This is a genomic window from Paracoccus lutimaris, from assembly GCF_003337565.1.
In the GTDB taxonomy this organism is placed as follows: domain Bacteria; phylum Pseudomonadota; class Alphaproteobacteria; order Rhodobacterales; family Rhodobacteraceae; genus Paracoccus; species Paracoccus lutimaris.
The window spans coordinates 1-46,861 of record NZ_QPJL01000027.1 but is presented as its reverse complement, the minus strand read 5'-3'; the positions used below and the strand labels follow the sequence as shown (position 1 = coordinate 46,861).

The 46,861-nt window shown below is 66.2% G+C and carries 42 protein-coding genes, 3 tRNA genes, 1 pseudogene and 1 other annotated feature; of the genes and pseudogenes, 30 read left to right on the top strand and 16 right to left on the bottom strand.

Annotated features, from left to right (window positions below):
- Positions 1–93: 93 nt before the first annotated feature.
- The 4 genes and pseudogenes from DFP89_RS20890 to DFP89_RS17230 all read right to left on the bottom strand — a co-directional run.
- Positions 94–598: pseudogene (locus DFP89_RS20890) on the bottom strand (IS3 family transposase); the annotation flags it as partial.
- Positions 307–458 (bottom strand) — a sequence feature (AL1L pseudoknot). It overlaps the preceding pseudogene by 152 nt.
- Positions 595–873 carry a hypothetical protein gene (locus tag DFP89_RS17240; RefSeq protein WP_147273342.1) on the bottom strand — a complete coding sequence of 93 codons (279 nt, stop codon included), beginning with the start codon at positions 871–873 and terminating at the stop codon, positions 595–597. The pseudogene DFP89_RS20890 and the gene DFP89_RS17240, both read right to left, overlap by 4 nt.
- A 394-nt stretch (positions 874–1,267) precedes the next feature.
- Positions 1,268–1,341 (bottom strand) — tRNA-Thr (locus DFP89_RS17235).
- Between the two features lie 421 nt (positions 1,342–1,762).
- Positions 1,763–2,158 (bottom strand): response regulator, encoded by a 396-nt coding sequence (locus DFP89_RS17230; RefSeq protein WP_245948845.1) that lies wholly within the window; start codon positions 2,156–2,158, stop codon positions 1,763–1,765.
- Between the two features lie 272 nt (positions 2,159–2,430).
- On the opposite strand from DFP89_RS17230, the gene rpsB reads away from it, so the two are divergent.
- Positions 2,431–3,213, top strand: a complete 783-nt coding sequence (gene rpsB / locus DFP89_RS17225; RefSeq protein WP_114350613.1) for a 30S ribosomal protein S2 — start codon at positions 2,431–2,433, stop codon at positions 3,211–3,213.
- Between the two features lie 84 nt (positions 3,214–3,297).
- Complete coding sequence (gene tsf / locus DFP89_RS17220; protein ID WP_114350612.1) at positions 3,298–4,209, top strand: translation elongation factor Ts; 912 nt, start codon at positions 3,298–3,300, stop codon at positions 4,207–4,209.
- Between the two features lie 113 nt (positions 4,210–4,322).
- Here tsf and DFP89_RS17215 read toward each other — a convergent pair whose 3' ends face one another.
- On the bottom strand, positions 4,323–5,198 hold the full coding sequence (locus tag DFP89_RS17215) for a helix-turn-helix transcriptional regulator (RefSeq protein WP_181870378.1): 876 nt from the start codon (positions 5,196–5,198) through the stop codon (positions 4,323–4,325).
- 310 nt (positions 5,199–5,508) lie between these two features.
- On the opposite strand from DFP89_RS17215, the gene DFP89_RS17210 reads away from it, so the two are divergent.
- Both DFP89_RS17210 and DFP89_RS17205 read left to right on the top strand, forming a co-directional pair.
- Positions 5,509–6,384, top strand: coding sequence for a hypothetical protein (locus DFP89_RS17210; protein WP_114350610.1), 876 nt, complete (start codon positions 5,509–5,511; stop codon positions 6,382–6,384).
- Between the two features lie 147 nt (positions 6,385–6,531).
- Positions 6,532–7,173, top strand: coding sequence for a hydrolase (locus DFP89_RS17205; protein WP_114350609.1), 642 nt, complete (start codon positions 6,532–6,534; stop codon positions 7,171–7,173).
- A 42-nt stretch (positions 7,174–7,215) separates the two neighbouring features.
- Here the strand turns inward: DFP89_RS17205 and DFP89_RS17200 are convergent, their stop codons facing one another.
- Together DFP89_RS17200 and DFP89_RS17195 are read right to left on the bottom strand one after the other, a co-directional pair.
- Positions 7,216–8,799 carry a DHA2 family efflux MFS transporter permease subunit gene (locus DFP89_RS17200; protein ID WP_114350608.1) on the bottom strand — a complete coding sequence of 528 codons (1,584 nt, stop codon included), beginning with the start codon at positions 8,797–8,799 and terminating at the stop codon, positions 7,216–7,218.
- 54 nt (positions 8,800–8,853) lie between these two features.
- The gene (locus DFP89_RS17195; RefSeq protein ID WP_181870377.1) at positions 8,854–10,002 is read right to left on the bottom strand and encodes an HlyD family secretion protein; all 1,149 of its coding nucleotides are present in this window, start codon (positions 10,000–10,002) and stop codon (positions 8,854–8,856) included.
- Positions 10,003–10,110: 108 nt separating this feature from the next.
- Between DFP89_RS17195 and DFP89_RS17190 the strand changes: the two genes are divergently transcribed.
- On the top strand, positions 10,111–11,079 hold the full coding sequence (locus DFP89_RS17190) for a LysR family transcriptional regulator (RefSeq protein WP_114350607.1): 969 nt from the start codon (positions 10,111–10,113) through the stop codon (positions 11,077–11,079).
- Between the two features lie 16 nt (positions 11,080–11,095).
- Here DFP89_RS17190 and DFP89_RS17185 read toward each other — a convergent pair whose 3' ends face one another.
- Genes DFP89_RS17185 through argH form a run of 7 tightly spaced genes read right to left on the bottom strand, consistent with a single transcriptional unit; the run spans position 11,096 to position 17,393 of the window.
- A complete protein-coding gene (locus tag DFP89_RS17185; protein WP_114350606.1) occupies positions 11,096–11,971 on the bottom strand; it encodes a polysaccharide deacetylase family protein in 876 nt (291 codons plus the stop codon).
- Positions 11,972–11,980: 9 nt separating this feature from the next.
- A complete protein-coding gene (locus DFP89_RS17180; RefSeq protein ID WP_114350620.1) occupies positions 11,981–13,384 on the bottom strand; it encodes an MmgE/PrpD family protein in 1,404 nt (467 codons plus the stop codon).
- A gap of 54 nt (positions 13,385–13,438) precedes the next feature.
- Positions 13,439–14,266, bottom strand: coding sequence for an ABC transporter substrate-binding protein (locus tag DFP89_RS17175; protein WP_114350605.1), 828 nt, complete (start codon positions 14,264–14,266; stop codon positions 13,439–13,441).
- A gap of 26 nt (positions 14,267–14,292) precedes the next feature.
- Positions 14,293–15,063: an amino acid ABC transporter ATP-binding protein gene (locus tag DFP89_RS17170; protein WP_114350604.1), complete on the bottom strand. Its 771-nt coding sequence runs from the start codon at positions 15,061–15,063 to the stop codon at positions 14,293–14,295.
- Between the two features lie 9 nt (positions 15,064–15,072).
- On the bottom strand, positions 15,073–15,942 hold the full coding sequence (locus DFP89_RS17165; protein WP_114350603.1) for an amino acid ABC transporter permease: 870 nt from the start codon (positions 15,940–15,942) through the stop codon (positions 15,073–15,075).
- Positions 15,896–16,222 carry a hypothetical protein gene (locus DFP89_RS20585; protein ID WP_245948846.1) on the bottom strand — a complete coding sequence of 109 codons (327 nt, stop codon included), beginning with the start codon at positions 16,220–16,222 and terminating at the stop codon, positions 15,896–15,898. Before DFP89_RS20585 ends, DFP89_RS17165 begins: the two co-directional genes overlap by 47 nt.
- 1 nt (position 16,223) lies before the next feature.
- Complete coding sequence (gene argH / locus DFP89_RS17160) at positions 16,224–17,393, bottom strand: argininosuccinate lyase (RefSeq protein ID WP_220269868.1); 1,170 nt, start codon at positions 17,391–17,393, stop codon at positions 16,224–16,226.
- Between the two features lie 154 nt (positions 17,394–17,547).
- On the opposite strand from argH, the gene DFP89_RS17155 reads away from it, so the two are divergent.
- The 4 genes from DFP89_RS17155 to preA all read left to right on the top strand — a co-directional run bounded on the left by DFP89_RS17155 (position 17,548) and on the right by preA (position 23,137).
- Positions 17,548–18,405, top strand: coding sequence for a LysR substrate-binding domain-containing protein (locus DFP89_RS17155; RefSeq protein ID WP_220269867.1), 858 nt, complete (start codon positions 17,548–17,550; stop codon positions 18,403–18,405).
- 254 nt (positions 18,406–18,659) lie between these two features.
- On the top strand, positions 18,660–20,375 hold the full coding sequence (locus DFP89_RS17150; RefSeq protein WP_114350619.1) for a thiamine pyrophosphate-dependent enzyme: 1,716 nt from the start codon (positions 18,660–18,662) through the stop codon (positions 20,373–20,375).
- Between the two features lie 130 nt (positions 20,376–20,505).
- The gene (locus tag DFP89_RS17145) at positions 20,506–21,846 is read left to right on the top strand and encodes an NAD(P)-dependent oxidoreductase (protein WP_114350601.1); all 1,341 of its coding nucleotides are present in this window, start codon (positions 20,506–20,508) and stop codon (positions 21,844–21,846) included.
- On the top strand, positions 21,839–23,137 hold the full coding sequence (preA, locus tag DFP89_RS17140) for an NAD-dependent dihydropyrimidine dehydrogenase subunit PreA (RefSeq protein ID WP_114350600.1): 1,299 nt from the start codon (positions 21,839–21,841) through the stop codon (positions 23,135–23,137). The genes DFP89_RS17145 and preA overlap by 8 nt, the downstream gene beginning before the upstream one ends.
- Before the next feature lie 77 nt (positions 23,138–23,214).
- Here the strand turns inward: preA and DFP89_RS17135 are convergent, their stop codons facing one another.
- Positions 23,215–23,826, bottom strand: a complete 612-nt coding sequence (locus DFP89_RS17135) for a TetR family transcriptional regulator C-terminal domain-containing protein (RefSeq protein ID WP_114350599.1) — start codon at positions 23,824–23,826, stop codon at positions 23,215–23,217.
- 102 nt (positions 23,827–23,928) lie between these two features.
- Here DFP89_RS17135 and DFP89_RS17130 point away from each other — a divergent pair, with 102 nt between their 5' ends.
- The 7 genes from DFP89_RS17130 to DFP89_RS17100 all read left to right on the top strand — a co-directional run bounded on the left by DFP89_RS17130 (position 23,929) and on the right by DFP89_RS17100 (position 30,922).
- Complete coding sequence (locus tag DFP89_RS17130) at positions 23,929–25,173, top strand: Zn-dependent hydrolase (RefSeq protein ID WP_114350598.1); 1,245 nt, start codon at positions 23,929–23,931, stop codon at positions 25,171–25,173.
- 69 nt (positions 25,174–25,242) lie between these two features.
- The gene (hydA, locus tag DFP89_RS17125; RefSeq protein ID WP_114350618.1) at positions 25,243–26,694 is read left to right on the top strand and encodes a dihydropyrimidinase; all 1,452 of its coding nucleotides are present in this window, start codon (positions 25,243–25,245) and stop codon (positions 26,692–26,694) included.
- Position 26,695: 1 nt separating this feature from the next.
- Positions 26,696–27,391, top strand: a complete 696-nt coding sequence (locus tag DFP89_RS17120) for an SDR family oxidoreductase (protein ID WP_281271217.1) — start codon at positions 26,696–26,698, stop codon at positions 27,389–27,391.
- The gene (locus tag DFP89_RS17115; RefSeq protein ID WP_114350597.1) at positions 27,392–28,186 is read left to right on the top strand and encodes an ABC transporter ATP-binding protein; all 795 of its coding nucleotides are present in this window, start codon (positions 27,392–27,394) and stop codon (positions 28,184–28,186) included. It begins immediately after the preceding gene.
- Between the two features lie 13 nt (positions 28,187–28,199).
- Entirely contained in the window at positions 28,200–29,063 is an 864-nt protein-coding gene (locus DFP89_RS17110; protein ID WP_114350596.1) for an ABC transporter permease, read from the top strand.
- Complete coding sequence (locus DFP89_RS17105; RefSeq protein ID WP_114350595.1) at positions 29,060–29,902, top strand: ABC transporter permease; 843 nt, start codon at positions 29,060–29,062, stop codon at positions 29,900–29,902. The genes DFP89_RS17110 and DFP89_RS17105 overlap by 4 nt, the downstream gene beginning before the upstream one ends.
- Positions 29,903–29,938: 36 nt before the next feature.
- The gene (locus DFP89_RS17100) at positions 29,939–30,922 is read left to right on the top strand and encodes an ABC transporter substrate-binding protein (protein ID WP_114350594.1); all 984 of its coding nucleotides are present in this window, start codon (positions 29,939–29,941) and stop codon (positions 30,920–30,922) included.
- Positions 30,923–31,297: 375 nt separating this feature from the next.
- Here DFP89_RS17100 and DFP89_RS17095 read toward each other — a convergent pair.
- Positions 31,298–31,371 (bottom strand) — tRNA-Gly (locus tag DFP89_RS17095).
- 202 nt (positions 31,372–31,573) lie between these two features.
- Here DFP89_RS17095 and DFP89_RS17090 point away from each other — a divergent pair.
- From DFP89_RS17090 to DFP89_RS17025, 14 genes are all read left to right on the top strand, one after another.
- The gene (locus DFP89_RS17090; RefSeq protein WP_114350593.1) at positions 31,574–32,869 is read left to right on the top strand and encodes an efflux RND transporter periplasmic adaptor subunit; all 1,296 of its coding nucleotides are present in this window, start codon (positions 31,574–31,576) and stop codon (positions 32,867–32,869) included.
- 93 nt (positions 32,870–32,962) lie between these two features.
- The gene (locus tag DFP89_RS17085) at positions 32,963–36,049 is read left to right on the top strand and encodes an efflux RND transporter permease subunit (protein ID WP_425452677.1); all 3,087 of its coding nucleotides are present in this window, start codon (positions 32,963–32,965) and stop codon (positions 36,047–36,049) included.
- A gap of 138 nt (positions 36,050–36,187) precedes the next feature.
- Entirely contained in the window at positions 36,188–37,600 is a 1,413-nt protein-coding gene (locus tag DFP89_RS17080; protein WP_114350591.1) for a LapD/MoxY N-terminal periplasmic domain-containing protein, read from the top strand.
- A complete protein-coding gene (locus DFP89_RS17075; protein ID WP_114350590.1) occupies positions 37,597–38,277 on the top strand; it encodes a response regulator transcription factor in 681 nt (226 codons plus the stop codon). Before DFP89_RS17080 ends, DFP89_RS17075 begins: the two co-directional genes overlap by 4 nt.
- Before the next feature lie 3 nt (positions 38,278–38,280).
- Positions 38,281–39,588, top strand: coding sequence for a helix-turn-helix transcriptional regulator (locus DFP89_RS17070; RefSeq protein WP_114350589.1), 1,308 nt, complete (start codon positions 38,281–38,283; stop codon positions 39,586–39,588).
- Between the two features lie 59 nt (positions 39,589–39,647).
- Entirely contained in the window at positions 39,648–40,010 is a 363-nt protein-coding gene (locus tag DFP89_RS17065) for a response regulator transcription factor (RefSeq protein WP_114350588.1), read from the top strand.
- Positions 40,007–40,264 carry a hypothetical protein gene (locus tag DFP89_RS17060; protein ID WP_114350587.1) on the top strand — a complete coding sequence of 86 codons (258 nt, stop codon included), beginning with the start codon at positions 40,007–40,009 and terminating at the stop codon, positions 40,262–40,264. The genes DFP89_RS17065 and DFP89_RS17060 overlap by 4 nt, the downstream gene beginning before the upstream one ends.
- A complete protein-coding gene (locus tag DFP89_RS17055; RefSeq protein WP_114350586.1) occupies positions 40,254–42,917 on the top strand; it encodes a sensor histidine kinase in 2,664 nt (887 codons plus the stop codon). Before DFP89_RS17060 ends, DFP89_RS17055 begins: the two co-directional genes overlap by 11 nt.
- A 59-nt stretch (positions 42,918–42,976) precedes the next feature.
- Positions 42,977–44,200, top strand: coding sequence for a FliM/FliN family flagellar motor switch protein (locus tag DFP89_RS17050; protein WP_245948842.1), 1,224 nt, complete (start codon positions 42,977–42,979; stop codon positions 44,198–44,200).
- Positions 44,201–44,395: 195 nt separating this feature from the next.
- A complete protein-coding gene (gene infA, locus DFP89_RS17045) occupies positions 44,396–44,614 on the top strand; it encodes a translation initiation factor IF-1 (protein WP_010397442.1) in 219 nt (72 codons plus the stop codon).
- Between the two features lie 85 nt (positions 44,615–44,699).
- Positions 44,700–45,281 carry a Maf family protein gene (locus tag DFP89_RS17040; RefSeq protein WP_181870380.1) on the top strand — a complete coding sequence of 194 codons (582 nt, stop codon included), beginning with the start codon at positions 44,700–44,702 and terminating at the stop codon, positions 45,279–45,281.
- A complete protein-coding gene (locus DFP89_RS17035; protein WP_114350584.1) occupies positions 45,278–46,339 on the top strand; it encodes a ribonuclease E/G in 1,062 nt (353 codons plus the stop codon). The genes DFP89_RS17040 and DFP89_RS17035 overlap by 4 nt, the downstream gene beginning before the upstream one ends.
- Entirely contained in the window at positions 46,336–46,485 is a 150-nt protein-coding gene (locus tag DFP89_RS17030; RefSeq protein WP_114350583.1) for a DNA gyrase inhibitor YacG, read from the top strand. The genes DFP89_RS17035 and DFP89_RS17030 overlap by 4 nt, the downstream gene beginning before the upstream one ends.
- 76 nt (positions 46,486–46,561) lie before the next feature.
- Positions 46,562–46,637: transfer RNA gene (locus DFP89_RS17025), tRNA-Phe, on the top strand.
- The last annotated feature ends 224 nt before the right edge of the window (positions 46,638–46,861 follow it).

Genomic DNA, 46,861 nt, shown 5'->3' with positions numbered 1-46,861 from the left:
ACTAGCATTGACGCCATCATAACACGCAGAACATAACCACTGGGTGGGTCAGTTCTCGGTGACAATGCCGGGTCAAATCTCAGTGGCAATCAACAGCCCCATGCTCTTCATCAGCCTTGCAACCGTGCAACGGACGATGTCGAAACCCTCTTGGCCAAGCTGCCGCCAGACCTTGCACATGCCGTAGACGCGCCGATTCTCCTCAAACAAGCGCAGGATCTCTGGCCGCAAAGCCTCGTCCCGGCGCACCCGGTCGGACTACCGCGCAGGATCGGCCCACTTCGCCAGATGACTGTAATACGTGGAAGGGGCGATCGGCAGCACGCACAGATCGGCGCGACCCCATGTAATCCCCGATGCGCATCGATGAACGACACCATCACTTCGACCGGCGGTCGAGCATCTCAGGCAACGCTCGAAGCAGTGCCGCTTTCCCTTCGATCATCGCAAAATACGCGCTCGCCTTACGAAGAAACTCATTCGTCTGACGCAACTCGCGGTTCTCCCGCTCCAGTGCCTTCAGCCTCTCGGCCATATCGGTCGGGATGCCCGCGCGCTTGCCGCTGTCGACCTCGGCCTTCTTGACCCACTCGCTCAGGGTCTAGGGCGCTCATCCAGCAAGTCATCGCGGAAATGGGCCTCCTCCAGCGGGGGCAGACGATCGGCCGGGGCGAACTCGATTGCGTCAGCTTGGTAGAGGCGCTGCGCGCGGGCCGAGCCCTTGAAACTGGCACGAAGACCGTGGCCGGTCATCCCAGGGTCGAAACGCTTAACAAGGTTCAGCGCCGCGCTTTCCGAGATGACACCGCTCTTGGTGCGCTTTCCATAGGTGAATTCGGGTTGCAATGACAGCAAACGAGCGTTTCCCAACACCACATCGCCCTGAGCACTCAGCGGCACACGGTGTATCGCGGCCCATTTTCATCAGCGCAGCCGGGGTCGTCCAGACCCCATGGTTGAGATGATCTGGCCGCGCCCCCCAAATCACGGTTGCCGGTATTCTCCGGCGAGTTCCTTTCACCTGCAAAGGAGAATGATCCGGTGCCGGTGGCACCTGGCGATGAGGATTTGGCCGGAACGGCTGCGTTTGCGAAGGCGGCCTTGATGCGGGGCAGGCCCGTTGGCCGGATCGCTTGAATGATGCGTCATCGCCTCGTTCCTGCCGCCTCTGAGAATGCTTCCAAACTTGCCGGCGCAGGGCAGGCAGCAGCTGCCTCGCGCATGGCAATCCGGCACCATTCACGTCAATCATTGCGGGAAACCGGCGTGCCCCCTGTCCGATTCGAACGGACGACCTACCGCTTACAAGGCGGTTGCTCTGGCCAGCTGAGCTAAGAGGGCGACGCCCCCTTCATTTAACCGACAAGCACGCTTCGGGCAAGGCGATACACCCTGATTTCCGCCCGTCGATCATCCGTCGGACCGGCACCGAAACGACAATACGCGAATCTGCCGGCACCGTGCCGGAGATCGCCCGCGCCGGATATCGGCACCGGATCTGACGGAGGCTGCCCGAACCTGCACGACAGGAATTGCGGCCTCGTTCGGGGACCGGCCTCGGACATCCGGAAACCCGGGTGCCAAAGGCGATACGGACAGCCATTCCATTGCTGGTCGCAGATCGGGGCCCGACCGCCATTCGCCCTTGCGCGCGGGACCCTAACCGGGGCCGAGCGAAGGGTCGCGCCTTTGCCCACCCGTCCCGATCATCGCGGCGCAAACGCGCCCCCGGAAGGCGGGCATATGCGCCTATGCAACACCGCTAACGCACCGCCACCGTCATCACCGTCTCGATCAATTGTTGCGAATCAATCGGATAGGGCAACCACCCGGAGGCACCGATATTGCGCGCGCGCGTCTTCAGCTCGCCGCTTTTGCTTGCGGACATGACGAGAATCGGCACCGCGCGCAGATAGTCCAGCCGCCGCACAGCCTCGATGAAGCCGAAACCGTCAAGCTGCGGCATGCTGATGCCGGTGATGATGACGTCGGGCCGCAGCATGATGAGCCGGCTCAGCCCCTCGACGCCGTCACTGCTCAGATGCACCTCGAAACCCGCAGCGGCAAGCGCCGCCTCGGCGGGGTCGGTCATCCGGGGCAGACGGTGCTGCAACAAGACCGTCAGCGGCACTGCCGCCACCCGCCATTCCAGCGCCACACGCGCTTCTGGCCATGAAACTGCCCAGCCATCACTCTTTCCCTCAACAAGCCTTCAAGGCAACATGGCACAAGGATGTTAATCATCGGTTGACGCCAGCCGCTTCGGGACGGCAGACAAACCTGTCGCGGGGGCTTGCATTTCGGACGGGAACGGACTATCTGGCGCGCACTTCACAGGTGGGGTCGGGCCCCGGAGGGAGACATCCTTCGACGGTCCACCGGTTGGGGCATTGCCCTGAAAACCCCGCCAAGGCGCAAACCGGAAAGGACATGGACATGGCGCTTCCCGAATTCTCCATGCGTCAGCTCTTGGAAGCTGGCGTTCACTACGGTCACCAGACGCAGCGCTGGAACCCCCGTATGGCCGAGTTCATCTATGGTGAACGCAACGGCATTCACATCTTCGACCTGACCCAGACCGTCCCGATGCTGGACGCAGCTCTGCAAGTCGTGCGCGACACCGTCGCCAAAGGCGGCCGCGTGCTGTTCGTCGGCACCAAGCGTCAGGCGCAAAAGGCCATCTCCGAGGCCGCCGAGAAATCGGCCCAGTATTACATGAACCACCGCTGGCTGGGCGGCACGCTGACCAACTGGAAAACCGTGTCGCAGTCGATCCAGCGCCTGAAGGCGCTTGACGAGACGCTGACCTCGGGCGCCGAGGGCCTGACCAAGAAAGAGCGTCTGCAGATGGACCGCGAACAGGCCAAACTGCAGGCCTCGCTGGGCGGGATCCGCGAAATGGGCGGTCTGCCGGACCTGCTGTTCGTGATCGACGTCAACAAGGAAGACCTGGCCATCGCCGAGGCGAACAAGCTGGGCATCCCGGTCGTCGCCGTGGTCGATACCAACTGCTCGCCCAAGGGCGTTGACTACATCATCCCGGGCAATGACGACGCCGCCCGCGCCATCGCGCTGTATTGCGACCTGATGAGCCGCGCCGCGCTGGACGGCATGACCGCACAGATGGGCGCCGCCGGCGTCGACCTGGGCGCTCTGGAAGCCACCCCGGCCGAGGATCTGGCCGAAGAAGCCACCGAGGAAGCCGACGCCTGATCGGCTGCCTGACTGGCTTTACGGGACACATTCATCAGGCGGGGATCAGCCCCGCCTGACGCATTGAAAGCAAGGAGACATCCGATGGCTATCACCGCTGCGATGGTGAAAGAGCTGCGCGAAACGACCGGCGCAGGCATGATGGACGCCAAGAAGGCGCTGACCGAAACCGATGGCGACATGGACGCCGCCGTTGACTGGCTGCGCACCAAGGGCCTGGCGAAAGCCGCCAAAAAGGCCGACCGCGTTGCGGCCGAGGGCCTTGTCGGCGTGCAGGTGACGACCGGCCGTGGCGTCGCCATCGAAATCAACTCGGAAACCGACTTCGTCGCCAAGAACGCCGATTTCCAGCAGCTGGTGCGCGAAATCAGCGCAGTGGCGCTGGAAGCCGCGACCGATGTCGAGGTGCTGCGCGCCACGCATCTGAACGGCAAGCCGGTCTCGGAAGTGCTGACCGACGCCATCGCCCGCATCGGCGAGAACATGACCCTGCGCCGGATGCACGTTCTGGAAGGCGACACCGTTGTGTCCTATGTCCACAACGCCGCGGCCGATGGCCTGGGCAAGATCGGCGTGCTGGTCGCGCTGAACGGCCCGGCCGAAAAGGCGCAGGCGATCGGCAAGCAATTCGCGATGCATATCGCCGCGACCAACCCGGTTTCGCTGTCGGAAGCGACGTTGGACCCGGTCGTGCTTGAGCGCGAGTTGCAGGTGCAGACCGCCAAGGCGCTGGAAGAGAACGCCTCGTCGGACAAGCCCAAGCCCGAGGCCGTGATCCAGAACAACATCATCCCGGGCCGGATGAAGAAATTCGTCGCCGAGAACACGCTGCTGGGCCAGCCCTTCGTGATCAATCCCGACCTGACCGTCGAGCAGGCCGCGAAAGAGGCCGGCGTCGAGATCACCGGCTATGCCCGCGTGATGGTTGGCGAAGGCATCGAGAAGAAGGAAGAGGACTTCGCCGCCGAGGTCGCCAAGACCCTCAAGGGCGCCTGATCGCGCACGGACCCGCCAGCCGGGTCCGGCATCAGACGACAAGGCCCGCCGGTCCAGGACCGGCGGGCTTTTCCATGCCGGATTGCGCCGCGCTGCCCGATCCGCGCCGCGGCTCAGGTCTCGGGAATATGCTCGCGCATGTAGTCGCTGGTCTCAACGATACTGGCAAAGCCCCAGGGCTGCTGGGGTGCGGTGGCGGGGGATCCGGTCGCCGCCTGATTGCTGGCCACCGTGCAGGCCTCACCCGGATCGACGAACATCTGCCTGCGGCTCGCCGCCAGAAGCACGGCCTGCGCCGTGGTCCGCGCCCCCAGCGCCTTGCGCGCAAGACGCAGGTGCTTTTCGACCGTCGAGGGCGTCACGTCCAGGACCTCGGCGATCTCCTGCGTGGTATGGCCGATCGAGATGCATTCCAGCACCTCGCGCTGACGGGCAGTCAGGACCTCATCGGGGGGCGTATAGGGCAGGCTGGCAAGACGCAGATGCACCAGCCCGGTCAGCGCCTCGATCTGCGGCTGGTACAGGTGCCAGTATTCGTCAAGCTTGTCCTGACGCTGCCCGACCGCGCCGCTCATGATCACGCCGGCCCGGACCCGGTGCACGCTGTCGGCCAGGCTGACCGCATAGCCGGACACATGCCCGTAGCGCGTGAACAGATCGATCGCCCGCAATTCGCTGGCAGTCAGGCGGCCCGCCAGGCGCCGGGCCTGCAGCCAGCCCCAGCTTTCGCTGCCCTTGTGCTGGGTGATCCAGCGATACATCGGCACGCTGCTGAACAGGTTCTGCGACACCAGATCATGCAGCAGCCGCGGCGAATAGCTGGACAGGAAGATGCTGTCATCGGCGACCTGTTCATTGGCCGCGCTCAGCAGGCGCACGCCATGATATGCGGCATGCGGAAAGCCCCATTCAGCCATCTGCGAGACATAGAACTGCCAAACGCCCTCGACCGTACGAGTCGCCAGAATCGTCGCTATTGCGTGTAGCATGTCCATGCGTCCTGCCGTGTCGCGCGATGGGTATTGATAAAGTTACGATAGCTCGACAACAATTGAAATATTCTTACTTCGTTTTTCGGACCGTTCAACATTGCCCTAACGGCAACTCTGCCGGGATGATGTTTTTAATATTAATATTAGTTAATAAACAATATCTTAAAGAAACTTGCCTGCACGGATTCCGCACCGTTGCATTCCCGGAACTGCCGCCGGATCGCCTTAAAACCGCTGCAACCAGGAGGTTTTCCTGGCCCCGATTGATCGATACTGTACGCCGCGAACCAGCCAGGAGTTGTTGCTGATGCAGATCGTCTTTCATTGCGGTGTCCACGGCACAGACCTTTACCGCATGGTCAAGACCCTGCTGCACAATCGCGACTGGCTCTTGCGCAACGGGATCGAGCCGGTGACCCCGAACCGTCACCGCGAGATATTCAACCAGGCGCTGGCTTCGCTGCGCGGCAGCCCGGCCACCCCCGAGATGGAACAGGTCATGCTGGATGCGGTGCTGGATTCCGACAATCCGCGCCGGGTCATCTGCAGCACACCGACATTCCTGGGGCGGGCCCGGCGCGCCATTTCGCATGACGGGCTATATGCCAGCGCCGGCGCCAAGATGGCGTCGGTGGCCAACCTGTTCCCCAGCGCCGAGATCGAGTTTTTCCTGGCGATGAAGAACCCGGCGACGCTGATCCCCTTCGTCCTGTCGCAGGAAGGCAGCGGCAGCTATGACGAGCTGATGAGCGGGATCGACCCGGCAAGCCTTCGCTGGGCACCGATGATCCGGCGCGTCCTTGCGGCCGTTCCCGGGCGCCGCATCGTCGTGTGGTGCCACGAGGATACCTCGCTGATCTGGCCCGAGGTCGTGCGCCGCATCGCCACCATGCCCAATGACGTGCCGCTGAAGGCCGGATTGCAGATCCTTGGCGATATCCTGCACCCGGACGGCATCCAGATGATCCGCGACGCCATGGCACAGGAACAGCGCCTGACCATCGAAAGCCGCCGCAGGATCTTTGCCGCCGCCTTGCAGAAATACGCGCTGCCCGAGCAGATCGAGACGGTGGTGGACATGCCCGGCTGGAATCAGGCGCTGGTCGATCGCATCACCGCCCAATATGACGCGGACATCGCCGAGATCGCCGCCCTTCCCGGCGTCGAGTTCATCACGCCTTAGCGCATCCGCGCCCCCTGCCCGCGCGCCCCGCGCGGCATCCTGACGGGCGCGACCGGTGATTGACGCAAATATCGGTGGAATGACAGGATCGAAAGTCGGGCCTAGTCCCGTTCCCGACCCGTCCACCATCTTGCCCAGGAGGCTGTCATGACCAGTGAACCGATCCGCGATCCGATTTCCGACGACCTGCTGACGCCGCAAAACGCGGCCTTCGTCATCATCGACTACCAGCCCGTTCAGGTGAACTCGATCGCCTCGATGGACCGGCAGTTGCTGATCAACCATATCGTGGGCTGTTCGCGGGCCGCGGTCGAATATGGGCTGCCGATCATCCATTCGACCGTGAACGTCAAGACCGGGCTGAACAAACCGCCGATCCCGCAGGTGCGCAAGGCGCTGCAAGGCTATCCGACCTATGACCGCACCACGATCAATTCCTGGGAGGATGTCGAATTCCGGCAGGCGATCAAGGATGCGGGCCGCAAGAAGCTGATCATGACCGCGCTCTGGACCGAAGCCTGCCTGACCTTCCCGGCGCTGGACGCGCTGCGCGAGGGCTATGAGGTCTATGTTCCCGTCGATGCCGTCGGCGGCACCTCGCTCGCCGCGCATGAGGCCGCGCTGCGCCGGATCGAGCAGGCGGGCGGCAGGATGATCAGCGTGCCCCAGCTGTTCTGCGAATTGCAGCGCGACTGGAAGCGCGCCGACACCGTGCCGGCCTTCATGGACCTGTTCATCAAGACCGGCGGCACGGCGGGGATCCAGTTCTCATACGACCGCAACGAATAGGATCGGGCGGGCCCGCGACCGGATCGGACGCGGGCCCGGCACCTAAAGGAGTTTTCCCGGCAGTTTCGGGCGATACATGAACAATGTCGCCAGCGCCGCCAGCGCCAGCATCACCCCCAGAACCAGGAACATGTCGGCATAGGCCAGCACGAATGCCTCGCGCTGGACGGTGCCGGCCAGCATGGCAGTGGCCTGCTCGGCGGCGCGGACCGGATCGGTTGTCTGCGCCTCCAGCCCGGCGGCGGTGGCCTCGATCCGCGCCTGCACCGCGGCCGAGCCGCTTTCGACATGCAGCCCCAGCAGCGCGGAATGCAGCTGCTCCTGCTTGCGGGTCAGGGTGGCGACCAGCGCCAGCCCGACCGCCGAGGCGACCGTGCGAGTGATATGCACCAGCGAGGCGATCCAGGGGATTTCGCGCAGGGTGATTTCCTCGGTGATCAGCACCATCAGCGGCACAGCAATGAAGGGCGCGGCAACCGATTGCACCAGCAGCGCCGGCAGAAGCTGCTGGCCGGTCCACAGATGCGTCAGATCGGTCAGCATCAGCGTGCCGGCGGCGAACAGCAGCAGGCCGAAGGCCACCAGATTACGCGGGTCAAGCCGATAGACCAGCCATGCCACCATCGGCGTCAGCACCAGTTGCGGCAGCGCCGCCACCCAGAACACGGTGCCGCTTTCCAGCGCCCGAAACCCCTGGATGCGGATCAGGTATTGCGGGATCAGCCAGGCCGAGCTCATCAATCCGATGCGCGTCACGAACATCAGCAGCAGGCTCAGCCCGATATTGTCGCGCATGAGCAGGCGCGGACTGACCACCGGATCGGGATGGCGCAGCGCATGGACCAGATAGATCCCCAGCAGGAACCCCGCCGAGGCAAGCAGCCCCAGGATCAGCCCCGAACCCAGCCAGTCCAGCCGGTTGCCCTGATCCAGCGCGGTGACCAGCGCCGCGAGGCCCAGCGACAGCGCCAGCAGTCCAAAGCCGTCATGGCGGCGAAAACGCAGGAACCGGATCGGATCATTGGCCAGGCCATAAGCACCGGCCAGCAGGGTCAGGCTGCCCGGGATGACGTTGATCCAGAACAGGTATTCCCATGACAGGTGGAACATCACCCAGCCCTCGATGCTGGCCGCGACCGCCGGGGTCAACGACGAGACCAGCGCATAAAAGGACAGCGCATAAAGCCGCAGCGGCTGCGGCATGTGGCGCATGACCACCGCATAGGCCATCGGCATCAGGATCCCGGCGCTGAGACCGCGCACCGCCTGAAAGGCGATCAGCACCTGCAGGTTCGGACTGAAGGGTGCCAGAAACGAGGCGACGGTAAAGATCAGCGCCCCGATCAGCACACCGCGCGCCGGCGACAGGATCGAGCGCAGCCAGACCGCCGAGGGGATTGCCGCGACCTCGGCCACGACATAGGCTGTGGTCAGCCAGCTGGCCTCGTCCATACCGACGCCAAGCGCGCCGCGAATATCGGCCAGCCCGATATCGGTCAGCCGCGAATTGAGCAACGAGGTCAGCGTGCCCAGAAGCACCGCGCCGACCCCGATCAGGGCGCGCAGATCGGGCAGCATGACCCGAGGGGCCGCCGGGGTCGCGGCGGCAGCGCTTGTCATGGACATGGGATATGCTCCTTTCCGGCGTCGCCTGCCTCGCGGACAGGTGGCGGTTTCGGGTTATCTGACCGCCGCCAGCCTGCCGGCACCGGCCGCCTCGCGATCGGTATGCACGGTGGCCTCGACCGACATGCCGGGACGCAGCAGCCCCGCAAGCGCGGTCTGATCGTCCAGTGCGATGCGGACGCTGATGCGCTGCGCGATCTTGGTGAAATTGCCGGTGGCATTGTCGGCCGGCAGCAGGCTGAAGACCGATCCGGTCGCGGGCGAAAGCCGCTCGACATGGCCGGTCAGCACTTCGCCGGGAAAGGTGTCGATGCGCAGGCTGACGGCCTGACCGGGCCGAACCTTCGCCAGCTGCGTCTCCTTGAAGTTCGCGGTCACGTATAGCTGCGTCATCGGCACGACGGAAACCAGCTGCGCGCCGGCGCGGACATATTGCCCCTCGCGCACGCCGCTGGTTCCGACGACGCCATCAATGGGCGCGGTGATGCGGGTGCGGTCCAGATCGATCCGCGCCAGCGTCAGCGCCGCCTCGCGGCTGTTCAGCTCGGCCCCGGCCTGTTCGGACTGGGTGGCCAGCACGTTCAGCTGTTCGCGCCGGGCGGCGATTTCGGCCTGCTGCTCGATGATGGTGGCCTCGATCCGCTTCATGTCGGCAACCGCCGCCTCAAGCTTCTGGCCGCTGGCCCAGCCGCCCTGCTTCAGCGTCGTCTGGCGCTGGTTCTCGCTTTCGATGCGCTCGCGGTCGGCCTGCAGCGCGGCCAGACCGGCCTCGGCCTGCTCGATCACCCGATGCTGCAGCGCGATCTGGCTTTCGATATTGTGGATCGCGGCACCGGCGGCGGCCACACCGGCACGGGCCTGATCGACACGCGCCTGATATTCGGTCGGGTCGATCTGCATCAGCAGATCTCCGGCCCGGACCTCTTGATAATCGGCGACCAGCAGCCGCGTGACGCGGCCCGCAACCTCGGCGCTGACCGGGGTGGTATCGGCGCGCAGCGTGGCATTGTCGGTGGTCTGGTTGGTCAGCCCGGCGACCCAGCTGCCCCAGCCCAGCGGCACCACCACCGCAAGCCCGATCCCGGCCACGATCACCGAAGCCCGGGCAAGGGTCAGAAGGGTACGCCGGCGCGGCTTTTTGCCGGGCATCTGCGGCGCGACGGTCTCGGCCTTGGGTTTGAACTGGACAACCGGCTTGCTCATTGGATCGGCTCCTTGAAACGGCGGTGAAGGGGCGGCGCGGGGGCCGCTGTTGGCCCCGATATAGGCCGGCGCTTCACATGATTGAAATGAATTGGTATCATTTGAAACATGAACAACATTCATGGCATCGATCTGAACCTGATCCGCGTCTTCGACGCCCTTCTGGAGGAACGCAGCGTGACCCGGGCCGGCGACCGGCTGGGGCTGAGCCAGTCGGCGGTCAGCCATGCGCTGGCCAAGCTTCGGCTGCTGCTCGCGGACGAGCTGTTCGTGCGCGGCCCCCAAGGCATGCATCCGACGCCCCGCGCGATGGAGCTGGCGCGTCCGCTGCGCGCGGCGCTGGTCGAGATCGCGACCGCGCTGTCGGCGCCGCGTTTCGATCCGTCGACCAGCGAAATGACCTTCGTCGTGGCGACCTCGGATTTCTATATCGGCGGGCTGTTTCCGCGCGTCATGGCCCGCATCCGGCAGGAGGCGCCCCAGATCCGGCTGTGGCTGCGCATGTTCAACGACCTCAACCTGGTCGAGGAACTGGACCGGGGCACATTGCATCTGGTCGTCGGGGCTTTTGGCCGCATCCCCGCCCGGTACCGGCGCGAACCGCTGATCGGGGTCGAAATGGTCTGGATCATGCGCCGGGGGCATCCGGCGGCCTCGTCGCCGCTGACCCTCGACACGCTGGGGCGCTATCCGCATGTCGACATCCTGCTGTCGGGCCGGGCCATGCCCGACGCGGCGGCCATGCAGGATCAGGAAGGGCTGGAGCGCGCCTTCGTGACCAGCGATCCGACGCATCTTGAGGGGCTCTTGCGGGAGGCGGGGCTAAGCCGGCAGGTCGGCGCCACGGTGCCGCTGATCCTGGCCGCGCCGCCGCTGGTGGCGGCGACCGACATGGTCGCGCTGGTGCCGCGCAGCGTCGCGCAGACCTACCGCGATACCTATGACCTTGCGCTTTTTGACAGCCCTTATCCCCGACCGCCGACGCAGATCGACATGCTGTCGCACAACACCTATGGCGCCCATCCTTCCGTCGCCTGGCTGCGGGCGCTGCTGCTGGACCAGCTGGCCGCGCAATAGCTGGCGCGGCGGCGTTTCAGTCGGCGGCCCGGCTTTCGCAGCTTTCGTAATGCTCCAGTATCTGACGGCCGGTGGCGATCCAGACATCGCCGCGCGCCGCGATCTCGGCCAGGAAATCGCGCAGGATGGCCCAACGCATCGGCCGGCCCGAGACCTGCGGATGCAGCACCAGCGTCGTGACCCCGCCCCAGTCATGGGTCATGGCGAATTCCTCGCGCCACAGCGGCAGGATCGCGTCGCGACCAAAGATCGGGCGGGAATCAAGACGGCTGGTCATGCCGAAATTCCAGTCGTCAAAGGCATAGTTCACCGGGATCTCGACCGGGCCGGGACGGCCATCCGCAAGCAGGTGGCGATAGGGCCGGATATCATCGCGAAACGAGCTGGAATAGCGCAATCCGCGATCGGCCAGATGCGCCAGAAGCTCGGGGAAGTTCTCACCCGAAGGGGCGCGATAGCCGACCGGGCGCACCCCCAGCCGGGCCTTGAGCGCGGCTAGGCCACGGTCGATTTCCTCGCGCGCCTCATCCAGCCTGTTGCGGTCGGGGCATTTGTGCAGATAGCCGTGATGGGCGATCTCGTGCCCCGCGGCCGCGATGGGCTCGCAGGCGGCGGTATGGGCCTCGGCGGTCCAGCCGGGAATGAAGAACGTGGCCTTCAAACCAAGATCGTCCAGCAGTTCCAATATCTTGGCGATGCCGACGCGGGCGTCGTAGCCGCCATGCGAGGTGGTCACCATGCGGTCGACATTCTCGGGCCGGTTGCCGATCCAGGCGGTTTCGGCATCGACGTCAAAGCCGATGAAAAGCGCGCTGCGCTTGCCCTCGGGCCAGGGAAAGCGTGGCGCGGGCGGCGCGGGGTTCAGCGGGCGGGGCGACAGATCATGCGTCATCGCGCGTCCTCAGCCAAAGAGCGGCGCTTCGGGCGCGGTCGAGACCAGCAGCCCCGGCAGGTCGCGGCAATCGCCCTGCCCCTCCAGCGCCAGCACGAAATCGGCCAGACGGGCCGTCTGCGGCGCGGGCAAGGCCATGCCGGCAAGGCTGTCGAACTTGGCGCGGATCGCCGCTTCGCTCATCGGGCGCTCGGACGAGCCGGTGGCGCGCGGGACCATCCCGGTCTCGCACCCGCCATCGGAAAAGGTGATGGTCACTACCGGCTCGCCCATCTGCTCCATGGCCGGATCGGGGTGAAAGCGGATCTGCGCGAGACAGGCGGTGACGCGCGGATCATTGCGCGCGGCCAGGGCATATTGCGCCAGATCGACCCGGCCAAAGACGCGCTGCACGGCCAGCGCATAGCCAAGGCTCATCTGCGCGCCGGCCAGCGTCTCAAGCCTCGCGGCGCCGCACATGTCCATCAGGAATGGCGGCAGCCGCAGGTCGATGGCCGCGATCTGCGCGGCGTCGCGCCCGGTCGCCGCCAGCATGTCCTGCACCGCGTCGATGGCCGAATGCGCGCCCCGGCAGGCGGCATAGGGCTTGAGCGAGGCGCGCTCGATCATCCAGTCCGCGCCCAGATCGCGCGACAAGGCGACGGGCGCCGCGGTGCCGGTATAGGTCTTCAGAAAGCCGCCCCAGACCTCGTCGAAAACCCGTGACGGGCCGGAAATTCCCGCAAGCACCAGATCGGCGGCCAGAAGCCCGCCCTCTGCGGCGCGCCCGGCATGGATCTTCTTGGCCTGGCTGCCATCATGGATAAAGGCCCACAGACCCGAGGAAAAGCTGGTCGCCAGCGTCACCGCCTGCCGGGTCATCGCCGCGTCATAGCCGCGCAGCCGCGCCACCGCCGCCGCCGCCGCCAGCGCCCCGCAGGTGCCTGTCGAGTGCCAGCCCGCGCCATTATGCGCGCCATAGCCGCCCGAGGCATCCAGCACCCGCCGCCCGACCTCATAGCCCGCAAGCCATGCCGACAGGAAATCGCCGCCCGAGACCGGCGTTTCGATCCCGGCCAGCGCGGCCAGAAGCGCCGGCAGGACCACCGCGCCGCTATGGTCGCAGCCGCCGGAATCGTCCAGCTCGAACACATGCGCGGCGACACCGTTGATCAGCGCCGCGTCGCGCGCGCCGGTCCGCTGCCCCGTGGCCAGCAGCCGTGCCGCCCCCCCGGACGCGGCAAGGGCGCGCACGGCGCGGAACTCGGCCGAGCAGGTCCCGGCCAGCGCCGCCCCCAGCGTATCCAGCAGATGCAGCTTGCCGCGCCGGCGCACGCGCTCGGGCGGGGCATGGGGCGAAAGATCTGCGCAAAACGCCGCCAGCGCCTCGACATGCGGCAGGCCGGCCGAACCGGGAATATTCGGGGGGGACATGATGTCATCCTGTAGATGGATCGCGACCCCGGACACTGCCGGGGCCGCGCGGGTTCATTTCACGGCTTCGCCGTTGATCATCACCGTGTCGAGCATCGCACCCGTCAGGCCGTATTTCTCGAAGATCGTCTTGTATTCGCCCGAGTCCATCAGCGCCTTGAGCGCGGCGGCAAAGGCGTCGCGCAGTTCCGGCGCGTCCTTGCCGAAGCCGATCCCCTGATAGACCGAGGTGAAGGGCGTGCCGACGATGGCATAGGTGTCGGGCTCGAGCTGCAGCAGATAGGGCAGCGTTTCCGAGCCCTGCACCGCACCGTCCAGACGCCCCTGCTTGAGCTGGGTGCGCGCATCGGCCGAGCCTTCGGTGCCGACCACGACCAGCGCCGGCTTGCCCTTGGCCTCGCAGTTCTCGGCGCTCCATTTCGCGGCCTCGTCGGGGAACGAGGTGCGGCGGCTCATGCCGACGGTCTTGCCACAGAAATCGGTCAGTTCCTTGAACTCACCGGCGCGCTTGGCCGAGACATAAAACTGCGCACCCGAGGTCATGTAATCGACGAAATCCATGGTCTCGCGGCGGGCCGGCAGATCGCTCATGCCGCTGAGCACCAGATCGATGCGGCCGGTATTCAGCGAGGGGACCATCTGCTCAAAGCCGATCTCGGACCATTCGATCTGCGTTCCCAGATGCTTGGCCAGCGCATTGCCCAGATCGATGTCCAGCCCCATCAGCTCATTCGTGGCCGGGTCGCGATATTCCATCGGCGGATAGTTCGGGGTGTTGGCAGCCACCACCTTGCCCTTTTCGGCGTATTCCGCCGGCAGGTCCTGCGCCTGCGCGCCCAATGCGATAATGCAGGCCGAAGCCGCCAGAAGTGCTTTCATCATGGTTTTAACCTTCCTGTTGGTTTGGATTATCGTTGCACGGCGCGAAGGAAATCGGCCGTCCGGGGGTTGTCGGGCCGGGTCAGCACCCGCTCCGACGGGCCGTATTCGATCAGCTTGCCGCCATCCATGAAGGCGACATTGTTGCTGACATTGCGGGCAAAACCCATTTCATGCGTGACCACGATCATGGTCATGCCCGAGCCGGCCAGATCGTTCATCACCTCGAGCACCTCGGCGACCAGTTCCGGGTCCAGCGCCGAGGTCGGCTCGTCGAACAGGATCAGCGACGGCCGCATCCCCAGCGCGCGGGCGATGGCCACCCGCTGCTGCTGGCCGCCCGACAGTTCCGCCGGATAATTGCCGCATTTGTCGGCCAGCCCGACGCGGGCCAGCAGTTCCAGCGCATGTTCCCGCGCCGCCTTTGGGTTTTCGCGCAGCACCTGCACCGGCCCCTCGATGACGTTTTCCAGCGCCGTCTTGTGCGGAAACAGGTTGAAGCGCTGGAACACCATGCCGATCCCGCGCCGCTGGCGGGCGATCTCGGCATCCGACATCTCGTGCAGGCGGTCGCCTTCGCGGCGATAGCCGATCAACTCGCCATTGGCCCAGATCGCGCCGGAATCGATGCGCTCCAGCAGGTTGATGCAGCGCAGGAAGGTGCTTTTGCCCGAACCCGAGGGGCCGATGATGCAGCAGACCTCGCCCTTCCTGACTTCCAGGCTGACATTGTCCAGCGCCTTGAAACCGCCGAAGCTCTTGCAGACATCAACGGCCTTGACCAGAATTTCCCCTGACATCGCGCCCCCTTACAGCGTGGTCCGGCCGCGGGTGCCGCGGGCGTAATAGCGTTCGATCCGGGCCTGGATCAGCGACAGCACGGTCACGATGACCAGGTACCAGAAGCTGGCCACCATCAGCAGTTCCAGAACGCGGGTATTGGCGTAGTAGATCACCTGCGCATTGTGCAGGATCTCGGAATACTGGATGACCGAGGCCAGCGAGGTCAGCTTGACCATGCTGATGACCTCGTTGCCGACCGGGGGGACCATGACCCGCATCGCCTGCGGCAGCACGACCCGGCGCAGGGTCTGCATGCTGGTCATGCCGATGGTCTGCGCGGCCTCGTATTGCCCGGAATCGACCGAAAGCAGGCCGCTGCGCACCACCTCGGACGTATAGGCGCCCTGCTGGATGCCAAGGCCCAGCATGGCCGCGACAAAGGGGGTCATGATGTCGACGGTATCGACCTGAAACAGGCCCGGAATGCCCATGGTCGGAAAGATCAGCGCCAGGTTGAACCACAGCAAAAGCTGCAGCAGCGCCGGCGCGCCGCGGAAGATCCAGATATAGACCAGCGCGATCTTTTCCAGCACCGGATTGCCGGAAATGCGCATGATGGCGATGACCACGCCCAGAAATATGCCCAGCGACATGGCGCAGACGGTCATCAGCAGGGTGTTCCAGATCCCCTTCAGGATCACCGGGGCGAACAGGAACTGCCCGACGACGCCCCATTCGATCTCGCCGATGACAAAGGCGCGGATCAGCAGCGCCACCAGCAAAAGCACGATCGCGGCCGAGATCTTGCGGCCCAGATGCCGGCGGGGCACCAGTTGCAGATGGGCAATGTCATGGGCATCGCGGTCGGATTTTGGCAGGATGATGGTATCGCTCATGCCGCCCCCCCTGACCGCGCCGAAGGGCGGGCCCCGAGGGCATGCGCGCCGCCCAGTCGCGCTGCGCCGCGCAGGTGCGGGCGAATTCCGCCAGCTGCTCGCGCACGCGGTCCGGCGCGGTACTGCCGACACCCCGGCGCGCGGCAAGGGCGCGGGCGGGATCGATGGTCTCAAGCACCGCAGGCGTCAGCGCGGGGTCGATCGCCGGCAGGTCGGCCTCGGTCAGCGCGTCCAGTTCCATGCCGCGCGCCTCGCAGTAACGAACCGTCGCGCCCGAAATGTCATGCGCCTGCGCAAAAGGGAATGCCCTGCCGGACCAGCCAGTCCGCCACCTCGGTCGCCAGCGTGAAGCCGCGCGGCGCGTCGGCGGCCATGCGATCGGTGTCGAATTTCAGCGTCGCGACCATGCCGGCAAAGGCGGGCAGGATCAGCTCGAGCAGGTCGATGGTCTCGAAGAGGTTGCGCTTGTCCTCGGCCAGATCGCGGTTATAGGCCAAGGGCATCGCCTTCAGCGTCGCCAGCATCCCCGCCAGATTGCCGATCATCGTGCCCGACATGCCGCGGGTCAGTTCGGCGATATCAGGGTTCTTCTTTTGCGGCATGATCGACGAGCCGGTCGAATAGCCATCGTCCAGCTTGGCCCAGCCGAACTGGCGCGAGGCCCAGATGCAGATTTCCTCGGAGAGGCGCGACAGGTTCACGCCCAGCATGGCGGCGGCGAACAGGAACTCGGCCACCACGTCGCGGCTGGCCACGGCGTCGATCGAGTTTTCGCAAGGCGCCGCAAAGCCCAGATCGGCGGCCGAGGCGGCGCTGTCACAGGCGAATGCCGAGCCGGCCAGCGCCGCCGCGCCCAAGGGCGCGCGGTCAAAGCGGCGATCCCAGTCGATGAAGCGGGCGATGTCGCGGCTGAAGGATTGCGCATGCGCCATCAGGTGATGACCCAGCGAAATCGGCTGGGCGGGTTGCAGATGGGTAAAGCCCGGCATCAGCGTATCGACATGGCGCGCGGCCTGCGCCGCCAGCGCGTCCTGCACCGCCAGCACCATGGCCGACAATTCGCGCGCCTTGCGCCGCAGATAAAGCCGGGTGTTGTTCGCGGTCTGGTCATTGCGCGACCGCCCGGCCCGCAGCTTGCCGCCAAGCGCGCCCAGACGTTCGACCAGCAGGCGTTCGTGGAAAGTATGGACATCCTCGTCGGCATCAATGGGGCGCGCGCGCCGGGCGGCCACATCGCCGTCGATCGCATCCAGCGCCGCCAGCATCTGCCCCAGCTCGTCCCCGGTCAGGACACCGGCGCGGGCCAGTTCCCGGGCATGGGCGCGCGAGCCGGAAAGGTCTTCGGGCGACAGGCGGAAATAGCTGGGATGGCTGCGCGACAGCGCCGCAAGTTCGGGCGACGGGCCACTGGAAAACCGCCCCCCCCAAAGGAGTTTCGACTGATCTGTCAATGCTTTCTCCATGTCGGTGGATGTGCCGTGCTCCAATCCTTCGCATCCGGAAAGCGGCTTGCGCAAACGCAAAGAATCGCTAACCCTATGACGAAACCGACTAGCCCACATCGAGGACATGCCGTTGCGTCAACCCACAGCGCCAATGCCTTCGATGACAGCGCTGCGGGTCATCCGGGCGATTGCCGAACGCGGCTCGACCACCGCGGCGGCCGAAAGCATGCATATGTCGCAAAGTGCGGTCAGCAAGCAGTTGCTGACGGTCGAGGCGCTGCTGGGGGTGCAGATCTTCCTGCGGCGGCCAACCGGCATGGTCCCCACCCAGATCGGCGAGATCTACATCGAACAGGCTCTGGTGGCGATCAAGGCGATGGAGGACGCCGCCTTCCGGGTCGCGCGGCTACAAAGCGATCCGCATATGCTGCGGCTCAAGGTGCTGCCGATCTTCGGCGACCGCTGGCTTTTGCCCCGCTTCGAGGATTTCAGCCGCCAGCATCCCGAGATCGAGGTGCAATACACCACCTTCGCCGCCGACAGCCCGGCCGAGCAGCCCGACGGCGTCTTCCGCTTCGGGCGCGGCCCGTTTCCGAACGAGGACATGCTGTATCTCTTTGGCCGGGATGTCCGGCTTGTCTGCACCCCCGACTATCTGGCCGGGCTGGGTGCCTGCCAGACGCTGGACGATCTGGCGCAGGGCACGGTGTTCGAGCATCCGGGCACGCCGCTGCATTGGGCCGATCTGATCGCGGCGCATGGCCGGCAGGATCTGCCGGCACGAAAGATCGTCCAGTTCGACTATTACACGCTGGTGCTGCGGGCGGCGATTTCGGGTCAGGGTCTGGCGCTGGTGCCGTTCCAGCTGATCGAGACCGAGCTTGGCGCCGGCCAGTTGGTCAATCCCGGCGCCATCAGCTATGCCTCCGATATCGGCTACTGGTTCACGATCCCCGCCGATCGCAAGCCCTCGGCGGCGCTCAGGGTGTTTCGCGACTGGCTCGGCGGGCAGATCTAGGGCCGGCCAGCCTGCGGACCGGGCGCGAATTCAAGGCGGTTTCGGGCAAGGTATCGCCGAGGCCGGCACCGCAGCCGACATTATTCCCGGACCGGCGGAACTGCCGCCGCACCGACGCCGTTCCTTGGATGCTTTACGTCAAACCGCACCCTTTCGCCGCGCGTGCTTCTCGCCGGGCAAGGCTGCATTTCAGCTTGTCGTACAGGGTGCTCCGTCAAATTCAGTTGGGTCGTCTCGACCGGATGGAGGCTGCCATGAAGAAGTCGGTAAGTGATGTCATCGTGGACACGCTGGCAAAGGCCGGGGTGCGCAGATGCTATGGTATCGTGGGTGATACGATCAATCATCTGACGGATTCGATCCGCAGGTCCGATCTGCGCTGGATCCATGTCCGCCATGAAGAGGTCGCCGGATTTGCCGCCGGTGCCGAAGCTTTCATGACCGGAGAGCTGACGGCCTGCGCGGGCACCTGCGGGCCGGGCTCGCTGCATTTCGTGAACGGCATCGCCGAAAGCCATCGCAATGGCGCGCCGGTGCTGCTGATCGCCTCGGATGTGGCGCGGTCCGAACTTGGCGTGGATTTTCCCCAGCATGTCGACCAGCGCAAGGTTTACGAGCAGTTCTCGGTCTATTGCGAACAGATCATGGATCCCGGCAGCGCGCGCCGGATCGTCGTGATGGCGGCACAGGCGGCGCTGAACCGCAGGGGCGTCGCGGTGGTCATCGTCAATGGCGACATGCTGACGCAAAAGACCAACGACGCGCTGGCCTGGTCGGTGCATCGCCCGCAGCCGGTGATCCGGCCCTCGGATGCCGAACTGGATGCTCTGGCGGCGATGATCGACACGGCCGAAACGGTGGCCATCTATGCCGGGATCGGCGCGCGCGGCGCCCAGGCGCAGGTCGTGCGGCTTGGCCAGCACCTGAACGCGCCCATCGCCCATACCAGCCGCGCCAAGGAATTCATCGAGCCGGACAATCCCAACAATGTCGGCATGACCGGGATCCTGGGCAACCATGCCGGGATGGAAACCGTTCTGGGTGCCGATCTGCTGCTGTGCCTGGGGACGAATTTCGCCTGGACGCAATTCTATCCCGAAAAGCAGAAGATCGTGCAGATCGACATTGCCGCCGACCATGTTGGCCGGCGGGTCCCGGTGAATCTGGGGCTGGTCGGCGATGTCGGCGACACCATCGAGGCGCTGCTGCCACGGCTGGCCGCGCGCGAGGATCGCGGCTTTCTCGACCGGATGCTGGCGCTTTATGACAGCGATCTCAAGGCCTATGCCAAATCCGAACGCGAACCCGATCCGCGCCTGATCCATCCGCAATATCTGACGCGGATGGTGGACCGGCTGGCCGATGAGGACGCGATCTTCACCTCGGATGGCGGTGGCCCGATGGCCTGGCTGCTGCGCCACCTGACCGCGAATGGCAAGCGGCGCTTCCTGACCTCGCTGATGCACGGGACGATGGCCAATGCCTATCCGCAGGCGCTGGGGATCAAGGCCGCCTATCCCGACCGGCAGGTGATCGCGCTGTGCGGCGATGGCGGCATGAGCATGCTGATGGGCGACCTGCTGACCCTCAAGCAGGAAAAGCTTCCGGTCAAGCTGGCCATCTTCAACAATGGCAGCCTTGGCTTTGTCGAGATGGAGCAGCGCGTCGAGGGATTGCTGGATGCCTATACCGATCTCGAGAACCCGGATTTTTCGGCGCTGGCCAAGGTGTGCGGGCTGGGCGGCTATCGGGTCGAGACGGCGGACGAACTGGAAACGCAGATGCGCCACTGGCTCAGCGATCCGGGCCCGGCGATCCTTGACGTCAAGACCAGCCGGATGGAACTGGTCATGCCGCCGAAGATCGAGATGAGCTATGTCACCTCGACCGCGCTTTTCGGCGTCAAGGGCGTGCTGGACGGGCGGCTCTCCGAGGTGACCGCGCTGCTGCGCGACAACTTCCTGCGCTGAAAGCGCCCTGCCCCGCCCGGGCGGTCCGGTTGCCGGCCGCAGGACCGGCGGCCTGATGAATTTTACCGTTTGATAAAAAATAAACTCGTGCCATCCTGATCCCAGCCACCGCATATCGGGAGCCAGAATCGTGACCAACTCGCCTTTGACACCGGGACTTGCCGCCGCGCGACTGCCCGCCCAGGCCATCGCCGCCGGCTTCTCGGACCACGACCCCGCCTTGCAGCCGCACGAGGCCGCCGTCGCCGCAGACCGATGTTACTTCTGCTATGACGCGCCCTGCGTGACGGCTTGCCCTACGGGCATCGACATCCCGCTGTTTATCCGTCAGATCGCCACCGACACCGCGCAGGCGGCGGCGCAGACCATCCTGTCGTCGAATATCCTGGGCGGCATGTGTGCCCGCGTCTGTCCGACCGAGACCCTGTGCGAAGGCGCCTGCGTCCGCGAAGAGGCCGAGGGCAAGCCGGTCGAGATCGGCCGCCTGCAACGCTATGCCACCGACCGCGCAATGGACATGCCGCAGCCCTTTGCCCGCGCGCCGGAAACCGGCAAGCGGGTGGCGGTGGTCGGCGCGGGACCGGCGGGGCTGGCCTGCGCGCATCGGCTGGCCATGCACGGCCATCAGGTGACCGTCTATGAGGCGCGCCCGAAACCCGGCGGGCTGAACGAATTCGGCATCGCCGCCTATAAGGCCACCGAACAATTCGCCGCGCGCGAGGTTGAATGGCTGCTGGGAATCGGCGGCATCCGGATTCAGACCGATACGGCGCTGGGGCGTGATATCGCGCTGGACGGGCTGGCGGCGGATTTCGACGCGGTATTTCTGGGCGTGGGTCTGGGGGCGGTGAACGACCCCGGGCTGGGCGCTGCCCACCCCGCGCTGCGCGATGCCGTCGACTTCATCGCCGAGCTGCGTCAGACGGCGGATCTGTCGGCCCTGCCGGTTGGCCGCGACGTGGTGGTGATCGGCGGCGGTATGACGGCGGTGGACGCCGCCGTGCAGTCGCGGCTGCTGGGGGCGGAAAACGTCACCATCGTCTATCGCCGCGCGCAAGACCGCATGTCGGCCTCGCATCACGAACAGGATCACGCCACGGCCTCGGGGGTGCGCATCCGTACCAATGCGACGCCGGTGGCGCTGCATGACACACCCGCCGGCCCCGAGATCGAATTCGCCTATACCCAGGATGGCCCGCAGGGGCTTGAGCGGTTGGCGGAAACTTTCCGGCTGCGCGCCGATCAGGTGCTGTCGGCCATCGGCCAGCGCCTGTCGCCGCTGCCCTGGGGGCTGGCGCAGGAAAGCGGCAAGATCGCCGTCACCGGGCCCGGGCGCACCTCGCGCGCGGGGGTCTGGGCGGGGGGCGACTGCACCGGCGCGGGTGAGGACCTGACGGTCAGCGCCGTCGCCCAGGGTCGCGACGCCGCCGAGGATATCCACGCTTATCTGATGGGGGCCGATCATGGCTGACCTGCGTTCAAATTTCATCGGGATCAAGTCCCCGAACCCGTTCTGGCTGGCCTCGGCCCCGCCCACGGACAAGGAATACAACGTCCGCCGCGCCTATGAGGCGGGCTGGGGCGGCGTCGTGTGGAAGACCCTTGGCATGGAGGGGCCGCCGGTCGTCAACGTCAACGGCCCGCGCTACGGCGTCATCCACGGCGCCGACCGCCGGGTCCTGGGGCTGAACAATATCGAGCTGATCACCGACCGTCCGCTGGAGGTGAACCTGCGCGAGATCAAGCAGGTCAAGCGCGACTGGCCCGACCGGGCGCTGGTCATCAGCCTGATGGTCCCCTGCGACGAGGACAGCTGGAAATCCATCCTTGCCGCCATCGAGGATACCGGCGCCGATGGAGTCGAGCTGAATTTCGGCTGCCCCCATGGCATGAGCGAACGCGGCATGGGCAGCGCCGTCGGTCAGGTGCCGGAATATATCGAGATGGTGACCCGCTGGGTCAAGCAATACAGTCGCATGCCCTGTATCGTGAAGCTGACCCCCAATATCACCGATGTCAGGAAACCCGCCGAGGCCGCGAAACGCGGCGGCGCCGATGCGGTCAGCCTGATCAACACCATCAACTCGATCACCTCGGTCGATCTGGACCTCTACGCACCGCAGCCGACCATCGACGGCAAGGGCGCGCATGGCGGCTATTGCGGCCCGGCAGTCAAGCCCATCGCCCTGAACATGGTGGCCGAGATCGCCCGCAGCCCGGCCACGCGCGGCCTGCCGATCAGCGGCATCGGCGGCGTCACCACATGGCGCGACGCGGCCGAATTCCTGGCGCTGGGGGCGGGCAATGTGCAGGTCTGCACGGCGGCGATGACCTATGGCTTCAAGGTCGTGCAGGAAATGATCTCGGGGCTGGGTGAGTATCTGGACGACAAGGGTATGGCGCTTTCCGACCTGATCGGGCGCGCGGTTCCCAATGTCACCGACTGGCAGTTCCTGAACCTGAACTATACCACCAAGGCGCAGATCGACCCCGGGCTGTGCATCAAATGCGGCCGCTGCTATGCCGCCTGCGAGGATACCAGCCATCAGGCCATCGCCATGCTTCCCGGCCGCGTCTTCGAGGTCAAGGACGACGAATGCGTGGCCTGCAACCTGTGCATCGATGTCTGCCCTGTCGAGGACTGCATCACCATGCGCGAACTGGTGCCCGGCACGACCGATCCGCGCACCGGTCGCAAGATCGAAACCTTCGCCAACTGGACGACGCATCCCAACAACCCGATGGCGAAAGCTGCGGAATGAGCATGGCCGGGGTCCAGTCTGCGACCCCGCCCTCACGGGGTCGGCAATCGGGGAGGCCGGGATCGGCGGGACAGGACTCAGGGGGTCAGCATGCGCCGGTACAGGATCTCGGCGAAATGCAGGCCTTCGTTGACCGGGTTGCGGCCCCGGCCCAGAACCGCCCGCACCTGCGGCGCGAAATCGGCATAATGCTGGGTCAGCGCCCAGATCGAAAAGATCAGGTGATGGGGGTCGCTGGGCGCAAGCCGCCCCTCGGCCATCCAGCCCGCGATCAGCGCCGCCTTTTCATTGACCAGCGCCCGCAGAGGCCCCTTGAGGACGGCGCTGATATGGGGGGCGCCAGCCAGCACCTCGCCGGCGAAAAGGCGGCTTTCGCGGGCATGGCTGCGGCTCATCTTCAGCTTGCTGCGGATATAGGCCAGCAGCTCCTCGACCGGCTCGCCCTCGGGATCGATGGCGTGCAGGGGCTTCAGCCAGTCCTGCAAAAGCGAATCCAGAAGCGCCAGATAGACCGCCTCTTTCGACGGGAAATAGTAAAGCAGGTTCGGCTTGGACAGGTTCGCGGCCGCCGCGATCTGGTCCAGCGTCGCGCCCCGAAAACCCTGTGCCGCGAAAACATCCAGTGCGGCGGCAAGGATCGCCTTGGTATTGCGCTGGCGGATGCGGCTTTGCGGAATGGGCGTGGTCATATGAATCGTTACCTTGACAAGTCCTTGACCGGAAATAGCGTGAAGCCGTGGGCATGGTCAAAGCCCTGTTCGGCGCGCGCCCGCAATCGGAGGTAAAGGCAGATGGACCGGGACAATTTCAGGATCGATGGCGCGCGGCTCTGGGACAGCCTGATGGAGATGGCGCAGATCGGCCCCGGCATCGCCGGCGGCAATAACCGCCAGACCCTGACCGATGCCGATGCCGAAGGCCGCGCCCTGTTCCAGCGCTGGTCCGAGGATGCCGGTATGACCATGGGGCTTGACCGCATGGGCAACATGTTCATGCGCCATGAGGGGGCCGAGCCGGATCTGGCCCCGGTCTATATCGGCAGCCATCTGGACACCCAGCCCACCGGCGGCAAGTTCGACGGCGTGCTCGGGGTGCTTTCGGGCCTTGAGGTGGTGCGCGCCATCCGCGACATGGGGATTCGCACCCGGCGTCCGATCGTGGTAGTGAACTGGACCAATGAGGAAGGCGCGCGGTTCGCACCCGCCATGCTGGCCAGTGGTGTCTATGCCGGTGTGCATGACGAGGACTATGCCAACTCGCGCGAGGATGCCGAAGGCAAGCGCTTTGGCGATGAGCTGGACCGCATCGGCTGGCGCGGGACGGAGGATGTCGGCCGTCGTCCCATGCATGCGATGTTCGAATATCACATCGAGCAGGGCCCGATCCTTGAGGCCGAGGGCAAGGAAATCGGGGTCGTGACCCATGGTCAGGGTCTGTGGTGGCTGCAGGTCACGCTGACCGGCAAGGAGGCACATACCGGCTCGACCCCGATGAACATGCGGGTGAATGCGGGGCTCGGCATGGCGCGGATCATCGAGGCGGTGCATCGGATCGCCATGGATCACCAGCCCAATGCCGTGGGCGCAGTCGGGCAGGCCAATGTCTGGCCCAATTCGCGCAATGTGATCCCGGGCCGGGCGGTCTTTACCGTCGATTTCCGCAGCCCAGATCTGGAAAAGCTGACCGCGATGCGCGCCCGGCTCGAGGCCGAGGCGCCCAAGATCGCCGCCGAGCTGGGCCTTGGCATCGAGATCGAGCCGGTCGGCCATTTCGACCCGGTGACCTTCGATCCGGCGCTGGTCGAGGTGGTGCGCGGTGCGGCCGAGCATCTGGGTTACAGCCACATGAACATCGTCTCGGGCGCCGGGCACGATGCCTGCTGGATCAACCGCGTGGCGCCGACGGTGATGATCATGTGCCCCTGCGTGGACGGGCTGTCGCATAACGAGGCCGAGGAGATTTCGCCCGAATGGGCAGCGGCGGGCGCGGATGTGCTGCTGCATTCGGTGCTGGAGGTGGCGGAAATTGTCCGCTGACGCGGACGGAAGCCGGGGGCTCTGCCCCCGGACCCCCGGGATATTTGGACATGAAAGAAGGGGATGGGCATGAGCACGGTCATCAGGAATGGCACTATCGTTACCGCCGATCTGACCTATAAGGCGGACGTGCTGATCGAGGGCGGGCGGATTGCGGCCATCAGTCAGGGCTTGAGCGGCGACAAGGTGCTGGATGCGACCGGCTGCTATGTCATGCCGGGCGGGATCGATCCGCATACGCATCTGGAGATGCCCTTCATGGGCACCTATTCCGCCGACGATTTTGAATCCGGGACGCGGGCGGCATTGGCGGGCGGGACGACGATGGTGGTGGATTTCGCCCTGCCCTCGCCGCAGCAGGGGCTCTTGGATGCGCTGCAGATGTGGGACAACAAGGTCTCGCGCGCCCATTGCGACTATTCCTATCATATGGCGATCACATGGTGGGGCCAGCAGGTCTTTGACGAGATGGAGGCGGTGGTCAAGCGCGGCATCACCAGCTTCAAGCATTTCATGGCCTATAAGGGCGCGTTGATGGTGAATGACGACGAGTTGTTCGCGTCTTTCCGCCGGGTCGGCGATCTGGGCGGGATCGCACTGGTCCATGCCGAGAATGGCGATGTCGTGGCCGAGCTTTCGGCGCGGCTCTTGGCCGAGGGGAATACCGGTCCCGAAGCCCATGCTTACAGCCGTCCGCCTCAGGTCGAGGGCGAGGCCACCAACCGCGCCATCATGGTGGCCGATATGGCCGGCGTGCCGCTTTATGTCGTCCATACTTCCTGTGAGGACAGTCACGAGGCGATCCGCCGCGCCCGCGCGCAGGGCAAGCGCGTCTGGGGCGAGCCGCTGATCCAGCATCTGACACTGGACGAGTCCGAATATTTCAACCCCGACTGGGATCATGCGGCGCGGCGCGTCATGTCGCCCCCGTTCCGCAACAAGCTGCATCAGGACAGCCTCTGGGCCGGGCTGCAATCGGGCAGCCTGTCGGTGGTGGCGACCGATCATTGCGCGTTCACCACCCAGCAGAAGCGCACCGGCATCGGCGACTTCACCAAGATCCCGAACGGCACTGGCGGGCTGGAGGACCGGCTGCCGATGCTGTGGACGCATGGGGTGAATACCGGGCGGCTGACGCCCAATGAATTCGTCGCCGTGACCTCGACCAATATCGCCAAGATCCTGAACATGTATCCGAAAAAGGGCGCGGTGCTGGTTGGCAGCGACGCCGATCTGGTGGTCTGGGACCCCGAGGCGGAGAAAACCATCAGCGCCGGCACGCAGCAAAGCGCCATCGACTACAACGTCTTCGAGGGGCAAAAGGTCAAGGGCCTGCCGCGCTATACCCTGACCCGCGGCGTGGTCGCGGTGACCGAAGGCAAGATCGACAGCCATGAGGGCCATGGCGAGTTCGTCGCGCGCGAGCCGCGCGGCACGGTGAACCGGGCGCTGTCGGCCTGGAAGGAACTGACCGCGCCAAGGCCGGTCGCGCGGTCCGGGATTCCGGCAACGGGGGTGTGACGTGAAGGTTGCGCTGATCATCGGTGGCGGGTCCGGCATGGGCGCGGGTGCGGCGCGCGCGCTGGCGCAGGACGGGTTCTCGGTGGGAATCCTGTCCTCATCCGGCAAGGGCGAGGCGCTGGCGCGGGATCTGGGCGGCGTCGGGGTCACCGGCAGCAACGCGAACGCGGAAGATATCTCGCGCCTGGTCGATCTGGCGCTGGAACGTTGGGGGCGGGTGGACGCTCTGGTCAATTCCGCCGGGCATGGGCCACGGGCGCCGCTGCTGGAATTGACCGACGAGGATTGGCATCGCGGCTTCGATGTCTATTTCCTCAATGTCGCCCGCGCCGTCCGGCTTGTGGTGCCCGTCATGGAGCGTCAGGGCGGCGGGGCGATCGTCAATATCTCGACCGCCTGGGCCTTCGAGCCTGCGGCAATGTTCCCGACCTCGGCCGTCGCTCGGGCGGGGTTGGCGGCCTATACCAAGCTGTTTGCCGACGAATATGCCGCGCGCAACATCCGCATGAACAATGTCCTGCCGGGCTGGATCGACAGCCTGCCCAAGCAGGACGCGCGGTCCGAGATGGTGCCCATGAAGCGCTATGGCACCGTCGACGAGATTGCCCGGACCGTCGCCTTTCTGCTGTCGGAGGGGGCCGGCTATATCACCGGGCAGAATATCAAGGTCGATGGCGGCCTGATGAGAGGGGTTTGAATGCAGTCTCGCGGGGGCGCTGCCCCGGTCATCACCGCCCAAGGCGTCGATCTGACATTCCAGACCGCCGATGGCCCGGTCCATGCGCTGAAGGGCGTGGACCTGACCATCAATCAGGGCGATTTCGTCAGCTTCATCGGGCCTTCGGGCTGCGGCAAGACCACCTTTCTGCGCACCATCGCCGCGCTGGAAACCCCGACCGGCGGCACGCTTTCGGTCAATGGCATGACCGCCGACGCGGCGCGGCGCGCCCGCGCCTATGGCTATGTCTTTCAGGCGCCTGGGCTTTATCCGTGGCGGACGATTGCCGGGAATATCTCGCTGCCGCTCGAGATCATGGGCTTTTCCAAAGCCGACCGGGCCGAGCGCATCGCAAGGGTGCTGGAACTGGTCGATCTGGGCGGTTTTGGCGGCAAATATCCGTGGCAGCTTTCGGGCGGCATGCAGCAGCGCGCCAGCATCGCCCGCGCACTGGCCTTCGACGCCGATATCCTGTTGATGGACGAACCCTTTGGCGCCCTGGACGAGATCGTGCGCGACCATCTGAACGAAGCCCTGCTGGAGCTTTGGGCGCGGACCGGCAAGACCATCGGCTTTGTCACCCATTCCATCCCCGAGGCGGTGTTTCTGTCCACCCGCATCGTCGTCATGTCGCCGCGTCCGGGCCGGATCACCGACATCATCGACAGCCCCCTGCCGCGCGAACGCCCGCTGGAGATCCGCGACACGCCCGAATTTCTGGCCATCGCCCATCGCGTGCGCGAGGGGCTGCGCGCGGGCCATGCCTATGACTGAGGGGCGCGGGGCCATGGATGCGGTGCTGCCGGTCCTTGCGGTCCTGCTGGCCATCGTGATCGTCTGGTACGGGGCCGCGATCCGCCTGAACATGCCCTGGGCCGAAGAGCAGATGGCGCGCGAAGGCATCGCGCCGACGCTGCCGGTCCTGATCGGCGACACCATGGCGCAGGAGCGTCCGGTCCTGCCCGCGCCGCATCAGGTCGCCAAGGGGCTGTGGGACGGCATCGCCGGGCAAAAGATCACCTCAAAGCGCAGCCTTGTCTGGCACGCTTGGGTCACGCTTTCGGCGACGCTGGCGGGCTTTGCCATCGGCAGCCTGACCGGCATCCTGCTGGCGGTGGGGATCGTCCACAGCCGCACCATGGACCAGTCGGTGATGCCCTGGGCGGTCGCCAGCCAGACGGTGCCCATCCTTGCCATCGCGCCCATGGTCATCGTGGTGCTGGCCAGTGCCGGCGTGACCGGGCTGTTGCCCAAGGCGGTCATCTCGGCATGGCTGACCTTCTTTCCGGTGCTGGTGGGCACGGTCAAGGGGCTGCGCACGCCCGATGCGATGCAGCTTGACCTGATGCGGTCGTGGAATGCCTCGGCCGCGCAGGTCTTCTGGCGGCTGCGCCTGCCCTCGGCGCTGCCCTATCTGTTCGCCAGCCTCAAGGTCGCCATCGCCGCCGCGCTGGTCGGCGCCATCGTGGGCGAACTGCCGGCGGGCGCCACGGCCGGCCTCGGCGCGCGGCTCTTGTCGGGCAGCTATTACGGCCAGACCGTGCAGATCTGGGCGGCGCTGTTCACCGCCGCCGCTCTGGCCGCCGCGCTGGTGCTGATCGTCGGCTGGATCGAGCGCGTCACCCTGCGCCGCATGGGGCTGGCGCGATGACGGCGGCGCTGCCCATCATCGCCGTCTGGCTGGCGGCACTGGGGCTGAACGCCTGGCTCGCACGTTTCGACACCCGCACCACGCGGCTGCTGGTGGCGCTGATCTTTGGCGCCACCGTCCTGATCCTGTGGGAAATGATCGTGCGCGCCTATGCCGTGCCCATGGTCATCCTGCCCGCGCCCTCGCAGATCGCGCGGGCCTTTGCCGGCAACCTGCCGTTGCTCTGGGGCGATTTCGTGCAGACCATCCTGAAAGGCGCGCTGTCGGGCTGGCTGATCGGGGCGGCGGCGGCCGTGGCCACCGCCATCGCCATCGACCGCAGCCCGTTTCTGCAACGCGGGCTGCTGCCGATCGGGAATTTCGTCGCCGCCCTGCCCATCGTCGGCATCGCGCCGATTCTGGTCATGTGGTTCGGCTTTGACTGGCAGTCCAAGGCGGCGGTCGTGGTGGTGATGGTGTTCTTCCCCATCCTCGTGAACGCGCTGGCGGGGCTTGCCGCCACCGACGCGCTGCAACGCGACCTGATCGCGACGTGGAATGCCGGCTACTGGCAATCGCTGTGGAAGCTGCGGCTGCCCGCCGCGCTGCCCTTCATCTTCAACGGGCTGAAAATCTCGACCACGCTGGCGCTGATCGGCGCTATCGTGGCCGAGTTCTTCGGCAGCCCGACGCGTGGCATGGGCTTTCGCATCTCGACCGCCGTGGGGCAGCTGGACCTGCCCCTGGTCTGGGCCGAGATCGTCGTCGCGGCCCTTGCCGGATCGGCCTTTTACGGGCTGGTCGCGCTGGTCGAGGCACGGCTGACCTTCTGGCACCCAAGCCAGCGGATAACGACATAACAACCGGGTCGCAGACCCGCCAACAAGGAGCGTAAGATGAGAACTTTCCTGACAGGCCTCGCCGCAACCTTGCTGCCCGCCACGGCCGCGCTGGCCGCGGATGACGTGACGCTGCAGCTGAAATGGGTGACCCAGGCCCAGTTCGCCGGCTATTACGTCGCCCTCGACAAGGGCTTTTACGAGGCCGAGGGGCTGAACGTCACCATCAAGCCGGGCGGCCCCGATATCGCGCCCCCGCAGGTGATGGCCGGCGGCGGCGCCGATGTGATGGTGGACTGGATGCCCTCGGCCTTGGCCGCGCGCGAAAAAGGGCTGGCGCTGGTCAATATCGCCCAGCCCTTCAAAAGCTCGGGCATGATGCTGACCTGCCGCGCCGATAGCGGCGTCAAGGCGCCCGCAGATTTCAAGGGCAAGGTGCTGGGCGTCTGGTTCGGCGGCAATGAATATCCGTTCCTGACCTGGATGGCGACGTTGGGCCTGCCGACAACCGGCGGCGCCGAGGGCGTCGAGGTCTTGAAACAGGGCTTCAACGTCGATCCCCTGCTACAAAAGCAGGCGGCCTGCATCAGCACCATGACCTATAACGAATACTGGCAACTGATCGAGGCCGGCATGAAGCCCGAAGAGCTGGTCACCTTCAAATACGAGGACGAGGGCGTCGCCACGCTTGAGGACGGGCTGTATGTGCTGGAAGACAAGCTGACCGACGCGGCCTTCGTCGATAAGATGGCGCGCTTCGTCAAGGCCAGCATGCAGGGCTGGAAATATGCCGAGGAAAACCCCGACGAGGCCGCGGGCATCGTGCTGGACCATGACGAGACCGGCGCCCAGACCGAGGAACATCAAAAGCGCATGATGTCCGAAATCGCCAAGCTGACGGCGGGATCGGATGGCAGCCTTGACCCGGCCGATTACGAGCGCACCGTCAAGATCCTGATGGCCGGCGGTTCCGACCCGGTGATCTCCAAGGCGCCGGAAGGCGCATGGAGCCATGCCGTCACCGACGCCGCGCTGAAATGACGCCCCTTGCGCCGGCCCGTCACAGGGCCGGCGACAACCGCGCGGTCCTTCTCGTCGCGACCATGTGCTGGCTCTCATTCGGCCCGGCACCCGGTTGCACGAACGTCGGCACAACAGATCCACGACATGAGCGAAACGGCAGCAATGGCAGGAGGCGCGAAGACCCCAGCTATCGCAGCGCTTCCCGCCTTCGCGGTGCCGCGATATCTGCATCTTGGGCGGAAAGCAGCCTGACAGCAGCACGAATGCGGAAGATGCGACTGTGCGTGGGGGCAGATCATCGTTGCGCGCCAGTCATTCCAGACCCGTCTTGCAACAGGAAAACCGGCTAACCCCATAAAAGCAGGGGATTTCCAAATATTCCCGGGGAATGATTGGAGCGGGTGAAGGGAATCGAACCCTCGTCTGGAGCTTGGGAAGCTCTCGCTCTGCCATTGAGCTACACCCGCGAACGAGGCTTGCTTACTGATTTGCCGCCGCGACCGCAAGAGCAAACAGGCCCCTCGGCCGGACTGCTGTCGGCCCGCAAACGGCGGGCGGTCCCGTGCTGAACCTGACCTTACCAGTCAGGAACCGGATTTTTGGGATTGAATGTTAGCGCCATTGCTGATCGTTATAAACGAAAATCCTGAATATGCTCGGAGCCACAAGATGTCAGCGCTTTCGCGCCGTTTTTGCAATTCTCTGATCCTGCCGCTGCTCACCGGCCTGATTCCGCAAATCGCCACCGCGCAGGGACAGGGTGAAATGCCCCCTCCCGCGATCACGGTGGTCACGCTGCATGCCCAGGACGTCCCGCTGACCACGACCCTGCCCGGCCGCGTCGCCGCCTCGGCCGAGGCCGAGGTGCGCCCGCAGGTCAACGGCATCGTCACCGAACGCCTGTTCGAGGAAGGCCGTCATGTGATGCTGGGCGAGCCGCTGTTCCGCATCGATCCCACCACCTATGAGGCCGCCGTGGCCCAGGCCGAGGCGGCCGTCGCCCAAGCCCGCGCCCAGGCTGAAAACGCCCGCCGCGAGGCCGAGCGCGTCGGCGCCCTGCGTGACCGCCGCGTCGCCAGCGAAAGCTCGACCGACAGCGCCATCGCCGCCCGCGATGCCGCCGAGGCCGCCGTCAAGGTCGCCCAGGCGCAGCTGCGCACCGCCGAGATCGAGCTTGAGCGCACCACCATCCGCGCCGAGCTGGATGGCGAGATCGGCCTGACCCAAGCCAGCCGGGGCGCGCTGGTCACCGCAAGCCAGGCCACGCCGATGGCGGTGATCCGCACGCTGGATCCGGTCTATGTGGACGTGACCCAGTCGGCGGCCGAGGTCATCCGCTTCCGCCGCCAGATGGCGCAGACCGACTGGCAGGTGCGCAATGACCAGAAGGTCACCCTGCGGCTGGCCGATGGCACCGATTTCGACAAGGAGGGCACGCTGACCGCGGCCGAACCCTATGTGAACGAGACCACCGGCGTGGTGACGCTGCGCCTGTCCTTTGCCAATCCTGATCGCGTCCTGCTGCCCGGCATGTATGTGCAGGCCGTGGTCCAGCAGACCATCGCCCAGGACGTGATCCTGGCCCCGCAAGAGGGTGTCGCCCGCGACCGTCGCGGCCAGCCCATCGCGCTGGTGGTCAATGCCCAGAACGTCATCGAACAGCGCGCCCTGACCATCCTTCAGGACATGGGCAACAGCTGGGTCGTCAGCGAGGGCCTGTCGGATGGCGACCGCATCGTGGTCGAGGGCGTGCAGAAAATCGGCGTCGGCATGACCGTCGCCCCGGAGGAGCGCAAGGCCCCCGAGGCCGAGGCCGCCGCCGGCGCCCCGGCCGAAGCCGCCCCTGAAGCCGCCCCTGAAGCCAATGCCGAAACCAAAGCCGAAGCCACCCCTGCGGCCCCAGCCGAGGGCGGCGAACCCGCCACCGAACCGGCCGCCGAGCCGGCCACGGACGCGGCGAAGTAAGCCGCGGCCACAAGGAAAACAGGACAGGAAACGCAAATGGCGCGCTTTTTCATTGATCGTCCGGTCTTTGCCTGGGTGATCTCGATCCTGATCATGGGGCTGGGGATCTTGTCGATCCTGACCCTGCCGGTCGCACAATATCCGCAGATCGCGCCGCCCACGGTGTCGATCCGCGCGAACTATCCCGGGGCTTCGGCCGATACGGTGGCCAATACCGTCACCCAGATCATCGAACAGCAGATGACGGGTCTGGACGGGCTGCGCTATTTCAGCTCGTCCTCAAGCTCGGCGGGGACCTCGACCACCGACCTGACCTTCGAGACCGGAACCGATCCCGACATCGCCCAGGTGCAGGTGCAAAACAAGCTGTCGCAGGCCACCGCCCTGCTGCCCGAACCCGTGCAGCGCCAGGGCATCACCGTCGAGAAATCGACCACCGGCTTCATGATGGTGATCGGTCTGGTCTCGGATGACGACCGCTACGAGCAGGTGGACCTTGCGGACTATCTGATCTCGAACATTGTCAACGACCTGAGCCGGGTCGAGGGCGTGGGCTCGGTCCAGGTCTTTGGCGCGCAATACGCCATGCGGATCTGGCTCGACCCGTCGAAGCTGGCCGCCTATGAGCTGACGCCGGGCGATGTGGTGTCGGCGGTCTCGGCCGAGAACGCGCAGATTTCGGCCGGCTCGTTCGGGGACCGCCCTGCCCCCGCCGGGCAGATGCTGAACGCCACCATCACCGCGCAATCGCTGCTGTCGACGCCCGCCGATTTCGAACAGATCGTCCTGCGCGCCGAGGCCGATGGCGGCCTGATCCTGCTCAAGGATGTGGCGCGGGTCCAGATTGGCGCCGAGGATTACCTGACCGACGCGCGCTATAACGGCACGCCGGCGGCGGGTCTGGCGATCAGCCTGGCCACCGGCGCGAACGCGCTTGATACCGCAGATCGGGTCAAGGCGCGGATGGAGGAATTCGCCGAGTTCTTCCCCGAAGGCATGAGCTATGTCATCCCCTATGACACCACGCCCTTCGTGCTGATCTCGATCGAGGAAGTGATCAAGACGCTGATCGAGGCCATCGTGCTGGTGTTCTTCGTCATGCTGCTGTTCTTGCAGAACTGGCGCGCGACGCTGATCCCGACGCTGGCGGTTCCGGTCGTGCTTCTGGGCACGTTCGGGGTGCTGGCGGCGCTAGGCTTCACCATCAACACGCTGACCATGCTGGCCATGGTTCTGGCCATCGGCCTTTTGGTCGATGACGCCATCGTCGTGGTCGAGAACGTCGAACGCATCATGGAGGAAGAGGGCCTGTCGCCGCTTGAGGCGACGCGCAAATCCATGGGCCAGATCACCGGGGCGCTGATCGGCATCGCGCTGGTCCTGTCGGCGGTCTTCGTGCCGATGGCCTTCTTCGGCGGCTCGACCGGGGTCATCTACAAGCAGTTCGCCATCACCATCGCCTCGGCCATGGGCCTGTCGGTCGTGGTGGCGCTGACGCTGACCCCGGCGCTTTGCGCCACGTTGCTGAAAAGCTCGCACGGGCACAAGTCGCGCGGCTTCTTCGGCCTGTTCAACCGCGGCTTTGACTGGGTCATGGACCGCTATGGCTGGTCGGTGGGCTGGATCATCCGCAAGCCCCTGCGCATGATGGTGATCTATCTGTGCATCGGCGCCGCCATGGTCACGCTGTTCCTGCGCACCCCGACGGGCTTTCTGCCCGACGAGGATCAGGGCATCATGTTCGTTCTGGTGCAGGGTCCGACCGGCGCCACCGCCGAGCGCACCGAAGCGGTGCTCGATCAGGTCCGCGACTATTTCACCCAGAACGAGGCCGAAAACGTCGAATCCATGTTCGGCGTCTCGGGCTTCAGCTTTGCCGGTCAGGGCCAGAACATGGGCATCGCCTTCGTGCGGCTGAAGGACTGGGAGGAGCGCCCGCGCCCCGACCAGTCGGTGCAGGCCATCGCCGGCCGCGCCTTCCCCGCCTTCATGCAGATCCGCGATGCCATGGTCTTCCCGATCGTGCCGCCCTCGGTGATCGAACTGGGCAACGTCTCGGGCTTTGACTTCTACCTGCAGGCCCGTGCCGGCCAGCCGCATGAGCAGCTTCTGGACGCGCGCAACCAGCTTCTGGGCATGTCGGGCGGGGACGCGCGCATCGCCTCGGCCCGTCCGAACGGGCTTGAGGACGCGGCGCAATACAATCTGGACATCGACTGGATGAAGGCCGGCGCCATGGGGGTTTCGGCCACCGATGTCGGCAGCCTGCTGTCGGTCGCCTGGGCCGGAAGCTATGTCAACGACTTCATCGACCGGGGCCGGATCAAGCGCGTCTATGTGCAGGGCGAGCCGACCTCGCGCGCGGTGCCGACCGATATCGACCGCTGGCGGGTGCGCAACGACTCGGGCGGCCTCGTGCCCTTCTCGAACTTTGCCGAGGGCCGCTGGAGCTATGGTCCGCAAGGCCTGACGCGCTATAACGGCGTGCCGGCGATGCAGATCCAGGGCAGCCCCGCACCGGGCGTTTCGACTGGCGCGGCAATGGCGGCGGTCGAGGAACTGGGCGCGCAATTGCCGCCGGGCTTCGAGGTCGCCTGGACCGGCCTCTCGCTTGAGGAACAGCAGGCCGGCAGCCAGACGACGCTGCTTTACGCACTGTCTCTGGCGGTGGTGTTCCTGTGCCTTGCGGCGCTTTACGAAAGCTGGTCGATCCCGTTTGCGGTCATGCTGGCCATGCCTATCGGGGTTCTGGGGGCACTGGTCGGCGCCTGGCTCGGCGGCTTCGAGAATGGCGTGTTCTTCCAGGTCGGGTTGCTGACCGTGATCGGCCTGACCGGCAAGAACGCCATCCTGATCGTCGAGTTTGCCCGCGAAGAGGCCGATGCCGGAAAGCCGCTTTACGAGGCGGTGACCGAGGCCGCGCGCCAGCGGTTCCGGCCGATCATGATGACCTCGGTCGCCTTCTCGCTGGGGGTGCTGCCGCTGGTCCTGTCGGCGGGCGCGGGGGCGAACGGGCGCAACACCATCGGCGCCACCGTGCTGGGCGGCACCGTCTCGGCCACGGTGCTGGGGGTGCTGTTCGTGCCGCTGTTCTTCGTGCTGGTACGGCGGCTTCTGGGCCGGCCCGAGCCGGACCAACCCAAGGCAGGCACCCCCGAGCCGACCGCCTCCAAGGGCTGACCGGTCGGACATGACATCAGGGGCCGGGACGCAGGACATGCGCCCCGGCCTTTTCGCTTGTTGCTCCGTCCCGGCCGCCGCCCTAGTCTTGGCCCCGGACGCGGCAATGGCGTCCCGGACCATGCACCTGGGAGGAGGATGGACGCGAGCGGCCATATCGCGGCGCCGATCGACGGCCCCGTCCCGCAACGACGCCTGGTCTCGTTGCGGATCATGGCGTTTGGCGGCGCGGCTTTCGGCTGGCTTCTGGTCTTCGCCATCGTCGCCTCGGTCCTTGTCGCCACCGCGCGCGAGGCCGTGCGTGACGAGACGCAATCCGCGCTGCGTCTGGCCAGCGCCGCCGCCACCCTGCGTCTGCCCACCGCGTTCGAGCGCCGCGACCTGATGGCCGAGGCGCGCCATCTCGCCGCCCAGATCGACGCCATGCGCCATGTCACGGCCGAATTGCGCGATGCCGCAAGCAAGCCCGTCGCGCTGGTCCCGGATGCCCTGCCCGTTGACAAGCTCACGCAGGCGCCCGGCTGGTTCGCGCGCCTGATCCAGCCCGAGCCGGCCAGCGAGCTGATCCCCGTCACCCAATATCCGAACCTTCTGGGGATGCTGGAGATCCGCACCGATCCCCAGGACGAAATCAACGAGGCCTGGCGCGACCTGCGGCTGATCCTGCCGCTGCTGGCGGCGACGGCGCTGGTCTCGGTCGGGGTGACCATGGCGATCACGGCGCTGGTGCTGCGCCGCCTTGCCGGGCTGGGGGCGGCGCTGGACCGCATGCGCGCGGGCGCGCTGGACCAGCGCGCGCCGCCGACCCGGATCGCGCAGCTGGATCGGCTGGGCGAAGGGGTGAACGCGCTGGCCGTGCATCTGGCAGATGAGCGCGCCGAGAACCGCCACCTGCAATCGCGCATGATGACGCTGGCCGAGGCCGAGCGCGCGCGCATCGCCAGCGACCTGCATGATGGCATCGGCCCCCAGCTTTTCGCCCTGCAAGCCGCCATCGCGCAGGCCAACCGCGCGGTCGCTGATCGCTCGTCGGCCGAATTGCACGACGCGCTAGGCGCCGTCGCCCATCATGCCGGCGCCATCCGTCAGGCCACCCGCGCCGCCATCGACGACCTGCGCCTTGGCCCGACCGAGGGCGCCGGGCTGGACGAGATGGTGCAGGAACTTCTGATCGAATTCGCCGATATGGCACCAGAAACCCGGATTATACTGGCCCCCGGCGCGGCCCTTGCCCCCGACCCGGGCGAGGCCGGGCGCATCGCCGTATTTCGCTTTGTCCGCGAAAGCGTCCTGAATGCGCTACGCCACGCGGCCCCGTCGCGGATCGAGGTCGCCTTGCTGCCCGATCAGGACGAGCTGACCGCACGGGTCAGCGATGATGGCACCGGCCCCGCCAGTACCGGCACGCGCGGACTGGGCCAGACCGGCATGCGCGACCGCGCCGCCGCCCTGAACGGCCATTACCGCCCGCCTCGGCGCGAGGGCGGTCAGACCATCACCGAATTCCGCCTGCCCTGCCCCAAGCCCTCTGCACAAGAAGACCCGACATGACCGCAGCGCCGCCCGCCCCCGCCCCCGACGCCCCCCTGCGCGTGCTGATCGTGGACGACCATCCCGTCGTCGCCGAGGGCTGGGACCGGATCACCCGTGGCCGGCTGGATTGCCAGGTCATCGCCGCCGCCACCCCCTCGCAGGCCTGGCGGGCCTGGCGGCATCAGGCCCCGGATGTGATCGTCGCCGACCTGACCATGGGCGACAGCAAGCTGGCCGGCATCCGCCTGATCCGCCGCCTGCGCGCCGCCGGTGCCCGCCTGCCGGTGCTGGTCTTTACCATGCATCAAAGCCCGATCCTTGCCCGCCGGGCGCTGCAAGCGGGCTGCAACGGCATCATCATGAAGGATTCACCCTCGGACGAGATCTGCGAGGCGCTGCGGCAGGTCGCGGCGGGCGGCGATTACGTGCCCGCCGATCTGGCCCGCAAGATCGCCCTGATGGAGCGACCCGGCGGTGCAGACACGCCCCCGCGCCTGACCCCGCGCGAGACGGATATCCTGCGCGCCATCGCCGACGGGCTCAGCTATCGCGAGATCGCCGAACGCGCCGGCATCAGTTACAAGACCGTGTCGAATGTCAGCCAGACCCTGCGCGACAAGCTGGCGGCGCAAAGCTTTGCCGATCTGGTGGTCAAGGCGATCCGGCATTTCGACCGCGCCGCCGACGGGATCTGAGCCATGGCCCGCACGCCCCTTGCCCCTCATGCCCCGCGCAGCCAGCCCTCGGCCCGGCCGCTGATCGGCACCCGCATCCGCGAACGCCGCCTGCTTCTGGGCCACCGTCAGGCCGAGATCGCCCAGCGGGCCGGGATTTCCGCCGCCTATCTGAACCTGATCGAGCATAACCGCCGCCCCGTGGGCGAGGCGCTGCTGGTACGGCTGGCGCAGGCTCTGGAGATCGACGCGGCCGAGCTGGCCTCGAACCGCGAGGAAATGCTGCTGGGCGCGCTGCGCGAGGCGGCGGCGCGCGGCAATCGCGACGGGCTGGGGGCGGCGGTCGAGCTGGACCAGATCGCCGAATTCGCCGCCCGTTTTCCCGGCTGGGCCACGGCGCTGGCGGCAGCCACGCGCCGCGCTGACGGGCTGGAGCGGCGGCTGGTCGCGTTTTCCGACCGCATGACCCGCGACCCCTATTTGCTGACCACGCTGCACGAGGTGCAGTCAGCGGTGACCGCGCTGCGCTCGACCGCCTCGATCCTGGCCGAGACGCCCGATATCGAACCCGAATGGCGCGACCGTTTTCACAGCAACCTGGACGATGACAGCCAGCGTCTGTCGCGCACCGCGCAGGCGCTGGTCGCCTATCTTGAAAGCTTCGAGGACGACGCCGTGCCGATGTCGCCGCAGGAAGAGGTCGAGGCATGGATCACCGCCGGCCAGCCGCCGCCTGCCGAGGCGACCGAGCTGGCTTCGGATGCGGCGCGGGTCATGGCGCGCGACCTGCTGCGCTGGCAGGCGCAGGATCGCGGGCTTTTGCCCGATGCGGCGCTGTCCGCCGCCGTGGCCGAGCTGGGCGAGGCCGCCGACGATCCGGCGCTGATCGCGGCCCGGCTGGGGCGGCCTCTGGATCTGGTGCTGCGCCGGCTGGGCATGCTGCGCCCCGGCCCCTGGGCGCAGGCCGGGCTGATCGTCTGCGACGGCTCGGGTGCCGCGCTATATCGCCTGCCCGCCCCGGGATTCGAGCTGCCGCGCCTGGGCGAGGGCTGCGCGCTTTGGCCGGTCTTCGAGGCGCTGGCCCAGCCGCAACTGCCAATCGCCCGGCTGATCGAGACCACTGGCGGGGCGCGCTTCGCCAGTTGGGCCATGGCCGAGCGGCTTTTGCCGATGGGCTTTGACGGCCCCGCCCTGAGCCGCGCGCAGATGCTGATCCGGGCCGCACAACCCCGCGACCAGCGCCCGGCGCTTGGCGTCGGCCCCGCCTGCCGCATCTGCCCCCGCCCCGCCTGTCTGGCCCGGCGCGAGCCCTCGATCCTTGGCCCCGCCTGAACTTTGACAAGTGAACGGCTCCGCGCCATGATCGTCGAAATTCCCAAAGGAAACCAATCTTGCCCGCTGCCGTCGATGTCCTGCTGATCGAGGATGAGCCGAGCATCTCGGAGGCGGTGCGTTTCCTGCTGACGCGCGACGGCTGGCAGTGCGAATCCTGGCCGCAGGGCCTTGGCGCCATCGAGCGCATCCGCCTGCTTGCGCCGCGTCTGGTCATTCTGGACCTGATGCTGCCCGGCCGCAGCGGCGCCGAGCTTCTGGCCGATCTGCGCGCGGACCCGGCGCTGAGCCATCAGCCGGTATTGCTGCTTTCCGCGCAAGGGACCGAGTATCTGCCGCAAGGTGCCGACCGGGTTCTGGCCAAGCCCTTTGCCAATGCAGACCTGCGTGCCGTCGTGCGCGAACTTCTGGACGCGACATGACCCCGCGGACGCGCCGTCTTTTCCTGGGCCGCGACGCCTATCGCCGCCGCAGGCTGCTGGATGCAACCCGCGTAGTAACGGCGCTGTTCGCATTGGCCGCGCTGCTGCCGCCGATCTGGTTGCCGCAATATTTCAGCTATGGGCGCGGTGCGGTCTGGCTGGCGGTCAGCTGGACCGCCGCCATCCTTGCCACCGCCGCCCTGCACCACGCCCTCGGCCGCACGCCCAGACCCGAGGACGAGGATGACGCCTGAAACCCTTGGCCTTGCCGCCATCGCCTATGTGGCACTGATGTTTCTGGTGGCCCATGCCGCCGATCGCGCCGCCCTGCGCGGGCGCTGGCGCTGGATGGACCGGCCGGTGATCTATACGCTGTCGCTGTCGGTCTATTGCTCGGCCTGGACCTTTTACGGCGCGGTCGGCTATGCCAGCCGCTCGGGGCTGGAATTTCTGACCATCTATCTGGGGCCGGGCATCGTCTTTGCCGGAGCGTGGTGGGGGCTGAGGCGGCTGGTGCGGGTGGCGCGGATGCATCGCGTGACCTCGATCGCCGACCTGATTTCCAGCCGTTTCGGCAAGTCGCCGGGGCTGGCCGCGCTGGTCACGCTGATCGCGGTGCTGGCCGCGACCCCCTATATCGCACTGCAACTGCAATCGGTCTCAATGGCGATTTCGGCCTTTGCCGAGGACGGCCATGACCTGCCGCCAGCCATCGCGCTGTGGGTGGCGGTGGGGCTAGCGGCCTTCGCCATCCTGTTTGGCACCCGCAATCTTGCCGCGGATGAGCGCCATCACGGCGTCGTCATGGCCATCGCCGCCGAGGCCGTGGTCAAGCTGGCGGCTTTCGTCGCGGTCGGCTCATATGTGCTGTGGGGGCTGGCTGACGGGCCGGGCGACGTGCTGGCGCGCATCGACCGCATGGCCGTTTCGGCCGGTGGCGAGGGCTGGCTGATCCGTCCTGACCGCTGGTTCACGCTGATCGCGCTGTCGGGCGCCGCCGTGGTGGTGCTGCCGCGCATGTTTCACGTCCTTGTCGTCGAGGCCAACGACGAGGACCGCCTGCACCATGCCGGCTGGGCCTTTCCCGCCTATCTGGCCGCCATGTCCTTTCTGGTCCTGCCCATCGCCGTGGTCGGTCAGGACATGCTGCCCAAGGGCACCAATCCCGACCTTTACGTGCTTGAGCTGCCACTGTCGCAGGGCCATGACACGCTGGCCGCCTTTGCCTTTCTGGGCGGGTTTTCCTCGGCCATGTCGATGGTGGTGGTCAGCGCCATCGCGGTCTCGACAATGATGGCGAACCACTGGCTGATGCCACTGGTGCTGCGGCTGCAATCGGCCCGGATCTCGGGTCCGGCAGCGCGCGAGGATCTGGGCACCTTCATGCTGAACGCGCGCCGCATGGCCATCGTGGCGGTGATCGGCGCGGGCTGGGTCTATCATCAGATCTCGGGCGGGACCTCGGCGCTGGCCTCAATGGGGATCGTGGCCTTTTCGGGCATGGCGCAGGTCGTGCCGGCGATGATCTCGGGCCTGCTCTGGCGCGGCGCCACCCGTCGCGGCGCCATTGCCGGCATTCTGGCTGGCGCATCGATCTGGGCGATGCTGATCTTTCTGCCCTCGCTGGGGCTTTTGCCCCATGCCGGCATGCCGGCCGGGATCGACCCCTTTGCGGGCGCGGTGCTGCTGGCGCTTTCGGTCAATCTGGCGCTGCTGACGCTGATTTCGCTTTTCGACTTTCCCGACCCGGTCGAGCGGTTGCAGGCACTGTCCTTTGTCCATGCCATCGCGCCCGATGCCTCGCCAAGCGAGACCGCCCGCGCCCCTCAGGCCGAGGCCCTGCTGACCCTTGCCGGGCGCATCTGGGGCAGCGAAAAAGCCTTGGATGTGTTCCGCAAATCTGCGGATATTCAGGGAAAATCCGGATACCTTCCCGATCTGACCCCGCGCTTTCTCAGCGATTTCGAGCGCCGGCTTGCAGGCACGGTCGGCGCTGCCACCGCCGCCGCGCTGATGACCCGTGTGCTGGGCCGCGGCGGTGTCACCGTCTCGGACCTGATGGAGGTCGCAGGCGAAGCCAGCCGCGCCCGCGAGGACAACCGCCGCCTGGAAACCGCTTCGCACGAATTATCAAGAACTGCCGGCATGCTTCAGGAAAGCAACGAAAAACTGACCGCTTTATCGGCGCAAAAGGATGCCTTTCTTGGCCAGATCAGCCATGAGCTGCGCACGCCCATGACCTCGATCCGGGCGCTTTCCGAGATCATGATGGAGCCGGAACTGACCGCACCCGACCGCGCCCGCTTTGCCGGCATCATCCATGACGAGGCCGCGCGCATGACCCGCCTGCTTGAGGATCTGCTGGACCTGGCCGTGCTTGAGGGGCGCCATGCCCGGCTGAAACCCGCCGTCGTCAACCTCCATGACATGATCGACCGTGCGCTGGCGACCTCTGGCGCCACGGCCTCAAGCCGCGAATTCACCATCCTGCGCAATCCTGTCGCCGAACACTTGGCGGTGATTACCGACCCCGACCGGCTTTTGCAGGTGCTGATCAACCTGATCGCCAATGCCCGCAAATATTGCGATGCCGAGTTTCCGGTGATTCGCATCGATACGCGGCGCAATCGCGACGGCGGGACGCAGATCGATATCTCGGATAACGGCTCGGGGATCGGCCCCGAAAGTCGGGCGCTGATCTTCGAGAAATTCGCCCGGCTGAATGATCCGGCGCGCGCGGGGGGGGCCGGGCTGGGGCTGGCAATCTGCAAGGAGATCATGGAATTCCTGGGCGGCAGCATCGCCTATCTTCCCGGTCAGGGCGGCGCCTGCTTTCGCGTGACGCTGCCGCCACGCCCGCGCGTGGCGCCCGTTGCGCCCAATGATGATGCCGGATCCGGGCGTTAAACCTTTTCGCAACCACTCCGTGCCATCTTGCCGTGAAAGAGAGCTGATTCGGGCCGGATATGAAAAGCGCAGCACGGGAACAGAAGGCAGGTGCGGATGGGACGGCCGGTCACGGTGCAGCCGACGCACCGGCACGCGGGCTGATCCTGCAGCGAATCATCGCCAAACGCAGCCTCGCGCATGCCGAAGCTGGGGCGGACCGGCCGGCGGCGGATGCCGGGATCGAGCGCGTGGCAAATATCGCGCTTGGACGCGCGGCCGAAAAGATGCTTCGTCTGCCAGTCTTTGTCGAACAGGCCGATCTGGCGCCGATGACCTTGCCCGAACTGCCGGAGCTGCTGCCCGAACGCGCGCTTCTCGCCGTCCTCGAGGGCGGGCGCGACTCACTTGGCGTCATGGCACTTTGCCCCAGCCTTCTGGCCTCGATCATCGAGATGCAGGCAATCGGCCGGGTCACCTCGCGCGCACCGGCAATCCGCAGGCCGACGCGCACCGATGCGGCCATTTCGGCCGATTTCGTGAATGCCCTGCTGACCGAACTGGGACGCGAAACCGCGGGCCGATCCGGCTTTCCGGCCTTCGGCACGTTCCGCTATGCGACCTATATGGATGATCCGCGCCCGCTCAGCCTGATGCTCGAAGACGGCGACATGCAGCGTCTCAAGCTGAAGTTCCGCGTTGGCTCGGGCGGCCAGCGTGATGCAACGATCCTGATCGCGCTGCCCGCCGAGCCCGGTCGCGGCAGCCGGATGACGCCGCCGCAGACCCATTCTCCGGCATTGCAAGGCCAGACCTCCATCGCTCCGGCCCCGCCTTCGCAACGTGCCGCCCCCCCACCAGTGGGAGCCGTCCCGGAATCCCTGGCCGAGGCGGTGCAGCAGGCGCCGGTCCGCGTCGTCGGCATCCTGTGCCGGCGCAAGCTGAGCCTGCAAACCCTGCGGACGCTTGGTCCGGGATCGCTGATCCCGCTGCCCCAGAACGTGCTGGACGACGCCCGGCTGGAAACCGTGCAGGGGCAGGTTCTGGCGCGTGGCCGTCTTGGCGAGGCGGACGGCTTCCATGCCATCCGTCTGCGCAGCGCCGGGGAAACCGTCCATGGCGGCGCGGCACCGTCCGAAGCCGAGCTCAGAAACGCCACAGCCCGGCCGCTTGGTCCGCCGCTCAGCCCCCATCCCCTTCAGACGCAGTTCGAACCGCCGCTGGCCGATATCGATACGATCGATGCGTTCCGCGACAAGACGTCCTCCGAGATGGGCCGGGTCGGCGGCCAATCCGCCGGCTGACGCGTTCCAGCCGGGCCTCCGGCGCCTTGCAGGAAGGTGCCATCGGGGTCGCCCGACAGCCAATCTGATGGTCGGTTGCGGACCGCACGGCCCTCCCATGGGCCGGAAAGTCAGATTCCCCTTGAAAATCGGCGCGTCTGGTCGCATGAAGCATGCGCCTGCGACAACCGCGGGTCATCCCTACCAGGAGAGAACATGGCCAAGGAAGAAATGCTCGAATTCCCCGGCGTCGTGAAGGAACTCCTGCCGAATGCGACATTCCGGGTCGAGCTTGAGAACGGCCATGAAATCATCGCACATATGGCAGGTAAGATGCGCAAGAACCGCATCCGTGTCCTTGCCGGTGACAAGGTTCAGGTCGAAATGAACACCTATGACCTGACCAAGGGGCGGATCAATTACCGCTTCAAGTAAGAATACCCCGCCGCCCGCCGCCTCGGCCGCCATTCAGGACGGTCGCGCCTCGGACAAGGGCGGTGCGGGCCGGCAGTCCCGCGATATCGCCGCACCACCCCTGACCCTGGGATCGGCCAGCCCGCGCCGGCTTGAGCTGTTGGCGCAGATCGGCATCAGCCCACAGCAGATCGTCCCCGCCGAAATCGACGAAACGCCCCTGCGGAACGAACTGCCGCGCCGCTATGTCCAGCGCATGGCGCGCGAAAAGACGCAGGCCTTGGCCGGAATGGGGTCAGGCGCGGTCCTTTGTGCCGATACCACCGTGGTCGCCGGGCGCCGCATTCTGGGCAAACCCGCCGACGCGCGCGAGGCTGCAGAGTTCCTGCGCCTGCTGTCGGGACGCCGCCACCTTGTGCTGACGGCCATCGCGCTTGGCCATGCCGGGCGGCTGCAGGAACGTCTGGTCGAAACCGTGATCCGTTTTCGGCCGCTGACGGCAATGGAAATCGACGACTATCTGGCCTGCGGCGAATGGCAGGGCAAGGCGGGCGCCTATGCGGTTCAGGGTCGCGCGGGGGCTTTCGTGCTGTGGATGCGCGGCTCGTATAGCGGCGTGGTCGGGCTGCCATTGGCAGAGACCGCGACCTTGCTCGCAGGCATCGGAATAAGGGGAAAAGCGGAATGAAGGGCCGCCAGATCGTGATCGGCCAGATCTTTGGCCGTGATGCCGCCGCCTTGATGCAGGACGGCCGGCTTGAGGATCTCATCATCGACCCGTCCGGCGTGATGGCCTTTGCGCCCGGCGCCATCTGCCGCGCCAAGGTGGATCGGCTGGTCAAGGGTCAGGGCGGCGTGTTCCTGCGCCTTCCCGACGGCGCGCAGGGCTTCCTGCGCGACCGGGGCGGGCTGCGCGAGGGCCAGTCGCTGATCGTCCAGATCAGCGGCAGCGCCGAAGAGGGCAAGGCGATCCCGGCCTCGACCCGACTGAACTTCCGTGGCCGGCACGTCATCGTGACCCCCGCAACGCCCGGCGTGAACGTCTCGCGCCGGATCCGCGACTCCGCTCTGCGCGATGAGCTGACCGCCATCGGCGAGGCCGCCATCGTCGACCTGCCCGAGCCCCTAGGCGTCGTTTTCCGCAGCATCGCCGCCGAGGCGGATCGCGACGAAATCACCGCCGAGCTGCAGGGGCTGCTGGAGCTGGCCGCCGCCATTCTAGCCGACAGCGATGGGGTGCCGGAACTGCTGCTGGACGCCCCCGATCCGGCCGAGACCGCCTGGCAGGATTGGGCCGATCCCGCGCCCGACGACATTCAGGACGGTCCGGACGCCTTTAGCGCCACTGGCGCTGAGGACAGTGTCGAGGCAATGCTGCATCCCCGCGTCGACCTGACCGGGGGCGCCTGGGCCGAGATCGAGGCCCTGCGCGCGCTGGTCGCCATCGATGTCAACACGGGCAGCGACCACTCGCCCGCCGCCGGCCTCAAGGCCAATATCGCGCTGGCCCGCGACCTGCCCCGGCAATTGCGCCTGCGCGGGCTTGGCGGCCAGATCGTGGTCGACTTCGCGCCGATGCCAAAGCGCGATCGCGGAACATTGGAGCAGATCTTGCGCGCGGCTTTCAAGACCGAGGCCGCCGAGACGGTGCTGATCGGCTGGACAGCCATGGGACTTTACGAGATCAGCCGCAAACGCGACCGCATCGCGCTGTCGCGTCTGGCAGAGCCGGCAGAAACGCCATGAAATGTCCGATCTGCAGCAAGCCCGCCGCCCAGCAATACCGCCCCTTCTGCTCACGCCGTTGCGCCGATATCGATCTGGCGCATTGGCTGCGTGGCGACTATCGCATCCCCGGCGAGCCTGCCTTGCCCCCTGAGAACGAGACATGATTTTCGCGCTTTTTCCTCTGGACAGTGCCACGAAGCTGCCATAACAACGCGCTTGCCGAAAGCGACAGGCAACGGCGCCCGGATAGCTCAGTTGGTAGAGCAGCGGATTGAAAATCCGCGTGTCGGCGGTTCAAATCCGTCTCCGGGCACCACTCCTTCCCCTTGAAATGATTGGTGTTTTGCAGCTGCAAAGCTTGATCCTTTTCTAAGGTTTGACAGTTTTCGGGAAGGGTTTGACAATCTTTGTGTAGCGGCGCGCTAGCTTCCGGACGGACGCGCACTAGGTGGTGTTGACAAAAGGGATTCACAGGGTGGCCTGATCGTGATTCAAGCTGGTACCTGCAATGGAGACCAGATTGGCACGAGACCTGATGTC

What these genes read in the sequence shown, in the direction of transcription:
- DFP89_RS17170 (WP_114350604.1), bottom strand. Translation starts at nt 15,063, where the DNA reads ATGTCAGGGGAAATTCTGGTCAAGGCCGTTGATGTCTGCAAGAGCTTC.
- DFP89_RS17130 (WP_114350598.1), top strand. Translation starts at nt 23,929, where the DNA reads ATGGACCGGGACAATTTCAGGATCGATGGCGCGCGGCTCTGGGACAGC.
- DFP89_RS17185 (WP_114350606.1), bottom strand. Translation starts at nt 11,971, where the DNA reads ATGACGCATGATCTGTCGCCCCGCCCGCTGAACCCCGCGCCGCCCGCG.
- DFP89_RS17070 (WP_114350589.1), top strand. Translation starts at nt 38,281, where the DNA reads ATGGCCCGCACGCCCCTTGCCCCTCATGCCCCGCGCAGCCAGCCCTCG.
- DFP89_RS17115 (WP_114350597.1), top strand. Translation starts at nt 27,392, where the DNA reads ATGCAGTCTCGCGGGGGCGCTGCCCCGGTCATCACCGCCCAAGGCGTC.
- DFP89_RS17035 (WP_114350584.1), top strand. Translation starts at nt 45,278, where the DNA reads ATGAAGGGCCGCCAGATCGTGATCGGCCAGATCTTTGGCCGTGATGCC.
- DFP89_RS17080 (WP_114350591.1), top strand. Translation starts at nt 36,188, where the DNA reads ATGGACGCGAGCGGCCATATCGCGGCGCCGATCGACGGCCCCGTCCCG.
- DFP89_RS17055 (WP_114350586.1), top strand. Translation starts at nt 40,254, where the DNA reads ATGACGCCTGAAACCCTTGGCCTTGCCGCCATCGCCTATGTGGCACTG.
- DFP89_RS17030 (WP_114350583.1), top strand. Translation starts at nt 46,336, where the DNA reads ATGAAATGTCCGATCTGCAGCAAGCCCGCCGCCCAGCAATACCGCCCC.
- DFP89_RS17100 (WP_114350594.1), top strand. Translation starts at nt 29,939, where the DNA reads ATGAGAACTTTCCTGACAGGCCTCGCCGCAACCTTGCTGCCCGCCACG.
- DFP89_RS17205 (WP_114350609.1), top strand. Translation starts at nt 6,532, where the DNA reads ATGACCAGTGAACCGATCCGCGATCCGATTTCCGACGACCTGCTGACG.
- DFP89_RS17200 (WP_114350608.1), bottom strand. Translation starts at nt 8,799, where the DNA reads ATGTCCATGACAAGCGCTGCCGCCGCGACCCCGGCGGCCCCTCGGGTC.
- DFP89_RS17165 (WP_114350603.1), bottom strand. Translation starts at nt 15,942, where the DNA reads ATGAGCGATACCATCATCCTGCCAAAATCCGACCGCGATGCCCATGAC.
- DFP89_RS17195 (WP_181870377.1), bottom strand. Translation starts at nt 10,002, where the DNA reads ATGAGCAAGCCGGTTGTCCAGTTCAAACCCAAGGCCGAGACCGTCGCG.
- DFP89_RS17150 (WP_114350619.1), top strand. Translation starts at nt 18,660, where the DNA reads ATGAAGAAGTCGGTAAGTGATGTCATCGTGGACACGCTGGCAAAGGCC.
- DFP89_RS17060 (WP_114350587.1), top strand. Translation starts at nt 40,007, where the DNA reads ATGACCCCGCGGACGCGCCGTCTTTTCCTGGGCCGCGACGCCTATCGC.
- DFP89_RS17215 (WP_181870378.1), bottom strand. Translation starts at nt 5,198, where the DNA reads ATGCTACACGCAATAGCGACGATTCTGGCGACTCGTACGGTCGAGGGC.
- tsf (WP_114350612.1), top strand. Translation starts at nt 3,298, where the DNA reads ATGGCTATCACCGCTGCGATGGTGAAAGAGCTGCGCGAAACGACCGGC.
- DFP89_RS17155 (WP_220269867.1), top strand. Translation starts at nt 17,548, where the DNA reads ATGACAGCGCTGCGGGTCATCCGGGCGATTGCCGAACGCGGCTCGACC.
- infA (WP_010397442.1), top strand. Translation starts at nt 44,396, where the DNA reads ATGGCCAAGGAAGAAATGCTCGAATTCCCCGGCGTCGTGAAGGAACTC.
- hydA (WP_114350618.1), top strand. Translation starts at nt 25,243, where the DNA reads ATGAGCACGGTCATCAGGAATGGCACTATCGTTACCGCCGATCTGACC.
- rpsB (WP_114350613.1), top strand. Translation starts at nt 2,431, where the DNA reads ATGGACATGGCGCTTCCCGAATTCTCCATGCGTCAGCTCTTGGAAGCT.
- DFP89_RS17085 (WP_425452677.1), top strand. Translation starts at nt 32,963, where the DNA reads ATGGGGCTGGGGATCTTGTCGATCCTGACCCTGCCGGTCGCACAATAT.
- DFP89_RS17135 (WP_114350599.1), bottom strand. Translation starts at nt 23,826, where the DNA reads ATGACCACGCCCATTCCGCAAAGCCGCATCCGCCAGCGCAATACCAAG.
- DFP89_RS17105 (WP_114350595.1), top strand. Translation starts at nt 29,060, where the DNA reads ATGACGGCGGCGCTGCCCATCATCGCCGTCTGGCTGGCGGCACTGGGG.
- DFP89_RS17110 (WP_114350596.1), top strand. Translation starts at nt 28,200, where the DNA reads ATGGATGCGGTGCTGCCGGTCCTTGCGGTCCTGCTGGCCATCGTGATC.
- DFP89_RS17180 (WP_114350620.1), bottom strand. Translation starts at nt 13,384, where the DNA reads ATGTCCCCCCCGAATATTCCCGGTTCGGCCGGCCTGCCGCATGTCGAG.
- DFP89_RS17090 (WP_114350593.1), top strand. Translation starts at nt 31,574, where the DNA reads ATGTCAGCGCTTTCGCGCCGTTTTTGCAATTCTCTGATCCTGCCGCTG.
- DFP89_RS17210 (WP_114350610.1), top strand. Translation starts at nt 5,509, where the DNA reads ATGCAGATCGTCTTTCATTGCGGTGTCCACGGCACAGACCTTTACCGC.
- DFP89_RS17050 (WP_245948842.1), top strand. Translation starts at nt 42,977, where the DNA reads ATGAAAAGCGCAGCACGGGAACAGAAGGCAGGTGCGGATGGGACGGCC.
- DFP89_RS17075 (WP_114350590.1), top strand. Translation starts at nt 37,597, where the DNA reads ATGACCGCAGCGCCGCCCGCCCCCGCCCCCGACGCCCCCCTGCGCGTG.
- DFP89_RS17175 (WP_114350605.1), bottom strand. Translation starts at nt 14,266, where the DNA reads ATGATGAAAGCACTTCTGGCGGCTTCGGCCTGCATTATCGCATTGGGC.
- DFP89_RS17190 (WP_114350607.1), top strand. Translation starts at nt 10,111, where the DNA reads ATGAACAACATTCATGGCATCGATCTGAACCTGATCCGCGTCTTCGAC.
- preA (WP_114350600.1), top strand. Translation starts at nt 21,839, where the DNA reads ATGGCTGACCTGCGTTCAAATTTCATCGGGATCAAGTCCCCGAACCCG.